Source organism: Pseudomonas sp. 06C 126 (assembly GCF_001855215.1).
Taxonomy (GTDB): Bacteria; Pseudomonadota; Gammaproteobacteria; order Pseudomonadales; family Pseudomonadaceae; genus Aquipseudomonas; species Aquipseudomonas proteolytica.
In genome coordinates, this window is record NZ_MIFU01000097.1 from 111,593 (window position 1) to 169,263 (window position 57,671).

Annotated in this window: 52 protein-coding genes (1 of these 52 cut by a window edge); 31 read left to right on the plus strand and 21 right to left on the minus strand. The window is 61.7% G+C overall.

The annotated features are described in order from the left end of the window. Positions 1-61: 61 nt before the first annotated feature. Positions 62-1,408 carry an MFS transporter gene (locus BHC62_RS18750; protein WP_029297094.1) on the plus strand — a complete coding sequence of 449 codons (1,347 nt, stop codon included), beginning with the start codon at positions 62-64 and terminating at the stop codon, positions 1,406-1,408. Positions 1,409-1,576: 168 nt separating this feature from the next. On the opposite strand, the gene rapA is transcribed toward BHC62_RS18750, so the two are convergent. Next, complete coding sequence (gene rapA, locus BHC62_RS18755; RefSeq protein WP_070995773.1) at positions 1,577-4,423, minus strand: RNA polymerase-associated protein RapA; 2,847 nt, start codon at positions 4,421-4,423, stop codon at positions 1,577-1,579. A 218-nt stretch (positions 4,424-4,641) separates the two neighbouring features. Between rapA and BHC62_RS18760 the strand changes: the two genes are divergently transcribed. The 4 genes from BHC62_RS18760 (at position 4,642) to BHC62_RS28255 (ending at position 5,661) form a co-directional block, all read left to right on the plus strand. Further along, positions 4,642-4,983: a hypothetical protein gene (locus tag BHC62_RS18760; RefSeq protein WP_029297088.1), complete on the plus strand. Its 342-nt coding sequence runs from the start codon at positions 4,642-4,644 to the stop codon at positions 4,981-4,983. Positions 4,984-5,008: 25 nt separating this feature from the next. Beyond that, positions 5,009-5,200 (plus strand): hypothetical protein, encoded by a 192-nt coding sequence (locus tag BHC62_RS28250; protein ID WP_133714123.1) that lies wholly within the window; start codon positions 5,009-5,011, stop codon positions 5,198-5,200. Between the two features lie 143 nt (positions 5,201-5,343). After that, positions 5,344-5,460, plus strand: coding sequence for a cytochrome c oxidase subunit CcoM (ccoM, locus tag BHC62_RS29210; protein ID WP_029297086.1), 117 nt, complete (start codon positions 5,344-5,346; stop codon positions 5,458-5,460). Positions 5,461-5,475: 15 nt separating this feature from the next. Next, complete coding sequence (locus tag BHC62_RS28255; protein WP_143007555.1) at positions 5,476-5,661, plus strand: hypothetical protein; 186 nt, start codon at positions 5,476-5,478, stop codon at positions 5,659-5,661. Between the two features lie 37 nt (positions 5,662-5,698). Here BHC62_RS28255 and BHC62_RS18765 read toward each other — a convergent pair whose 3' ends face one another. Continuing rightward, positions 5,699-7,174, minus strand: coding sequence for an inorganic phosphate transporter (locus BHC62_RS18765; protein ID WP_029297084.1), 1,476 nt, complete (start codon positions 7,172-7,174; stop codon positions 5,699-5,701). Between the two features lie 330 nt (positions 7,175-7,504). After that, a complete protein-coding gene (locus tag BHC62_RS18770; RefSeq protein ID WP_029297082.1) occupies positions 7,505-7,705 on the minus strand; it encodes a hypothetical protein in 201 nt (66 codons plus the stop codon). Positions 7,706-8,243: 538 nt separating this feature from the next. Here BHC62_RS18770 and pcaR point away from each other — a divergent pair. From pcaR to pcaC, 11 genes are all read left to right on the plus strand, one after another. Further along, positions 8,244-9,086: a pca regulon transcriptional regulator PcaR gene (gene pcaR, locus BHC62_RS18775; protein WP_029297080.1), complete on the plus strand. Its 843-nt coding sequence runs from the start codon at positions 8,244-8,246 to the stop codon at positions 9,084-9,086. A gap of 174 nt (positions 9,087-9,260) precedes the next feature. Continuing rightward, complete coding sequence (locus tag BHC62_RS18780) at positions 9,261-10,607, plus strand: MFS transporter (RefSeq protein WP_029297078.1); 1,347 nt, start codon at positions 9,261-9,263, stop codon at positions 10,605-10,607. Positions 10,608-10,809: 202 nt separating this feature from the next. After that, positions 10,810-11,667, plus strand: coding sequence for a CoA transferase subunit A (locus tag BHC62_RS18785; RefSeq protein ID WP_029297076.1), 858 nt, complete (start codon positions 10,810-10,812; stop codon positions 11,665-11,667). Beyond that, the gene (locus BHC62_RS18790; RefSeq protein WP_029297074.1) at positions 11,667-12,446 is read left to right on the plus strand and encodes a CoA-transferase subunit beta; all 780 of its coding nucleotides are present in this window, start codon (positions 11,667-11,669) and stop codon (positions 12,444-12,446) included. The genes BHC62_RS18785 and BHC62_RS18790 overlap by 1 nt, the downstream gene beginning before the upstream one ends. Beyond that, complete coding sequence (pcaF, locus tag BHC62_RS18795) at positions 12,443-13,648, plus strand: 3-oxoadipyl-CoA thiolase (RefSeq protein ID WP_169852022.1); 1,206 nt, start codon at positions 12,443-12,445, stop codon at positions 13,646-13,648. The genes BHC62_RS18790 and pcaF overlap by 4 nt, the downstream gene beginning before the upstream one ends. 28 nt (positions 13,649-13,676) lie before the next feature. Then, the gene (gene pcaH, locus BHC62_RS18800) at positions 13,677-14,381 is read left to right on the plus strand and encodes a protocatechuate 3,4-dioxygenase subunit beta (protein ID WP_070995774.1); all 705 of its coding nucleotides are present in this window, start codon (positions 13,677-13,679) and stop codon (positions 14,379-14,381) included. A gap of 1 nt (position 14,382) precedes the next feature. Next, on the plus strand, positions 14,383-14,949 hold the full coding sequence (pcaG, locus tag BHC62_RS18805; RefSeq protein ID WP_070995775.1) for a protocatechuate 3,4-dioxygenase subunit alpha: 567 nt from the start codon (positions 14,383-14,385) through the stop codon (positions 14,947-14,949). A 183-nt stretch (positions 14,950-15,132) separates the two neighbouring features. Further along, the gene (locus BHC62_RS18810) at positions 15,133-16,428 is read left to right on the plus strand and encodes an MFS family transporter (protein WP_029297066.1); all 1,296 of its coding nucleotides are present in this window, start codon (positions 15,133-15,135) and stop codon (positions 16,426-16,428) included. Between the two features lie 10 nt (positions 16,429-16,438). Next, positions 16,439-17,803, plus strand: a complete 1,365-nt coding sequence (locus BHC62_RS18815; RefSeq protein ID WP_070995776.1) for a 3-carboxy-cis,cis-muconate cycloisomerase — start codon at positions 16,439-16,441, stop codon at positions 17,801-17,803. Between the two features lie 10 nt (positions 17,804-17,813). After that, a complete protein-coding gene (gene pcaD / locus BHC62_RS18820) occupies positions 17,814-18,605 on the plus strand; it encodes a 3-oxoadipate enol-lactonase (RefSeq protein WP_070995777.1) in 792 nt (263 codons plus the stop codon). 202 nt (positions 18,606-18,807) lie between these two features. Then, entirely contained in the window at positions 18,808-19,200 is a 393-nt protein-coding gene (gene pcaC, locus BHC62_RS18825; protein ID WP_029297061.1) for a 4-carboxymuconolactone decarboxylase, read from the plus strand. A 47-nt stretch (positions 19,201-19,247) separates the two neighbouring features. On the opposite strand, the gene BHC62_RS18830 is transcribed toward pcaC, so the two are convergent. From BHC62_RS18830 to BHC62_RS18855, 6 genes are all read right to left on the minus strand, one after another. Then, positions 19,248-20,828 (minus strand): M91 family zinc metallopeptidase, encoded by a 1,581-nt coding sequence (locus BHC62_RS18830; RefSeq protein ID WP_083335457.1) that lies wholly within the window; start codon positions 20,826-20,828, stop codon positions 19,248-19,250. 167 nt (positions 20,829-20,995) lie between these two features. After that, positions 20,996-21,895: a polysaccharide deacetylase family protein gene (locus BHC62_RS18835; protein WP_070995778.1), complete on the minus strand. Its 900-nt coding sequence runs from the start codon at positions 21,893-21,895 to the stop codon at positions 20,996-20,998. Between the two features lie 84 nt (positions 21,896-21,979). Then, on the minus strand, positions 21,980-23,230 hold the full coding sequence (locus tag BHC62_RS18840) for an OprD family porin (RefSeq protein ID WP_070995779.1): 1,251 nt from the start codon (positions 23,228-23,230) through the stop codon (positions 21,980-21,982). A gap of 166 nt (positions 23,231-23,396) precedes the next feature. Next, positions 23,397-24,854, minus strand: a complete 1,458-nt coding sequence (gene adeC, locus BHC62_RS18845; RefSeq protein ID WP_029297052.1) for an AdeC/AdeK/OprM family multidrug efflux complex outer membrane factor — start codon at positions 24,852-24,854, stop codon at positions 23,397-23,399. Then, positions 24,854-28,021: an efflux RND transporter permease subunit gene (locus BHC62_RS18850; protein WP_029297050.1), complete on the minus strand. Its 3,168-nt coding sequence runs from the start codon at positions 28,019-28,021 to the stop codon at positions 24,854-24,856. The genes adeC and BHC62_RS18850 overlap by 1 nt, the downstream gene beginning before the upstream one ends. A gap of 3 nt (positions 28,022-28,024) precedes the next feature. Then, the gene (locus BHC62_RS18855) at positions 28,025-29,164 is read right to left on the minus strand and encodes an efflux RND transporter periplasmic adaptor subunit (RefSeq protein WP_029297047.1); all 1,140 of its coding nucleotides are present in this window, start codon (positions 29,162-29,164) and stop codon (positions 28,025-28,027) included. A gap of 265 nt (positions 29,165-29,429) precedes the next feature. Between BHC62_RS18855 and BHC62_RS18860 the strand changes: the two genes are divergently transcribed. Continuing rightward, complete coding sequence (locus BHC62_RS18860) at positions 29,430-30,062, plus strand: TetR family transcriptional regulator (RefSeq protein ID WP_029297045.1); 633 nt, start codon at positions 29,430-29,432, stop codon at positions 30,060-30,062. Positions 30,063-30,396: 334 nt separating this feature from the next. Here the strand turns inward: BHC62_RS18860 and BHC62_RS18865 are convergent, their stop codons facing one another. From BHC62_RS18865 to BHC62_RS18875, 3 genes are read right to left on the minus strand one after another with little or no spacing between them, the layout of a single operon-like run. Next, the gene (locus BHC62_RS18865) at positions 30,397-31,452 is read right to left on the minus strand and encodes an alkene reductase (protein WP_070995780.1); all 1,056 of its coding nucleotides are present in this window, start codon (positions 31,450-31,452) and stop codon (positions 30,397-30,399) included. Positions 31,453-31,478: 26 nt separating this feature from the next. Then, a complete protein-coding gene (locus BHC62_RS18870) occupies positions 31,479-32,645 on the minus strand; it encodes an MFS transporter (protein WP_070995781.1) in 1,167 nt (388 codons plus the stop codon). A gap of 11 nt (positions 32,646-32,656) precedes the next feature. Beyond that, on the minus strand, positions 32,657-32,971 hold the full coding sequence (locus BHC62_RS18875; RefSeq protein ID WP_029297039.1) for a helix-turn-helix transcriptional regulator: 315 nt from the start codon (positions 32,969-32,971) through the stop codon (positions 32,657-32,659). Between the two features lie 154 nt (positions 32,972-33,125). Here BHC62_RS18875 and BHC62_RS18880 point away from each other — a divergent pair, with 154 nt between their 5' ends. Continuing rightward, positions 33,126-33,707, plus strand: coding sequence for an ACP phosphodiesterase (locus tag BHC62_RS18880; RefSeq protein ID WP_070995782.1), 582 nt, complete (start codon positions 33,126-33,128; stop codon positions 33,705-33,707). A 30-nt stretch (positions 33,708-33,737) separates the two neighbouring features. Here the strand turns inward: BHC62_RS18880 and BHC62_RS18885 are convergent, their stop codons facing one another. Together BHC62_RS18885 and olsB are read right to left on the minus strand one after the other, a co-directional pair. After that, on the minus strand, positions 33,738-34,532 hold the full coding sequence (locus tag BHC62_RS18885) for a lysophospholipid acyltransferase family protein (RefSeq protein WP_029297035.1): 795 nt from the start codon (positions 34,530-34,532) through the stop codon (positions 33,738-33,740). Further along, positions 34,532-35,287 carry an L-ornithine N(alpha)-acyltransferase gene (gene olsB / locus BHC62_RS18890; RefSeq protein ID WP_029297033.1) on the minus strand — a complete coding sequence of 252 codons (756 nt, stop codon included), beginning with the start codon at positions 35,285-35,287 and terminating at the stop codon, positions 34,532-34,534. The genes BHC62_RS18885 and olsB overlap by 1 nt, the downstream gene beginning before the upstream one ends. Before the next feature lie 130 nt (positions 35,288-35,417). Between olsB and BHC62_RS18895 the strand changes: the two genes are divergently transcribed. The 9 genes from BHC62_RS18895 to BHC62_RS18935 all read left to right on the plus strand — a co-directional run bounded on the left by BHC62_RS18895 (position 35,418) and on the right by BHC62_RS18935 (position 44,690). Next, positions 35,418-36,293: an acyl-CoA dehydrogenase family protein gene (locus tag BHC62_RS18895; RefSeq protein WP_070995783.1), complete on the plus strand. Its 876-nt coding sequence runs from the start codon at positions 35,418-35,420 to the stop codon at positions 36,291-36,293. Positions 36,294-36,430: 137 nt separating this feature from the next. Further along, positions 36,431-37,513 (plus strand): serine hydrolase, encoded by a 1,083-nt coding sequence (locus BHC62_RS18900; protein ID WP_029297029.1) that lies wholly within the window; start codon positions 36,431-36,433, stop codon positions 37,511-37,513. Next, positions 37,510-37,824, plus strand: a complete 315-nt coding sequence (locus BHC62_RS18905; protein WP_029297027.1) for a hypothetical protein — start codon at positions 37,510-37,512, stop codon at positions 37,822-37,824. Before BHC62_RS18900 ends, BHC62_RS18905 begins: the two co-directional genes overlap by 4 nt. A gap of 108 nt (positions 37,825-37,932) precedes the next feature. After that, entirely contained in the window at positions 37,933-39,108 is a 1,176-nt protein-coding gene (locus tag BHC62_RS18910) for a M20 aminoacylase family protein (RefSeq protein ID WP_070995784.1), read from the plus strand. Between the two features lie 60 nt (positions 39,109-39,168). Next, positions 39,169-40,479 (plus strand): citrate-proton symporter, encoded by a 1,311-nt coding sequence (locus BHC62_RS18915; protein WP_029297023.1) that lies wholly within the window; start codon positions 39,169-39,171, stop codon positions 40,477-40,479. Then, positions 40,476-41,918, plus strand: a complete 1,443-nt coding sequence (locus tag BHC62_RS18920) for an amidase (RefSeq protein WP_070995785.1) — start codon at positions 40,476-40,478, stop codon at positions 41,916-41,918. Before BHC62_RS18915 ends, BHC62_RS18920 begins: the two co-directional genes overlap by 4 nt. Before the next feature lie 63 nt (positions 41,919-41,981). Continuing rightward, positions 41,982-42,752 carry an IclR family transcriptional regulator gene (locus BHC62_RS18925; protein ID WP_029297019.1) on the plus strand — a complete coding sequence of 257 codons (771 nt, stop codon included), beginning with the start codon at positions 41,982-41,984 and terminating at the stop codon, positions 42,750-42,752. A 188-nt stretch (positions 42,753-42,940) separates the two neighbouring features. After that, a complete protein-coding gene (locus tag BHC62_RS18930; protein WP_070995786.1) occupies positions 42,941-43,531 on the plus strand; it encodes a YceI family protein in 591 nt (196 codons plus the stop codon). A 1-nt stretch (position 43,532) separates the two neighbouring features. After that, complete coding sequence (locus BHC62_RS18935) at positions 43,533-44,690, plus strand: phosphatidylserine/phosphatidylglycerophosphate/cardiolipin synthase family protein (protein WP_070995787.1); 1,158 nt, start codon at positions 43,533-43,535, stop codon at positions 44,688-44,690. A 119-nt stretch (positions 44,691-44,809) separates the two neighbouring features. Here BHC62_RS18935 and bglX read toward each other — a convergent pair whose 3' ends face one another. Then, positions 44,810-47,101, minus strand: coding sequence for a beta-glucosidase BglX (bglX, locus tag BHC62_RS18940; protein WP_070995788.1), 2,292 nt, complete (start codon positions 47,099-47,101; stop codon positions 44,810-44,812). A gap of 253 nt (positions 47,102-47,354) precedes the next feature. Between bglX and BHC62_RS18945 the strand changes: the two genes are divergently transcribed. The 4 genes from BHC62_RS18945 to BHC62_RS18960 all read left to right on the plus strand — a co-directional run bounded on the left by BHC62_RS18945 (position 47,355) and on the right by BHC62_RS18960 (position 50,683). After that, positions 47,355-47,963: a LemA family protein gene (locus tag BHC62_RS18945; protein ID WP_029297013.1), complete on the plus strand. Its 609-nt coding sequence runs from the start codon at positions 47,355-47,357 to the stop codon at positions 47,961-47,963. Beyond that, positions 47,960-48,688: a YgcG family protein gene (locus BHC62_RS18950; RefSeq protein WP_371128926.1), complete on the plus strand. Its 729-nt coding sequence runs from the start codon at positions 47,960-47,962 to the stop codon at positions 48,686-48,688. Before BHC62_RS18945 ends, BHC62_RS18950 begins: the two co-directional genes overlap by 4 nt. A 28-nt stretch (positions 48,689-48,716) precedes the next feature. Next, positions 48,717-49,334 (plus strand): TPM domain-containing protein, encoded by a 618-nt coding sequence (locus tag BHC62_RS18955; RefSeq protein WP_029299129.1) that lies wholly within the window; start codon positions 48,717-48,719, stop codon positions 49,332-49,334. 131 nt (positions 49,335-49,465) lie between these two features. After that, the gene (locus BHC62_RS18960; RefSeq protein WP_070995790.1) at positions 49,466-50,683 is read left to right on the plus strand and encodes an SAM-dependent methyltransferase; all 1,218 of its coding nucleotides are present in this window, start codon (positions 49,466-49,468) and stop codon (positions 50,681-50,683) included. 97 nt (positions 50,684-50,780) lie between these two features. Here the strand turns inward: BHC62_RS18960 and BHC62_RS18965 are convergent, their stop codons facing one another. The 6 genes from BHC62_RS18965 to BHC62_RS18990 form a co-directional block, all read right to left on the minus strand. Further along, complete coding sequence (locus BHC62_RS18965; RefSeq protein ID WP_070995791.1) at positions 50,781-51,671, minus strand: DMT family transporter; 891 nt, start codon at positions 51,669-51,671, stop codon at positions 50,781-50,783. Between the two features lie 175 nt (positions 51,672-51,846). Then, on the minus strand, positions 51,847-54,414 hold the full coding sequence (locus BHC62_RS18970) for a TonB-dependent receptor (protein ID WP_070995792.1): 2,568 nt from the start codon (positions 54,412-54,414) through the stop codon (positions 51,847-51,849). Positions 54,415-54,532: 118 nt separating this feature from the next. Next, entirely contained in the window at positions 54,533-55,501 is a 969-nt protein-coding gene (locus tag BHC62_RS18975; protein WP_070995793.1) for a FecR domain-containing protein, read from the minus strand. Next, positions 55,498-56,037: an RNA polymerase sigma factor gene (locus tag BHC62_RS18980; protein ID WP_070995794.1), complete on the minus strand. Its 540-nt coding sequence runs from the start codon at positions 56,035-56,037 to the stop codon at positions 55,498-55,500. The genes BHC62_RS18975 and BHC62_RS18980 overlap by 4 nt, the downstream gene beginning before the upstream one ends. A 199-nt stretch (positions 56,038-56,236) precedes the next feature. Next, positions 56,237-57,124: a dihydrodipicolinate synthase family protein gene (locus BHC62_RS18985; RefSeq protein ID WP_070995795.1), complete on the minus strand. Its 888-nt coding sequence runs from the start codon at positions 57,122-57,124 to the stop codon at positions 56,237-56,239. Positions 57,125-57,149: 25 nt separating this feature from the next. After that, on the minus strand, positions 57,150-57,671 hold the 3' portion of the coding sequence (locus tag BHC62_RS18990) for an aldolase (RefSeq protein ID WP_029299117.1). 261 nt of this gene lie beyond the right edge of the window; 522 of the gene's 783 nt are visible here — the last part of the coding sequence; its start codon lies beyond the right edge, outside the window — the gene reads right to left on this strand; its stop codon occupies positions 57,150-57,152.

A 57,671-nucleotide genomic window follows, 5' to 3' on the forward strand; every position in this document is an offset into this window, starting at 1 on the left:
TTGCAGGTTCCGGGCAGGATGCGTCGGCATCGAGCCTCTATAACAATAAAGAGACGGACCCATGCAGAACTCGACCCAAGCGGCGAATGCCTGGCGCATTCTGTTCCTGCTGTTCCTGGCCAACCTGTTCAACTTCTTTGATCGCACGATTCCGGCGATCATCATCGAGCCGATCCGCATGGAATGGCACCTCAGTGACTTCCAGCTCGGCATCATCGGCACCGCGTTCACCATCGTTTATGCCATTGCCGGCTTGCCTTTGGGGCGCCTGGCCGATACCGGCTCACGCAGCAAACTGATGGGCTGGGGCCTGGCGAGCTGGAGTGCGCTGACGGCGGTCAACGGTATGGTTGGCAGCTTCTGGACCTTCCTGCTGGTGCGCATGGGCATCGGTATTGGCGAAGCCAGTTATGCACCGGCCGCCAACTCGTTGATCGGCGACCTGTTCCCGGCCCACCGCCGCGCCCGGGCCATGGGGATTTTCATGCTGGGCCTGCCCTTGGGCCTGTTGCTGGCGTTCTTCACCATCGGCGCGATGGTCCAGGCGTTCGACAGCTGGCGTGCACCGTTCTTTATTGCCGCGGTCCCGGGGCTGATCCTCGCGGTCTTCATGTTCTACATCAAGGAGCCCAAGCGCGGCGCCGCCGAAACCGTGCAAGTTTCCCAAGAGAAAGTCGACCGGCCGATTCGTCGCGTGCTGGCGGTCCCGACCTTCCTTTGGTTGGTGCTGGCCGGGCTGTGCTTCAACTTTGCCACTTATGCCTGCAACTCGTTCCTGGTGCCGATGCTGCAACGCTACTTCCTGATGCCGCTGCAAGAAGCAGCGGTGGCAACCGGGGTGATTGTCGGTGTGACGGGCTTGTTCGGCCTGACCCTGGGTGGGCTGGTGGCCGACAAGATTCACCAACGTATCCCCAACGGCCGCCTGCTGTTTGCCGCGTTCAGCCTGATTATTTCCACGGTCTGCACGGCCTGGGCCCTGCATGCGGGGCGCATCGAGATTGGGGTGTTTGTCGCGGTGTTCAGCGTGGGCTGGCTGTTTGCCTATAACTTCTATACCTGTGTGTACACGGCGATTCAGGACGTGGTGGAGCCACGTCTGCGGGCTACGGCCATGGCACTGTTTTTTGCCGGCCTGTATCTGCTGGGTGGTGGTATGGGGCCAGTGGTGGTGGGCGCATTGTCTGATCACTTTGCCCATGCGGCGATGTATGCGGCGGGTGCCGAACAAATGACCGAAGCGTTCAAGGCCGTGGGCCTGCATGACGCCATGTACCTGATCCCGGTGGCGTTGTTCCTGACCATGCTGTTTCTGTTTCAGGCTTCGCGGTGTTTTGTGCGCGATGCCAAGCGGATGAAGGATGGGTTGGGGGTGGTGGAGGTGCCTGGTCCGGCGGTTCCTGCTTGAGATCGAGGTGATGCCATCGCAGGCAAGCCAGCTCCCACAGTTAACCGAGTTGCCAACTGGAACACCGGTCAACTGTGGGAGCTGGCTTGCCTGCGATGAGGCCCTCAAGACCCCATAAAAAAGGCCCGCATTGCGCGGGCCTTCTTGTTTGACAGGGCAGGGCGCGGATCAACCCGCTACCAACACCCGAATCGCTTCCAACCGCAACGCCGCCTTGTCGAGCATGGCCAGACCTTGCTCGCGTTGTTGGCGCAGGGCAACCAGTTCGCTGTCGCGCACGGTTGGGTTGACCGCTTGCAGGGCTGTCAGGCGCGCCAGCTCTTCGTCGGTGTCTGCTGCCAGGCGACGTTGCGCCTCGGCCACACGTTCGGCGTGGCGCGGGGCGATTTTCTCTTCGCCGGCGTTGATCCGTGGCGTCAGCTGGTCACGCTGGGCCTGCACGAACTTGTTGGCGCTGGCCCGTGGCACGCTTTCCAACTGGTCGTTCAGGGTGGTGAATGACACACGGCCCGACAAGTCATTGCCATTGGCATCCAACAGGCAACGCAGTGCCGCTGGCGGCAGGTAGCGACCCAGTTGCAGCGAACGCGGCGCCACCACCTCACTGACGTAGAGCAGTTCCAGTAACACGGTGCCCGGCTTGAGCGCCTTGTTCTTGATCAGCGCCACGGCGGTGTTGCCCATGGAACCGGACAGCACCAGGTCCATGCCGCCCTGGACCATCGGGTGCTCCCAGGTGATGAACTGCATGTCTTCGCGAGACAGCGCCTGGTTGCGGTCGTAAGTGATGGTCACGCCTTCGTCGTCGCCGAGGGGGAAGCTGGCGTCGAGCATTTTTTCGCTGGGCTTGAGGATCAGCGCGTTTTCCGAATGGTCTTCGCTGTCGATGCCAAATGCATCGAACAGGGTTTCCATGTAGATCGGCAGGGTGAACTGATCGTCTTGCTCCAGGATGTCTTCGACCAGCGCATCACCTTCACCTGCGCCGCCGGAGTTGAGTTCCAGCAGGCGGTCGCGGCCGGTGTGCAACTCGGCTTCCAGGCGCTCGCGCTCGGCGCGGGCTAGGTCGATCAGGCCTTGCCATTCGCCGTCGTCGGCGTTTTCCAACAGCGGCAGCAGGCGCGGGCCGAACTGGTGCTGCAAGGCGTTGCCGGTCGGGCAGGTATTAAGGAAGGCATTCAGCGCTTCGTGGTACCACTGGAACAGCCGCTCTTGCGGACTGGTTTCCAGGTACGGCACGTGCAATTCGATCACATGCTTCTGGCCGATCCGGTCCAGGCGCCCGATGCGTTGCTCCAGCAGGTCCGGGTGCGACGGCAGATCGAACAGCACCAGATGGTGGGCGAACTGGAAGTTGCGGCCTTCACTGCCGATTTCCGAACAGATCAGCACTTGGGCGCCGAACTCTTCATCAGCGAAGTAGGCGGCGGCACGGTCCCGTTCGAGGATGTTCATGCCTTCGTGGAACACCGTGGCCGGGATGCCGGAGCGCACGCGCAGGGCGTCTTCCAGGTCCATGGCGGTTTCGGCATGGGCGCAGATCACCAGGACCTTGGTGCGCTTGAGCATTTTCAGCTGGTCGATCAGCCACTCGACGCGCGGGTCGAAGCGCCACCAGCGGTTTTCTTCTTCGATATCCGGCTGCGACTGGAAGCTGACTTCCGGATACAACTCGGCATGCTCGCCCAGCGGCAGTTCCAGGTACTCGTCCGGGCACGGCAGCGGGTAGGCGTGCAGCTTGCGCTCGGGGAAACCTTGCACCGCGGCGCGGGTGTTACGGAACAGCACGCGGCCGGTGCCGTGGCGGTCCAGCAGTTCACGCACCAGGCGCGCGCTGGCTTCGGTGTCGCCATCGTTGACGGCGGCCAGCAGGGCTTCACCTTCGTTGCCAAGGAAGCCTTGGATAGTCTTGTGCGCAGCCGGTGAAAGACGGCCCTTGTCCATCAATTCCTGGACGGCTTCGGCCACTGGGCGATAGTTCTCGCTCTCGGCGCGGAAGGCTTTGACGTCGTGGAAACGGTTCGGGTCCAGCAGGCGCAGACGGGCGAAGTGGCTGTCCTGGCCCAGTTGTTCAGGGGTTGCGGTCAGCAGCAGCACGCCGGGAATGGTCTCGGCCAACTGCTCGACCAACTGGTATTCGGCGCTGGCTTTCTCTTCATGCCAGACCAGGTGGTGCGCTTCGTCGACCACCATCAAGTCCCAGCCGGCGGCGAACAGCGCGTCCTGGGCTTTCTCGTCATCCACCAGCCATTCCAGGGCCACCAGCGCGAGCTGGGTGTCTTCGAACGGGTTGCTGGCATCGCTTTCGATAAAACGTTCTTCGTCGAACAGCGCAACCTGCAGGTTGAAGCGCCGGCGCATTTCTACCAGCCATTGGTGCTGCAGGTTTTCCGGGACCAGGATCAACACGCGATTGGCGCGGCCGGACAGCAACTGGCGATGGATCACCAGGCCGGCTTCGATGGTCTTGCCCAGGCCTACTTCGTCGGCCAGCAGGACCCGTGGTGCGATACGGTCGGCCACTTCACGGGCAATGTGCAATTGGTGTGCAATCGGCTGCGCACGTACGCCACCCAGGCCCCAGAGCGAGGACTGCAATTGGCGGCTGGTGTGTTCCAGGGTGTGGTAGCGCAGGGAGAACCAGGCCAGCGGGTCGATCTGCCCGGCGAACAGACGGTCGCTGGCGAGGCGGAACTGGATGAAGTTCGACAGTTGGGTTTCCGGCAGGGTGACCTGCTCGTTCTGCCCATTGAGACCGTGGTAGACCAGCAGGCCATCGACATCGTCGACCTCGCGCACGGTCATTTTCCAGCCTTCGAAGTGGGTGATGGTGTCACCCGGCGAAAACCTCACGCGAGTGAGGGGCGCATTCCGTAGCGCATACTGGCGGGTGTCGCCAGTGGCCGGATAGAGCACGGTCAACAAGCGGCCGTCCTGTGCCAGAACGGTGCCTAACCCCAGCTCTGCTTCGCTGTCACTAATCCAGCGTTGCCCCGGTTGATACTGCTGCGCCATGCTGCCTGACTCCCGCCGTGAAAAAGCCGACTATTCTAACGGAACAAGGGCCCCAGCCAAAGGACTCTGACAAAAACTACTCCGCTTGCAGGGATGAAAGAGGGCGATTCGACGGGTGGCAGGGCACGGGTGACTGACGACTGGGTCACAAGTTGGCGAGCCTGGGCTCAAGTCGCTGGTGCGCCAGCCGACAGCCTGCTGACAGGAGACTAATAATTATGCTGCCACCGATCTTGCCCTTGAGTGTTGTGCCGGTCACGTCGCAACTCGACCCCGTGCGCCCAAAGCCCGATATTCCACCGGTGGTCCCCGCGCAGCCGAGCTCCAACGAAAGCACCATCGACCTCAAGCACCGCGACGCCGAACAATCGACGCTGATGCTGCGCGAAGAACAGCGGCGCCAGCAGGAACAGCAGAAACGCCGGCGCGAAGCCGACGAGGATCCCGAGCAGCACCTGGCCATTCCTGGTGATGAGCTCAATGCTGATAACACCGTGCCAGTCGCGCCGCTGATCGAAGACGCGCCCCGCCAGGGGTTGTGGGTGGATGTCGAGGTTTGACCCCCGGGCGGGCCAGGACGCATTATTGAGTCACTCCAGCCACCACGTAAGCCATGCCATGAGTGACGACAAGCTGATCGACCTGAATGCCGAACGGGCCAAACGGGTACATGACCTCAACGACAAGCGCCTGAATGACGTGCGCCAAGCGTTCGAGCAGGCCATGCCGCTAGGCAAGACGAAGAAAAAGTCGAAAAACAAAACGAAAAAGCGCTGAAATGACCTGAATCTGTTGATTCAGGTCAGTTATTTCCCTTCTATACGCCCCGTTGCGGGTGACATTGATCCCCGTCAATTTCTCCTCCCGCCTTCTTGGTTAACTTAGCCCCATCGCAACAGGGCAAGAGCAGGAGGCCGGTCATGTTTTTCGATAATGTGGTTTTCGCCGGGGTGCTGACTGTCGGCCTCATGGTGCTGTTTTTTGTAGGGTTTGGTTTTTTTATCTGGAAAGACGCGAATAAGCGTAAAAAACCATAGGTTTTTCCGGGTTACATGAGCACGCAAGGCATTTTGGGCGACTTCGGTCGCCCTTTTTTTTGCCCGGATTTTGACGCAGTTCTTGTAGGAACCGGCTTGCCGGCGAAAATCGCCAACGATAACGCGGTGGGCCTGGTGCCCGTGCTGCTCTCCAGTTTTTCGCCGGCAAGCCGGCTCCTACAAGGACAAAAAAAGGCGTGACCCTCGCGGGTCACGCCTTTTTCAGTTGCGCGGGCTGTTAACTGCCCAGCGCCTTGGATGCCAGCCAGAACAACCCGGCCGACAGGCTCACCGTGGCCGGAAGGGTCAGCACCCAGGCCATCAGGATGGTCTTCACGGTGCCGCCTTGCAGGCCGCTCTTGTTCGCGACCATGGTCCCGGCCACGCCCGAAGACAGCACGTGGGTGGTGGAGACCGGCAGGGCGAAGATGTTGGCAAAGCCAATCATGGTGGCGGTGGTGATCTGCGCCGACATGCCCTGGGCATAGGTCATGCCCTGCTTGCCGATCTTCTCACCGATGGTCAGTACCACACGCTTCCAGCCCACCATGGTGCCCAGGCCAAGGGCCAGGGCCACGGCGAGGATCACCCAGAACGGGGCGTATTCGGTGGTAGCGGTCAGGTCTTTACGCAGTTTTTCCAGGTCCGACTTCTCGCGGGAATCAAGGCCTGGCAGCTTGCCGACTTTCTTCGCGGTATCGTCCAGGCACAGCAAGTAGCGACGGACTTCAATGCGCTGGTCGGAGGTCAAGGAGTGGTAGTCAGAGACACCCTTCAATGTGCCGAGGAGGGCGTTGATGGTGGGTTCGGTCTGTTGCGGATTGCAACGGAACTTGCCTGGCAGGTCGTCTCTGACACTTTTGCCCAGGGCAAGGAATTCGCCGAGGGTTTCGTGGTTGCGCTGGTAGAACTGGTTGAGGTGCAGGGTGGCGTCGCGGGTTCGCTCGATCTGGTAAGTGGTGCTGCCCAGATCGAGTACGAACTGCGCGGGCACGATACCAATCAGCACCAGCATGATCAGGCCGATACCTTTCTGGCCGTCGTTGGATCCATGCACGAAACTCACGGCCATCGCCGAAATCACCAGTACCAGGCGGTTCCAGAACGGCGGGTGTTTCTTGTCGTCGAGCTTGCGGCGCTGGTCCGGTGTCTTGTGCATCTTGGACAGCGGACGCCACCATTTAAGACCAATCAACACCAGGGCTGCGACCAGGAAGCCGGCCATGGGCGAGAACACCAGCGAGGCGCCGATATCAATAGCCTTCTGCCAGTTGACCCCGTCCGCCAGCGGAATATCGTTGATCAGGGCATTGGCCAGGCCGACACCGAGGATCGAACCGATCAGCGTGTGGGAGCTGGATGCCGGGATCCCGAAATACCAGGTGCCGAGATTCCATGTGATGGCGGCGGCCAACAATGAGAACACCATGGCCAGGCCATGTCCGGTGTTCACATTGATCAGCAACTCCACCGGCAGCAAGTGCACGATGGCATAGGCAACGCCTACCCCGCCGAGCAACACGCCGAGGAAGTTGAACACCCCGGAAAAGAATACGGCCAGGTGCGGCGGCATCGCTTTGGTATAGATGACTGTGGCCACCGCGTTAGCGGTGTCATGAAAGCCATTGATGAACTCGAAGGCGAGGACAAAGGCGAGGGCGAGCAACAGGCTCACAAGAACCCAGGCATCCAGTCCGCTGAATAAATCGATCATGAAGGTTTTATGACCCGGTCGTAAGGGGGCGCGATTATGCCAGAAAACCTCAGTAATCGATGCACTAGCTGCTCGCCGGTAACATTCTTCAACGAATTAGTTTGGAGGAGGGGTGCAGCTACCAGATATTCCGGTGGTTTGGCAACTCATTGATTTGTAAAGAATAGAGGGTGCGGAGCGGGGTGCGACAATTAAGGTAAGGCGGCTGAAACGGTTGTATGAAATTTCGTAATGGCGCCGAAACTGACGATTGGAGGGCATGCCCAAGGCGCCCCTGCCAGAAGGTGCTGGCAGGGCGGTGACTGGCCGGGGGGCTCAGTCCAGCAGAGCTTATGGCTCTTCGGCCTTGAGGTCCTTTTCGATCTTTTGGATTTCCTGGGCAAACGCCTGGTCGAGCAGGCTGGCTCGTTTGCGCCATGGTTTGCGTTCCGGCTCCGGTTGGGCGGCGTAGGTGGTGACTTCCCCGCCGTAAACATCCTTGTAACGTTGCTCCTGGCGCTCAAGTTCCGCGCGCAGTTCGTCTTTCGTCACATTGCTACCTAATTGAGTTGAGTTTGATTCCGGTGAAGCGCGATATCACGAAGAGGCATACGACTCACCACTTCCGAATTGCGCGCGGCCACGGCACCGGGGAAGTACAACTGTCGTAGCAACAGTTTTCTTTTTCAGGCATGGGTACATGCGGCCAAGGCCTGGATAAGGCAAGGGCTGGGTTCAGCGGGATCAAAGATCGCGCGTCAGGCCCACTTCACATTGTCGCAGAGTGCATTATAGCGGCGCATTTGAATAAGACTATCGTCAACAAGTTAAAAAGCGTCAACTTGGCCTGGTGAGAGGGTAGTTCAATAGTGTCGAGAAGTTGGCGCCACTTGCTTAATAACCGGCATGTGACAGTTGAAAGTAAAATTGGCATTAATTAAGTCAACACTGCTGCGCCTGATCCAGGTAGCCAACAAATTGCGATTATCGAATGATAGTCCGATAATCGCCCAATCTTGGCGCCCCTGCCTTGTACATCTGCCGCGCGGCGGCTTGTAATGGCGCTTGAAAATAAGAGAAAGGACCTGAAATGAACGATCAATTGCGCAACTCCTTTGCCTCAGTGGCGCCGCCGATCGTTGCGTCACCGGCCAAACGCATCCAGGCGTTTACCGGCGACCCGGATTTCATGACCTCCCTGGCACGCGGGCTGGCCGTGGTGCAGGCGTTCCAGGAGCGCAAGCGCCACCTGACCATCGCGCAGATCAGCCATCGCACAGAAATCCCCCGCGCTGCCGTCAGGCGTTGCCTGCATACCTTGATCAAACTCGGCTACGCCACCACGGACGGGCGCACCTACTCGCTGTTGCCCAAGGTCCTGACCCTGGGGCATGCCTACCTGTCGTCCACACCCCTGGCGGTTTCTGCCCAGCCCTACCTGGACCGCATGAGCGAGCAGCTTCACGAAGCCTGCAACATGGCGACCCTGGAAGGTGACGACATCCTCTATATCGCCCGCTCCGCCACGACCCAGCGCCTGATCTCGGTGGATCTGTCGGTCGGTGGCCGGCTGCCGGCCTATTGCACGTCCATGGGGCGGATCTTGCTGGCCGCCCTGGATGATGCGTCGCTGCAGGACTACCTCGATCATGCCGACCTGCAAACCAAGACCAGCCGCACCCTGACCACGCCCGAAGCGTTGCTGGAATGCCTGCAACAAGTGCGGCAACAGGGTTGGTGCATCGTTGACCAGGAACTGGAGCAGGGCCTGCGCTCCATTGCCGTGCCGGTGTATGACGCGTCTGGCCAGGTGCTGGCTGCGCTGAACGTCAGCACCCACGCCGGCCGGGTCAGCCGTAGCGAGCTGGAGCAACGCTTCCTGCCGAGCATGCTTAGCGCCAGCCAGGAGCTGAGTGCCCAGTTGTTTGCTTAAGCTGTTCGGTGACCGCACAGATCCCGGTTTGATGAATTGACGGTGTTTCCCCTGGCTTATTAATGTCGCGGCAGCGTGATTGACCGCGATGGCGTACGCCGCAGGTCTGATTTCGCTCCAACAATAATGACGACTCACCGTCGTCCGCCCGCCATCGGTGTGGAAATAAAAACAATGAATCAGCCTTCGCCTTCTGTTGGTACATGTCTGGACGTGCAGTCCTTTATCAACGCGCAACCTTTGTCCCGCTATCAATGGCGGGTGGTGATCCTGTGTTTCCTGATTGTCTTTCTCGATGGCCTGGATACTGCGGCCATGGGCTTCATTGCGCCGGCGCTGTCCCAGGATTGGGGGATCGACCGCGCCAGCCTCGGCCCGGTGATGAGTGCGGCGTTGATCGGCATGGTGTTTGGCGCCTTGGGCTCGGGGCCCTTGGCCGACCGGTTCGGGCGCAAGGTGGTGCTGGTGGGGGCCGTGCTGGTGTTCGGCGCCTTCAGCCTGGCCTCGGCCTACAGCACCAACGTTGATCAGCTACTGGTGTTGCGGTTCCTGACCGGCCTGGGCCTGGGCGCCGGTATGCCGAACGCCACGACATTGCTGTCTGAATACACCCCGGAGCGCCACAAGTCGTTGTTGGTGACCAGCATGTTCTGTGGTTTCAACCTGGGCATGGCCGGTGGCGGGTTTATCTCGGCCAAGCTCATACCGCTGTTCGGCTGGCACAGCTTGCTGCTGATCGGCGGCATCCTGCCCCTGATCCTGGTGGGGGTGCTGCTGCTGTGGCTGCCGGAATCGGCGCGCTACCTGGTGGTGCGCAATCGCGGCACCGACAAAGTGCGCAAGGCCCTGGCACCCATCGACCCGGCCACCGTCGCCCAGGCCGCCAGCTTCAGTGTCCCGGAACAGAAAACCGTCAAGGCGCGCAATGTGTTCGCGGTGATCTTCTCCGGCACTTACAGCACCGGCACCTTGTTGCTGTGGCTCACGTACTTCATGGGCCTGGTGATTGTGTACCTGCTGACCAGTTGGTTGCCGACCCTGATGCGTGACAGCGGCGCCAGCATGGAACAGGCGGCGTTCATCGGCGCGTTGTTCCAGTTTGGTGGCGTACTCAGCGCCGTGGGCGTGGGCTGGGCCATGGATCGGTTCAATCCGCACAAGGTCATCGGTACTTTCTACCTGCTGGCTGGGGTGTTTGCCTACGCCGTGGGCCAAAGCCTGGGCAATATCACCCTTTTGGCCACCCTGGTGTTGATCGCCGGGATGTGTGTCAACGGTGCGCAATCGGCCATGCCTTCGCTGGCCGCGCGGTTCTACCCGACCCAGGGGCGCGCCACGGGTGTCTCGTGGATGCTGGGGATTGGGCGTTTTGGCGCGATCCTCGGCGCATGGATGGGCGCCACCTTGCTGGGGTTGGGCTGGAACTTCGAGCAGGTGCTGACGGCGTTGGTGATTCCGGCTGCATTGGCCACCACCGCGGTGTTGATCAAAGGCCTGGTTAGTCATGCGGATGCCACCTGAGACTTAAAGCCCGCTCCCACATGGACGGCGCTCACATTGAATTCAGGGGTGTTTGGCGGAATGTTAGCCAAGCAACAATCTGTTCGATTATCGAACGGATAGTCGATTATCGGATTGTTTGGCTCCAGACCCCGGCTTACTCTTCAAGCACTTCGGCGCTGCCTCCAGCGCCTTTTTCGACCTACATCGGGAGCCCAACCCCATGGCTGAAATCCTTTCGCTGGCTGATGCGGTAAAGCAGTTCGTCAATGACGGTGATACCGTCGCGCTCGAAGGCTTTACCCACCTGATCCCTACAGCGGCAGGTCATGAAATCATTCGTCAGGGCAAGAAAGACCTGACGCTGGTACGCATGACGCCCGACCTGATCTACGACCAACTGATCGGTGCCGGCTGTGCGCGCAAGTTGATTTTCTCGTGGGGCGGCAACCCTGGCGTGGGTTCCCTGCATCGCCTGCGGGACGCGGTCGAGAAGCAATGGCCGCAACCGTTGGAGATCGAAGAACACAGCCATGCGGACCTGGCCAACGCCTACGTGGCCGGCGCTTCCGGCTTGCCGTTCGCGGTGTTGCGGGCGTATGCCGGTTCCGACCTGCCCAAGGTCAACCCGTTGATCAAGACCGTGACCTGCCCCTTCACTGGCGAAGTGCTGGCGGCGGTGCCGTCGGTGCGCCCGGACATCACCGTGATCCATGCGCAAAAGGCCGATCGCAAGGGCAACGTGCTGTTGTGGGGGATCCTTGGGGTGCAGAAAGAGGCGGCATTGGCGGCCAAGCGTTGCATCGTCACTGTCGAAGAGATCGTCGATGACCTCAACGCGCCGATGAACGCCTGCGTACTGCCGACCTGGGCCCTGACCGCCGTGTGCCATGTGCCGGGTGGCGCGCATCCGTCCTACGCCCACGGTTACACCGAACGCGACAATCGCTTCTATCAAGCCTGGGACCCGATCGCTCGGGATCGTGGGACGTTTACCGCCTGGATCGATGAATACATCCATGGCACCGCCGACTTCAGTCAATTCCAGGCCAAGCTGGCTGCCGCCCAGGAGGCCAAGTAATGACTTACTCGACCAATGAAATGATGACCGTCGCCGCTGCGCGTCGCCTTAAAAACGGCTCGGTATGCTTCGTCGGTATTGGCCTGCCATCCAAGGCCGCCAACCTGGCGCGCCTGACGTCTTCGCCAGATGTGGTGTTGATCTACGAGTCCGGCCCGATTGGCGCCAAACCCTCGGTACTGCCGCTGTCCATTGGTGACGGCGAACTGGCGGAAACCGCCGATACCGTAGTCCCCACCGGTGAGATTTTTCGCTACTGGCTGCAGGGCGGGCGCATTGACGTCGGCTTTCTAGGCGCGGCCCAGGTCGACCGTTTCGGCAATATCAACACCACGGTGGTCGGTGACTATCATCAGCCCAAGGTGCGCCTGCCGGGCGCCGGTGGCGCGCCGGAAATCGCCGGTTCCGCCAAGAGCGTGCTGATCATCCTCAAGCAGTCGTCCCGTTCGTTTGTCGACAAACTGGACTTCATTACCTCGGTCGGCCATGGCGAAGGCGGCGATTCGCGCAAGCGCCTCGGCCTGCCAGGCGCAGGCCCGGTAGGGATTATTACCGACCTGTGCATCATGGAACCGGAAGAGGGCACCCACGAATTTGTGGTCACGGCTTTGCACCCAGGCGTGACCCGCGAGCAAGTGATCGCCGCCACCGGCTGGGCGGTGCGTTTTGCCGATCAACTCGGCACCAGCGCCGAGCCCACCGACATTGAACTGAACGCCTTGCGCGACCTTGAAGCCCGTACCGCCGCCGCCCATGGCCAAACCCCAGGAGAAGCCTGATGCGCGACGTGTTTATCTGTGATGCGATCCGCACCCCCATCGGCCGCTTCGGCGGTGGCCTGTCCACGGTGCGCGCCGATGACCTGGCGGCCTTGCCGATCAAGGCACTGATGGCGCGCAACCCGTCGGTGGACTGGACCGCGGTCGACGAAGTGTTCCTCGGTTGCGCCAACCAGGCTGGCGAAGACAACCGCAACGTGGCCCGCATGGCTTCGCTGTTGGCCGGCTTGCCATCGAGCATCCCTGGCGTGACCCTCAACCGTTTGTGTGCCTCGGGCATGGACGCCATCGGCACCGCGTTCCGCGCCATCGCCAGTGGCGAAATGGAGCTGGCGATTGCCGGTGGCGTCGAGTCGATGTCCCGTGCGCCGTTCGTGATGGGCAAGGCCGATGCCGCGTTCTCGCGCAACATGAAGCTGGAAGACACCACCATCGGCTGGCGTTTTATCAACCCGTTGATGAAGGCCCAGTACGGCGTCGATGCCATGCCGCAGACCGCTGATAACGTGGCGGACGACTATAAAGTCTCGCGCGCCGACCAGGACGCCTTCGCCTTGCGCAGCCAGCAACGCACGGCCGCTGCCCAGGCTGCCGGGTTCTTCGCTGAAGAAATCGTGCCGGTGCGGGTCGCCCACAAAAAAGGCGAGACCCTGGTGGAGCACGACGAGCATCCACGCGCCGACTCCAGCCTTGAGGCCCTGGCCAAGCTCAAGCCCGTCAATGGTCCGGACAAGACCGTCACCGCCGGCAACGCCTCCGGAGTCAACGATGGCGCTGCAGCCTTGATTCTGGCCAGCGCCGAAGCCGTGAAAAAGCACGGCCTGACTGCCCGCGCCCGGGTGTTGGGCATGGCCAGCGCCGGGGTCGAACCTCGTGTGATGGGCATCGGCCCGGTGCCTGCGGTGCGCAAACTGGTTGAGCGCCTGGGCCTGGCCGTCAGCGACTTTGATGTGATCGAACTCAACGAAGCCTTCGCCAGCCAAGGCCTGGCGGTGCTGCGCGAGTTGGGCCTGGCGGACGACGCAACCCAGGTCAATCCCAACGGTGGCGCAATTGCCTTGGGCCATCCGCTGGGCATGAGCGGTGCGCGCCTGGTGTTGACCGCGCTGCATCAACTGGAAAAAACCGGCGGCAGCAAAGGCCTGGCGACCATGTGTGTTGGCGTCGGCCAAGGCCTGGCCCTGGCGATTGAACGCGTTTGAGACTGACAAGAATAAAGAGGATGACTCCATGAGTGACAAGCCCGGATACCGGCGCCCGCAAGCGGGTACTCAGCCTGATTACCTGCACCCGGCCTACCAGTCGACGAACCTGCGTTCGCCGTCCAAGCCGTTGGTGTTTCTGCCCCATTCGCTATCGGAAATCACCGGCCCGACCATCGGCGCCGAACGCATTGCCGAGCACGACAACGACCTGACTGCCCAGCACGATGGCGAACCCCAAGGCGAGCGCATCATCATTCACGGTCGGGTCCTGGATGAAAACGGCCTGCCTGTGCCGGGCATCCTGGTCGAGATCTGGCAGGCCAACGCTGCCGGTCGCTACAACCACAAGCGCGACTTGCACGACGCGCCCCTGGATCCGAACTTCACCGGCACCGGTCGCACCGTTACCGACGCCGATGGCTGGTACCAGTTCCAGACCATCAAGCCAGGGGCCTATCCGTGGGGTAATCATCACAACGCCTGGCGTCCGGCACACATTCACTTCTCGCTGTTCGGCCCCAGCGTTCTGACGCGCTTGGTGACCCAAATGTACTTCCCTGGCGACCCGCTGCTGGCCTATGACCCGATCTACAACTGCGTGCCCGACACTTCGGCCAAGGAACGCCTGATCGCCAGTTTCGACCTGGAAAAGACCGTGCCGCACTACGCCCTCGGCTACCGCTGGGACATCGTCCTGCGCGGCCGTGACGCCACGCCGATGGAGAAATGACATGACCCTTAACGCAACCACGTCCCACACCGTCGGGCCGTACTATCACATCGGCCTGACCTGGCTGAACCGCGAAGACCTGGCCAACGCCGGTACCCTCGGCGAGCGCGTGGCGATCACCGGGCAAGTGGTGGATGGCAATGGCGATGTGGTCAACGACGCCATGCTGGAAGTCTGGCAGGCCAACGCCGCCGGCAAATATGACCACCCCGAGGATGACCAGGACAAAGCCCTGGACCCCAACTTCGAAGGGTTTGGCCGAGTGCCGGTGGATGGTGAAGGGCGTTTCCGTTTCAGCACCATCAAGCCCGGCAGCGTGCCGGGCCTCAAGGGCACAACCCAGGCGCCGCATTTGGTGGTGTTGGTGTTTGCCCGTGGTTTGGTGAAGCACTTGCTGACGCGGATTTATTTCGAGGGCGAGTCGGCCAATGGCGATGACCCGCTGCTGGCGTGTGTGCCGGCAGAGCGGCGGCGGACCTTGGTGGCCAAGGCGGATGCGACGGGGGTTTATCAGTGGAATGTGGTGCTGCAGGGGACAGATGAAGAAACGGTGTTTTTCGATTACTGAGTAGTCTGAAAGGGCCCCATCGCGGGCAAGCCCGCTCCCACATTGGAATGCGATCACCTGTGGGAGCTGGCTTGCCTGCGATGAGGTCGGTACAGGCGCCCACAATCCAAAGGTCTGCTTGCGGAACGAGGTTGTTGCAAAGTATGTCTAGACTCTAACCCGTTCCCCTCGAGTGAAAACAACATGACAACGAATACCAGTCACTACACCGGAGAAGAACGCAGCAAAAGGATTTTTGCGATTGTCGGGGCCTCTTCCGGCAACCTGGTCGAATGGTTCGACTTCTACGTGTACGCCTTCTGCGCCATCTATTTTGCCCCGGCGTTTTTCCCCTCCGACGACCCCACGGTGCAACTGCTCAACACCGCGGGCGTGTTCGCCGCAGGCTTTCTGATGCGCCCCATCGGTGGCTGGCTGTTTGGCCGGGTCGCCGACAAGCACGGGCGCAAGAACTCCATGATGATCTCGGTGCTGATGATGTGTGCCGGCTCGCTGGTCATCGCTTTCCTGCCCACCTACAAAGACATCGGCGCTTGGGCACCGGCCCTGCTGTTGATGGCGCGCTTGTTCCAGGGCCTGTCGGTGGGCGGCGAGTACGGCACCACGGCAACCTACATGAGTGAAGTTGCACTCAAGGGCCAGCGCGGCTTCTTCGCGTCGTTCCAATACGTGACATTGATCGGCGGGCAACTGCTGGCGGTGTCGGTGGTGGTGATCCTGCAACAACTGCTCACCGAAGACGAACTGCGGGCCTGGGGCTGGCGCATTCCGTTTGTGATCGGTGCGGTGGCGGCGGTGATTTCGCTGTTGCTGCGCCGCTCCCTGAAAGAAACCACCAGCAAGGAAATGCGTGACAACAAGGACGCCGGCAGCATTGCCGCGCTGTTCCGTGATCACAAGGCCGCGTTTATCACCGTGCTGGGCTACACCGCTGGCGGCTCGCTGATTTTCTACACCTTCACCACCTACATGCAGAAGTACCTGGTGAACACCGCCGGCATGCACGCCAAGACCGCCAGCTACATCATGACCGGTGCGCTGTTCCTCTACATGTGCATGCAGCCGCTGTTCGGCATGCTCTCGGACAAGATCGGCCGCCGTAACTCGATGCTCTGGTTCGGCGCCCTCGGCACCCTGTGCACGGTGCCGATCCTGCTGACCCTGAAAACCGTGACCAGCCCGTTCCTGGCCTTTGTGCTGATTACCCTGGCGCTGGCGATTGTGAGTTTCTACACCTCCATCAGCGGCCTGGTAAAAGCGGAAATGTTCCCGCCACAAGTGCGCGCCCTCGGTGTAGGCCTGGCCTATGCGGTGGCCAATGCGATCTTCGGTGGTTCGGCGGAATACGTGGCGCTGGGCCTGAAGTCCATCGGCCTGGAAAACACCTTCTACTGGTACGTGACCGGCATGATGGCCATTGCGTTCCTGTTCAGCCTGCGCCTGCCGAAACAGGCTGAGTACTTGCACCACGATCTGTAAGGGATGAGTTATGACACTGCGCACGAGCAACCAATTGTTCGACGCTTACTTCACCGCCGATAGCATGGCCGAGGTGTTCTGTGACCAGGGACGCTTGCAGGGCATGCTGGATTTTGAAGCCGGATTGGCCAGGGCGCAGGCCCGGGTCGGGTTGATCCCGCCGGCCGCCGTGGCACCGATTGCCCAGGCCTGCCTGGTCTCGTTGTATGACGTGGATGCCCTCGGCGTAGCGATTGCCACGGCGGGCAATTCGGCGATTCCGTTGGTCAAGGCCCTGGGCAAGTTGATTGCCAGTGAAGACGCCGGCGCCGAGCGCTATGTGCATCTAGGCGCCACCAGCCAGGATGTGATGGACACCGGCCTGGTACTGCAACTGCGCCAGGCGCTGGTGCTGATCGAGGCAGACCTGGCCCGGCTGGGCGCGGTGCTCGCCGCCCAGGCGCAGCGTTATGCCGACGTGCCATTGGCCGGGCGTACCTGGTTACAGCACGCCACGCCGGTCACCCTGGGGATGAAAATCGCCGGTTGGCTGGGGGCGGTGACGCGCAGTCGCCAACGGCTGCAGGAGTTGAAGCCACGCCTGCTGGTCCTGCAATTCGGCGGGGCGTCCGGCACCTTGGCGGCGTTGGGCGAGCAGGCGATGCCGGTGGCGCAAGCCCTGGCGGCGGAGTTGCAACTGACGCTGCCGGAACAACCCTGGCACACCCAGCGTGATCGGTTGGTGGAGTTTGCCAGCGTCCTTGGCCTGATCGCCGGCAGCCTCGGCAAGCTCGGTCGCGATATCAGCCTGTTGATGCAGACCGAAGCGGCGGAAGTGTTCGAACCGTCGGCACCGGGAAAGGGCGGTTCCTCGACCATGCCGCACAAACGTAACCCGGTGGGCGCCGCTGTACTGATCAGTGCGGCCACCCGTGTGCCTGGCCTGGTATCGACGATGTTCAGCGCCATGCCCCAGGAACACGAACGCAGCCTGGGCCTGTGGCATGCCGAGTGGGAGACCTTGCCCGAAATCTGCCGCCTGGTGTCCGGCGCCTTGCACCAAGCGCTGCTGGTGAGCGAAGGCCTGGAAGTCGACGCGCAACGCATGGGCAAAAATCTCGACCTGACCCAGGGGTTGGTGCTGGCCGAAGCCGTCAGTATCGTGCTCGCCCAGCGCCTGGGACGTGAAACCGCCCATCACTTACTGGAGCAGTGCTGCAAACGCGCCGTCGCCGAGCAGCGCCATTTGCGCGCGGTGTTGGCCGATGAGCCGCAAGTCACCGCCGAGCTGTCGGCGCTGGAGTTGGATCGCCTGCTGGACCCGGCGCATTACCTGGGCCAGGCACAGACCTGGGTCAGCCGCGCCGTGGCCGAACACTTTGCATTTTCTGCCTGAGGAGGCTGCTGTGGGATCTGTACAACTCGCCGATGGCGAACTGAATTACCAACTGGAAGGCCCCAAAGGTGCGCCGGTATTGGTGCTGTCCAACTCACTGGGCACTGACCTTAGGATGTGGGACACGCAGATGCCGGCGTTCACCGAGCACTTTCGGGTGCTGCGCCTCGATACCCGTGGCCACGGCAAATCCCTGGTTACCGCAGGCCCCTACAGCATCGAACAGCTAGGGCGGGATGTGCTGGCGCTGCTGGATGCGCTGAACATCGAACGCGCGCATTTCTGCGGCTTGTCCATGGGCGGCCTGATTGGCCAGTGGCTGGGCATCAATGCTGGCGAGCGCTTGCTCAAACTGGTGGTGTGCAACACCGCAGCGAAAATCGGCACTGCGGATATCTGGAACCCTCGAATAGAAATGGTCCTGCGCGATGGCCCGGCGGCCATGGTGGCGCTGCGCGATGCGTCGATTGCGCGCTGGTTTACCGCAGACTTTGCTCAGGCCCATCCCGAGCAGGCCCAGCGGATTACCGACATGCTGGCCGCCACCGATCCCGCCGGTTACGCCGCCAACTGTGGCGCGGTGCGCGATGCCGATTTGCGCGAGCAAGTGTCGTTGATCAGCGTGCCGACCCTGGTGATCGCCGGTACCGAAGATGCGGTGACACCGCCGTCTGGCAGCCGCTTTATCCAGGAGCAGGTACGGGGGGCTGAGTACGCCGAGTTCTACGCGGCGCACCTGTCCAACGTACAGGCCGGGGCTGCGTTCAGCGATCGGGTGCTGGCCTTTTTGTTAGCTGATTGATGGGGTTTGGGTTTGGTTGTGGTTGTGGCGAGCGGGCTTGTCGGAACGCCGCATCGCCCGCGTTGGGCTGCGCAGCAGCCCAAAAAAACCCCCAGAGTTGCATCAGATAGGACTGGGACGCAGGTTTTAGGGCTGCTGCGCAGCCCAGCGCGGGACAAGCCCGCTCGCCACAACAACCCCGCAGTCAATATAGGAGAATTTTGTGGACGAGAAACAACGTTATGCCGATGGCCTCAAGGTACGTCGTGAAGTGCTGGGCGATGCCCATGTCGATCGCAGCCTCAATGCCCTGACCGAGTTCAACAGTGAGTTCCAGGAAATGATCACCCGCCACGCCTGGGGTGACATCTGGACCCGCCCGGGTTTGCCCCGGCACACTCGTAGCCTGATCACCATCGCGATGCTGATCGGCATGAACCGCAACGAAGAGCTCAAGCTGCACCTGCGGGCCGCCGCCAGCAATGGCGTGACCCGCGCCGAGATCAAGGAAGTGCTGATGCAGAGCGCGATCTACTGTGGGATCCCGGCGGCCAATGCGACCTTCCACCTGGCGGAGTCGGTATGGGATGAGTTGGGGGTTGAGTCGCGCGGTTGAGGGCGGCTTCTCCCCCTCATGCATCGCTCAGGGCGGCTGATTATTGCTCAGTCAATGTGAGAGTAAGACTTGCGCAGGGGAAAGCCCATTTCTTCACGCAGCGCATTTTCGGTAAAGGTCTTGGGGTTGGTTGTCGTGGGGGGAGTGGCGCGGTCGTTGTCAAAATCAAAGGCCGCTGCATCGGTCTCCACGCCAACGGCTTGTCGCTCTGAGTTGGGCTCTGGAACCTCCAGATCAGGTCTAGTGGTTGTACCCGGTAAGAAAGTGCCAGTGGCGCCGTTATAGGCATGTGCCATTTCATGGTAGAACTCGACTATCGGCGTTATCAGGGTGGGAGTGAATATGATGCGCGGGTTGCTGTGTATCGTCGCGCTGGTCGCCACCGAACCCTTGGTATTGTCGTGGATGAAACCTAACTGTGCGGACTCGCTGATATCGTCATAGTCCTTGAGTTGTTTGTCGGTCTCTCTTGTGAACGCGTTGGCGAACGAATAGTTAGAGCGGTTCAAGGTTTCTTTGATCGTGACGGGAGCACCATTGCGCTCGGCGGCCTGGTCTAACTCGGTGAGCATCTTTTGCGCAGTCGGCGAGTTTCTAAAGAACTCAAGATCATCTTCTGTACGCTGTCGGAACTTATCTGTGCCTTCGATATTCAAGCCCTTATTGCCGGCATCGCTTATTGTGACTGGTATTAATGTAGAACCGGGAACCCGGCACACACGATCCCCGGCATCGGCATAGACTTTGTCGCGGGCATCGTTTGCAAAGACGGTATCCCGGCCCCGCCCGGTATAAAAGGTGGTAGGGCCTCTTCCGTACATAAAGTCCTGGCCGGGGCCACCGTGCATCACGTTAAAGGGGCTTTCGTTGATCATGAAGTCGTCGTCTGCGCCCCCATCCATGTAGCTGAAAGTACCTTTGCTCCCGGCGCCAGAAAACATCTGGTCTCTGCCGGTATTTCCATACATCACGGATTTACCGGTCCCGCCTTTCATTTTGTCATCGCCACTGTTGCCTTCGGCATAACCGGCCCCGCTGCCCAAGGTGATGTCATCATTTCCAGCCCCGCCATAGACTGCAGTCAAACCACTGCCAAGGGCTTCAATCTGGTCATTGCCTCTGCCACCTTCAATGGTGATGGGTACGGTGACGCTGGGATCAACCTTGATTTTGTCATTGCCGCCTTTGGATTTTATGTGCAGTTCTTCAGGGTAGTCTTCATGGTTGTTGAGCCTTAAAGTGTAGTGAGCGCCATTGACTTGCAAGTTGATTTCGTTGGCTGAAGGTTGGCTGACCTTTATAGTGTCTGCTTTGTCTCCGGTTTCTATTTGAAGAACGTTGTTGATATTGCTATAGCCATCCTCTTTTTCAATTGTCCAGGAGGATTTATGGATGACTTTTATGTTGTTATCGCTAAAGAGTAGCGCCGAGTTTGTGTAGTTTGGGTATTTCTCGACGTAATTCTGCTCGGGTAGGAGTTTTGACTTTGATGTAAGGCGGGCGGTCGCTTCTTGTATGTGGGGGCTTTGAATCACGGTAACGGCGGGAGTGGTTCTTTGGCCGGAAGTTTCGGAGGGTGGGGTAGAAAGGGGGACGTTGGGATATGTTGAAGCAGGTAAGTTAACCATTACAGAATCTCGCTAGGACGTATGCGCTTTGAGAGTCGGTGGTGGGTTGTTGGGTAAACGTTCCTGAAGAAAGTAATACCGGTTTTTTAAATGACTTAAAGTATCTGGCTCACGATAGTCGACAGATACTCATGGAGAAGGTCTGTTTTACTTCTGGTTCACGCGTCTCATCGGGCGTCCGCGTCCCACACCCAATTCCACATACCGGGCAACTGCACCACCTCGTGGAGGTCTTTTACGGTGCGGGCCAAGGCGCCACGTTCCAGCGCCGAGCGGTCGCTGTAGAACGGTTCAGCGGCAGTTTTCAAGCCATTGGCCTGGGCGCTGTCCATCAGGATCTGCAGGTATTCCTGCAGGTGCCGGGCGGTATAGCGGTTGATGTCGTGAAAGGTGACGACCACGGGAATCACCCCGTCGACGGTCGGCAACTGGCCCAGGGCAATGCGTTCGCGCACCAGCGACAGCTGCCGCAACAGGTTGGCGCGGCGCTGGGGGCTGGCGTTGAAGCCCCAGATCTTGCCGTCATTGGCACTCAAATCGGTCAACAGAATCTGCATGCCGTGGCGCTGGTACGCGGCGAAGGTCCGTCGGTCGTAGTTCCAGAACGGTGGGCGTACCAGCCTCGGTGCGGCGCCGGTGATCGAGGCGATGCTCGCGGCGCCCTGGCGCAGGGTCTGTTCCAGGTCGTTGTCATTGAGCAGACGGTGATTGCTGTGCCAGCGCGTGGCAGTGTGAAACGCCAGGATATGGCCAGCAGCGTGCTCACGCGCCATGGTCTTGCGCCCGCGCGGGCTGCCACCGGCGCGCCAGGCGTCGGTCTGTAAAAAGAAGATCGCCTTGATCCCCGGTTGCACCGGGTTGTCGGCCAGGTCCTGAATCACCGAACGGCTGGGGTTGGCGTAGCCCGAAGCACTGGGGCCATCATCGAAGGTCAGCAAAAAGCGGATCGGCGCCTGGGTTTGCAGGCGTTGTTCGGTCAGTGGCGTCAACGCTACGGGCGCGCCGATGCAGCCACTGAGGCAAAGTGCCAGGGCGAACAGGGCGGTAGCGAGGACGGCGGGCTTCATGGTGTGCGCGGGCTCAGGTAAAGGCCGCTACTGAGTGGGATCAGCAGCGGCAGGCGCGCACCATACAGCAAGATTGTCGCCGGTTTACAGCAGACTTATCGGATAGCTGACGATCAACCGGTTTTCATCAAATTCGTTGTTGCTGTAGTCCCGACGCATGCTGGAATTGCGCCAGCGCAGGGTAAGGTTTTTCAGGCTGCCGCTTTGCACGGTGTAGCCGACTTCGCTTTCCCGGCCCCATTCCTTGCCGTCGCTGACGGTGGCGGTATGCACGTTGCTGCCGCTGATGTAGCGGTTCATCAGGGTCAGCCCAGGCACGCCGAGCGCGGCGAAGTTGTAGTCATGGCGCAGCTGCCAGGATTTTTCCTCGGCGTTGTCATAGCTGGCATTGAAGCTGTCGTTGGCCAGGGTGCCGCCGCTGGTGCCATTGACCCGCATCCACGCGCTATTACCGCTGAGTTTTTGCAGCCCGACGTAGAAGGTGTTGCCGCCGTACTTGGCCGAGAACAGGCCGGACCAGGTCTTGTTGTCCAGGTTGCCGGCACGGGCGCTGCCGTCCTCCTTGCCGTAGAAGAAGCCCAGGTTGGCGCCCAGGGTCCAGTCGCCCACGGGCTGGCTGTGGGTCAGGTTGAGGTATTGCTGGCGGTAGATGTCCTTGAGCTGGGCATTCCACACGCCGACCTGGGTGCGCTTGTCGTTGAATGCATATTCGGCGCCCTGGAAGTTGAAGCGATCGGAGGTGAAGGCGGTTTTACCGAACATCGACATGTCGGTCATGCTGCTGTCATCACGCGGGCTGTTGGCGCGGAACTGGCCGCCATACAGGCTCAGGCCGTCGATCTCTCTGGAGGTGATCTGCCCGCCGCGCAGGGTTTGCGGCAGGGAGCGACCGTCGTCCGAACGCAGGATCGGCAACACCGGCATCCACTCGCCGACTTTCAGCTCGGTCTTGGAAAACCGCGCCTTGAACGCCACCCCCAGGCGACCGAAGTTGTCCGCTGGTTTGCCGTCGTGATCCAGGGGCAGCAGTTGAGTGCCGCCAGAGCCGCCGCCGCCGTCGAGCTTTTGCGAGTACATACCCAGCACGTCCACGCCAAAACCCACGGTGCCCTGGGTGAAGCCGGACTTGGCGTCGAGGATGAAACTCTGCGTCCACTCCTGCGCACCGCCCTGGGTCTTGGTCGGGTCGGTGAAATTGCGGTTGAAGAAGAAGTTGCGCAGGTTGAGGTTGGCGCTGGCATCTTCGAGAAAGCCGTGTTCTTCGGCGACAGCGGGAAGGGCAAGGCTGGCGACAGCGGTAGCCAGCAATAGCCGGCGAGGGTGCAAAGTGCTCATGGCGTGGGACCTGTTGTTATTGGTGGTTTTCAGGTGCGGGCCATGGTGCGTGGCGTTGCCGGGGCGATTCAATTGGGGGAGGGCGGGTTTTGGGCGGTGATCGCACGAAACTGTGCGCCCATGAAAAAGCCCACCAAAAGGTGGGCTTCGTGTGTCGCTACGCCGCTCAGAACAACTTGAGTTTCGGCGCTTCTTCTTTCACTGGCTCATTCTTCGCCGTCTGTTCGTTCCAACCGCCACCGAGGGCCTTGTACAAGGTCACTTCGCTGGTCAGTTGGGCCAGGCGGTCGGTGATCAGCGTTTGCTGGGCAGCGAACAGCTGGCGTTGGGCGTCGAGGAAGGTCAGGTTGCTGTCGACACCAATGCGGTAGCGACGCTCTGCCAGACGGTAGTAGTCCTGGTTCGCCGAGACGAAATCACGCTGGGCCTGCAACTGTTGGTTGTAGGTCGCACGTGCCGCCAGGCCGTCGGAGACTTCCTGGAACGCGGTCTGGATCGACTTCTCGTAGGTCGCGACGTTGATCTCTTTCTGGATCTTCGAGTAGTCCAGGCTTGCGCGCAGGCTACCGGCGTTGAAGATCGGGATGTTGATCTGTGGCGCGAACGACCAGGTACCCGAGCCGCCCTTGAACAGGCCGCCGAGGTCCGGGCTCAACGTACCGGCATTGGCGGTCAGGCTGATGCTCGGGAAGAACGCAGCCCGTGCCGCGCCGATATTGGCGTTGGCAGCCTTGAGGTTGTGCTCGGCCTGCAGGATGTCGGGACGACGTTGCAGCAGGTCTGAAGGCAGACCAGCCGGTACTTCGCTCAACAGGTCGTCGGACAGCGGCTGAGTCACGAGATTCGCCGGCAGGCCGGTGCCCAGCAGCAGGGTCAGGTTGTTTTCGTCCTGGGCCACCTGGCGGGTGTAGCGGGCCAGTTGCACACGGGCGCTTTCAACCGAGGTGCGCGCCTGGCTCAAGTCCAGGGCCGAGGCCACGCCGACTTCGTTGCTGCGCGAGGTGAGCTTGAAGCTCTGCTCGTAGGCGGCCAGGGTGTCCTGGGTCAGCTTGAGCAGTTCCTTGTCCGCTTGCCAGGTCAGGTAGGCATTGGCCACGCTGGCCACCAGGCTGATCTGCGTGCTGCGGCGCGCTTCTTCAGTGGCGAAGTATTTCTGCAACGCTTCTTCGCTCAGGCTGCGTACCCGGCCGAACAGGTCCAGCTCGTAGGCGTTGATCCCGAGGGTCGCCGAGTAGGAGCTGGTGATGTTCGATTCGCCGGTTTGCGAGGCCCGTGCCGGAACGCGCTGGCGGCTGCCGCTGCCATTGGCGCCGACGGCCGGGAACAGGTCCGCACGCTGGATGCGGTACTGCGCGGCAAAGGCGTCGATGTTCAGCGCGGCGACGCGCAGGTCACGGTTGTTGACCAGTGCAACCTGGATCAACTGTTGCAGGGCAGGGTCGTGGAAAAACTGCTTCCAGCCCTGTTCGGCCGCGGCCTGGCTCGGCGCCTGGGCCGACGAATACGCCGGCCCCTGCGGGAATTGGGCGGCAACCGGCGCTTCAGGCTGCTGATAGTCAGGGATCAGCGAGCAGCCACTGAGCACAAATGCCGTGACTGCCAGGGAAAGTAGCGACTTGCGCATTAGCCAGCCTCTTTAGGAGTTTGCGGTGTATCGGACTTGTCAGTTTTTTTCCGGCTGCCAATGGCGGACACGGTCACGAAGAACAGTGGCACCCAGAAGATCGCCAGGACGGTAGCGGTGATCATACCGCCAATTACCCCGGTACCGATTGCGTGTTGGCTGCCCGAACCTGCGCCCGAGGAGATCGCCAGCGGCAGTACACCGAGGACGAACGCCATGGACGTCATGATGATCGGACGCAGACGCATGCGGGACGCTTCGATGGCCGCCTCGACGATGCCCTTGCCCTGTTCATGCAGCTCCTTGGCGAACTCCACGATCAGGATGGCGTTCTTCGAGGCCAGGCCCACGGTCACCAACAACCCCACCTGGAAGAACACGTCGTTGGACAGTCCCCGCAGGCTGGTAGCCATCAGTGCACCGATTACACCCAGCGGCACAACCAGCACCACCGCAATCGGGATCGACCAGCTTTCGTACAGCGCTGCCAGGCAGAGGAACACGACCAGCAACGACAGGGCGTACAGCGCAGGCGCCTGGGAGCCGGACAAGCGTTCTTCATAGGACAGGCCGGTCCAGGCATAGCCCACACCCGCTGGCAGTTGCTTGGCGATACGCTCGACTTCTGCCATCGCATCACCGGTGCTGTAGCCCGGCGCCGGGGTCCCGAGGACTTCCATTGCCGCTACGCCGTTGTACCGCGACAGTTTCGGCGAACCGAAGATCCAGTTGCCAGAGGCAATGGCTGATAACGGCACCATTTTCCCGTCGTCGGCGCGCACGTACCATTTGTTCAGGTCTTCCGGGGACATCCGGCCAGCGGCATCGCCCTGGATATAGACCTTCTTCACCCGACCACGGTCGATGAAGTCGTTGATGTAGCTGCCACCCAGGGCAATCGCCAGGGTCTGGTTGATGCTCGACAGGCTGATGCCCTGGGCGCTGGCCTTCTCGTCGTCGATGGTCAACTCATACTGCGGCTCATCGTTCACACCGTTTGGACGCACGCCAGCAAGAATCTTGCTTTGGGCCGCCATGCCGAGGAACTGGTTACGGGCGTTCATCAAGGCATCGTGACCAACACCGCCCTGATCCTGCAGGAACACGTCGAACCCCGTTGCGTTACCCAGCTCCAGTACCGAAGGCGGCACGATGGCGAACACCATGGCGTCCTTGAAGGTCTGGGAGAAATAACCCTGGGCCCGCTTGGCCACCTCGAATACCGACATCGAGGCATCCCGCTCGTCCCATGGCTTGAGCATCACAAACGCCAGGCCCGAGCTTTGGCCACGACCGGCAAAGTTGAAGCCGTTGACGGTAAACACCGACTTCACGGCCGAACCTTCACCTGGCTCGCCTTCCTTGTCGTTGAGCAGGTAGGCACGCATGTCGTCGATCACGGTCTGCGTACGCTCGGCGGAAGAACCGACCGGCGTCTGCACCTGGGCGAAGATCACACCCTGGTCTTCCTCGGGCAGGAACGCGCTCGGAATACGGGTGAACAGCCAGATCATGCCAGCGAAGATGATCAGGTACACCAGGAACGAAGGCGCCTTGTGCTTGATCATGTTGCCCACGCCACGCTCGTAGCTCAGTACGCCACGGTCGAAGGTGCGGTTGAACCAGCCGAAGAAACCACGCTTGGGTTGCCCGTGTTTCTCGGGGTCGATCGGCTTGAGCATGGTGGCGCACAAGGCCGGGGTGAAGATCAGTGCAACCAGCACCGACAGGGCCATCGCCGACACAATGGTGATGGAGAACTGTTTATAGATCACACCCGTGGAGCCGCCAAAGAATGCCATCGGCAGCAGTACCGCCGACAGTACCAGGGCAATACCCACCAAGGCGCCCTGGATCTGGCTCATGGACTTGACCGTCGCCTCCTTGGGCGACAGGTGTTCCTCGGCCATCACCCGCTCGACGTTTTCCACCACCACGATCGCATCGTCCACCAGCAAGCCGATGGCCAGGATCATGCCGAACATGGTCAAGGTGTTGATGGTGAAGCCGAAGGCCGCGAGGATGCCGAATGTACCCAGCAATACCACCGGTACCGTCATGGTGGTGATGATGGTGGCGCGGAAGTTCTGCAGGAACAGGTACATCACCAGGAACACCAGGATGATCGCCTCGACCAGGGTATCGACTACCCCGGAAATCGATTCGGTCACCACGGGGGTGGTGTCATAGGGAACCACGGCTTTCATGCCAGGCGGGAAGAACGGCTCCAGGGACGCGACCGTGGCGCGGATGGCCTTGGCGGTGTCCAGGGCGTTGGCGCCCGAGGCCAGTTTGATCGCCATGCCGGAAGCCGGCTTGCCGTTGAACTGGGCGCTGATGCTGTAGTTCTGACCACCCAGCTCGACCCGGGCGACATCGCCCAGACGCACTTGGGAGCCATCGCTGTTCACGCGCAGCAGGATCTTTTCAAACTGCTCGGCGCTTTGCAGACGGGTCTTGCCGATGATGGTGGCGTTCAACTGAGTGCCGGGCAAAGCAGGCAGGCCGCCCAGTTGGCCGGTGGCCACCTGTACGTTCTGGGCCTGCACGGCGGCGCTGACATCCACCGGGGTCATCTGGAAGTTGTTCAACTTGGCCGGGTCCAGCCAGATACGCATGGCGTACTGGGAACCGAAGACCTGGAAGTCACCGACGCCAGACGTCCGCGAAATCGGGTCCTGGATGTTGGAAACGATGTAGTTGGACAGGTCATCCTTGGTCATGGTGCCGTCTTCGGACACCAGGCCGATCACCATCAGGAAGTTCTTCACCGACTTGGTTACGCGGATCCCTTGCTGCTGCACTTCTTGCGGCAGCAATGGGGTCGCCAGGTTGAGCTTGTTCTGCACCTGGACCTGGGCGATGTCGGGGTTGGTCCCCTGGTTGAACGTCGCGGTGATGGTCATGCTGCCGTCGGAGTTACTGTCCGAGGCCACATAACGCAGGTTGTCGATACCGTTGAGCTGTTGCTCGATTACCTGCACCACGGTGTCCTGCACGGTTTGTGCGGACGCGCCTGGGTAGGTCACCTGGATATCAATGGCGGTTGGCGCGATGGCCGGGTATTGGTTGATGGGCAACTTCAGGATCGACAGTGCCCCGACCAGCATGATTACCAGGGCTATTACCCAGGCAAAAATGGGACGGTCGATAAAAAATTTCGACATGTATTACTCCCCTTTGCCAGCGGCGGCAGGAGCAGTACCGGCAGGCTTGGCGTTGGTGGCTTCCTTCGCTTCAACCGTGATGCCCGGCTTGATGAACTGCAAGCCTTCGGTGATCACACGGTCACCGGCATTCAGGCCTTTTTCCACCAGCCAGTAGGCACCAGCGGTACGGTTGGCCACCAGCACGCGCTGTTCAACCTTGTTGTCGGCAGTCACCACCAGCGCTGTCGGGATACCCTTGATATCGCGGGTCACGCCCTGTTGAGGGGCGAGGATTGCCTTGCTGTTCACACCGGCCTGCAATTGCGCGTGGACAAACATGCCCGGCAGCAGGGTGTGGTCAGGGTTGGGGAACACGGCGCGCAGGGTTACCGAACCGGTGGTCTGGTCGACCGACACTTCGGAGAACTCCAGGCGGCCTTGCTGGCTGTATTCGCTGCCGTCTTCCAGGGTCAGCTTGACCATGGCTGCGTTTTCACCGGCTTTTTGCAGTTGGCCGCTTTCCAGGTCGCGACGCAGTTTCAGCATCTCGGTGGACGATTGCGTGACGTCGACGTAGATCGGGTCCAACTGCTGGATCACGGCCATGGCATCGGCCTGGCCATTGCTGACCAGTGCGCCTTCAGTGACCGAGGAGCGGCCTATACGCCCGGAAATCGGGGCGAATACCTTGGTGTAGCGCACGTTGATCTGGGCGCTCTGCAGGTTGGCTTCCGAGGTCATGCGGTTGGACACGGCGGTGTCGTATTCCTGGCGGCTGACGGCCTGCTCGTTGACCAGTTGCTTGTAGCGGTCGGCAATCGACTTGGTCTGCTGCAGGTTGGCCTGGGCGCTTTTCAGGGTGGCCTCATAGACCGACGGATCGATCTGATAGAGCTGCTGGCCTTCCTTGACGTCGCCGCCTTCCTTGAACAGACGCTTGAGAATGATGCCGTTGACCTGCGGGCGCACTTCCGCGATGCGGAACGCAGTGGTGCGCCCCGGCAATTCGGAGGTCAGGGTATAGGCTTGAGGTTGAATGGTGACCACGCCGACCTGAGGGGTTTGAGCGGGCGGCGCCGCTTCTTCCTTTTTACATCCGCTGAGCAGCGATGCCAGGGCGACGGCAGTGACCAGAGCGGTAACAGCTGGCTTAAGTTGCATGAAGATCCTCGGGTCAGGCGCGCTTGATGCGCACAAGAAGTGTGGAAGGGTAAAAAACAGGCATTGAGTAGATAAGTAGCTTGCTAGGCAATATACTTACGTTCATGGTTGTTTGTAAACTCTTGACAGGCTTCGCGGATTCCTTACAAGGCAGCGCTGAAAGCCTCGATTCTATTACGTTCGGCGCCCATGAAGGTGTCGTCCCATAATTATTCAGAAGGTGGTCATCAACCACCGCTCGTGTCCTGATTGAGGTGTTACTGCCATGGTTCGTCGTACCAAAGAGGAAGCTCAGGAAACGCGTAGCCAAATACTTGAAGCCGCCGAGCAAGCCTTTTATGAGCGCGGCGTTGCACGCACTACGTTGGCAGATATCGCGGCCAGGGCAGGGGTGACGCGGGGCGCGATCTATTGGCACTTCAGCAACAAGTCGGACCTGTTGCAGGCACTGCTCGACACGCTGCACGAACCGCTGGACGAATTGGCCAGGGCCAGTGAAAGCGAGGATGAGGTAGATCCGCTGGGCTGCATGCGCAAGCTGCTGATCCATCTTTTTCATCAGGTGGCCCTGGACCCGAAGACTCGGCGCATAAATGAGATCCTGTTCCATAAGTGCGAATTTACCGATGAAATGTGCGACATGCGCCGTCAGCGCCAGACCCACAGCCTTGAGTGCAACCTGCGCATCGGCCTGACGCTGCGCAATGCAGTCCACCGCGGGCAACTCCCGGAAAACCTCGACACCGCTCGCGGGGCGGTGTGTATTCACGCTTATATCAATGGGCTTATTGGCCAGTGGCTACTGGTGCCTGACAGCTTCGAGCTGTATCAGCAGGCCGAGCGTCTGGTGGATATAGGGCTGGACATGCTGCGCCTGAGCCCCGGCCTGCGCAATTGATACAAAATGCGTAATTACGTTCGTTTGTGTCAACAGTAAAGCCCAAGGACGGTCAATCGTCCTTCCGACTTATTTGTGGGGTGACTTTATATACGCGCTGGCGCCGGGTTGAAAGGTAGCCGGCTAAGTATTTTGTAGCGATATTGTTGCATTGCTGTGAAGGAGTGTTTCCTACAACGGATGGCTCACATAAAAAGCCCCGGCTCTCACGAACCGGGGCTTTTGCGTTTCTGCTTTTGTGTAGGAGCGAGCGTGCTCGCGAAGAACGTTAACGATAACGCAGTGCATCTGCTTTATTGCGGCGTTCTCAGGTTTTTCGCGAGCAAGCTCGCTCCTACAGTGGCAGGGTCGGGTAGTCGATGTAACCGATCGGGCCCTTGGCGTAGAAGGTCTGTGGGTTCGCTTCATTCAGCGGTGCATCGGCCTGGAGGCGCGCCGGCAGGTCCGGGTTGGCGATAAACGGTACGCCAAAGGCCACCGCATCCGCCTTGCCCGAAGCCAGCCAGGTGTTGGCGCTGTCCTTGGTGAAGCGCTCGTTGACGATGTACGGGCCACCGAACGCGGCCTTCAGTTGTGGGCCCAGGCTGTCGCCGGCTTCCTTTTCTCGGGCGCAGATAAAGGCGATGCCACGCTTGCCCAGTTCACGGGCGACGTAAGTGAAGGTTTCTGCCAGGTTGTCATCGCCCATGTCGTGGAGATCGCCCCGCGGCGACAAATGCATGCCCACGCGGCCGGCGCCCCAGACTTCGATCACTGCATCGGTCACTTCCAGCAACAATCGTGCACGGTTTTCCAGGGACCCGCCGTACTCGTCAGTGCGCTGGTTGGTACTGCTTTGCAGGAACTGGTCGAGCAGGTAACCGTTGGCGCCGTGCACTTCCACCCCATCAAAACCGGCAGCCTTGGCGTTTTCGGCACCCGCGCGGTAGGCGTCGACGATATCCGCGATTTCTGCGGTTTCCAGGGCGCGTGGGGTCGGGTAGTCCGCCAGTGGGCGCACCAGGCTGACATGGCCTGCCGGTTGGATGGCGCTCGGTGCCACCGGGGCTTCGCCGTCCAGGTAGGACGGGTGCGAGATACGCCCTACATGCCACAGCTGCAGGAAAATCTTGCCGCCTGCGCCATGCACGGCCTTGGTGATGTTGGTCCAGCCGCGCACCTGGTCGTTGGACCAGATGCCCGGGGTGTCCGGATAACCCACGCCCATCGGCGTCACCGAGGTGGCTTCGCTGAGGATCAGCCCGGCGGAGGCCCGCTGCACATAGTATTCAGCCATCAGCGCATTGGGTACGCGGCCGGCATCGGCACGGCAGCGGGTCAGTGGCGCCATGATGATGCGGTTGGACAGTTGCACATCGCCCAGTTTGATCGGATCGAAAATAGTCGTCATCGCAAACGCTCGTCTGTTCTAAGTGATTAATTAGTGGCTGGCGCCAGGTCGGCATCGCCGCTCTGGCGGAACGTGATCAGCGTGACCACCAGCGCCAGGATCGCCAGGGTCGCAGCTGCCAATGGCACGCTGGTCAGGCCGAAACCGTGGGCAATCACGCTGCCGCCAACCCAGGCGCCCAGCGCGTTGCCGATGTTGAAAGCGCCGATATTGAGGGTCGAGACCAGGTTGGGCGCGGCCTTGCCGAACGTCACCACGTTGATCTGCAGCGCCGGCACGGCGGCAAACGACGCGGTGGCCCAGAGGAACAGGGTGATTTCGGTGGGAATAATGGCGACGCTGGTCCAGGTCAAGGCGGTGGACACCACGGCCATGCTGATAAACACGCCGATCAGGGTGGCTGCCAGGCGCTTGTCCGCCAGCTTGCCGCCAATGATATTGCCCACGGTCAGGCCCAGGCCGATCAGCAGCAGGGTCCAGGTCACGCCTTTGGGTGAGATACCGGTTACATCCCCCAGCAGCGGCGCGACGTAGGTGAAGAGGGTGAACATCGACGCGGCAAACAGCGCAGTCATGCTCAACGACAACCAGATGCCGGCACCCTTGAGGGCCGCCAGTTCGGCGCGCATGTCGAGTTTTTCTTCATCCCGCTTGGCCGGCAGGAAGCGGATCAGGCCGATCAGCGCAATGACGCCAATCACCGTCACGGCCCAGAAGGTCGAGCGCCAGCCAGCTTCCTGGCCCAGCGCGGTGCCCAGGGGCACGCCGAGTACGTTGGCCAGGGTCAGGCCGGTAAACATCAGGGCCACCGCCGACGCGCGCTTGTTGGCCGGTACCAGGTTGGCGGCCACTACCGAGCCGATCCCGAAGAACGCGCCGTGGCACAGCGCAGTCACCACACGGGCAAACATCAGCACGTTGTAGTCACTGGCCAGGGCACAGAGCAGGTTGCCGATGATGAAAATGCCCATCAGCGCTACCAGGGCTGCCTTGCGCGGCAGCTTGGCAGTGGCCAGTGCCATGAACGGGGCACCGATGGCCACGCCCAGGGCGTAGCCGGTCACCAGCCAGCCGGCGCCTGGAATCGACACACCGAGGTCGGCCGCCACATCGGGCAACAGGCCCATGATGACGAATTCGGTGGTGCCGATGGCGAAGGCGCTTAGGGCCAGTATGAGTAGCGAGAGAGGCATCGAGGGGTCCTTTACAGCGGGGGGCTGAGTTCTTCGGTGATGGCTTGGATAAACGCTTGGATCACGTCTTCATTGCGGCGGAAAAAGTGCCATTGCCCGGCTTTCTGGCTGCTGATCAAGCCTGCGCGTTGCAGGGTGGCCAGGTGCGCCGACACGGTGGATTGCGACAGGCCGCAGCGCTGGTCGATCTGGCCGGCGCAGATGCCGTACTCGTGGTTGTGCACTTGCTCGGGGAACTGCACTTTCGGGTCTTTCAGCCAGTTGAGAATGTCTCGCCGTACTGGGTGTGCCAGGGCTTTTATTATTTCGTCGAGGTCAATGGACATGGCAGGGCTCGGTGTTGGTAAAACGTTATATCGCGATGAGGCGAACTTTAAATCGCTATATCCCGATATACCAATACGATTTTGATCTTGTTACCAGATAAATCGGTATATCGGGTTATAACGATACGTTGATGGCAGTGCTAAACTGCGCGCCATGAATTATCTCGCACATCTGCACCTTGGCGGCCAACTTCCTGCACAACTGCTGGGTAGCCTCTATGGCGATTTCGTCAAAGGCCGCCTACAGGGCCAGTACAGCCCGCAAATCGAGGCAGCAATCCAACTGCATCGCTCGATCGACCGCTTTACTGACAGCCATCCACGGGTCGGGCAGGCATTGTCACGCTTCACCCTGACCCGGCGGCGCTATGCGGGGATCGTCCTCGACGTGTTTTTTGACCATTGCCTGGCGCGGGATTGGGCCCAGTATGCCGACCAGCCGCTGGAGCGCTTTACCTCCCAGGTGTACCAGGTGCTGGCGGCAGAGCCGCAGTTACCGGGGCGCCTGGCGCAGATTGCGCCGTATATGGCGGCTGATGACTGGCTGGGCTCCTACCGCGAGTTCGCGGTAATGGAGCAAGTGCTGCGGGGGATTTCCCGGCGCTTGAGCCAACCCCAGGAACTGGGGCAGGCGATGCAGGAACTGCGGCTGTTGTATGAGCCGTTGAGCGAGGACTTCCGGGTGTTCTATCCCCAACTGCAGGTGTTTTCCGCCCAACACGCCACCTCTATGTAGGAGCGAGCAAGCTCGCTCCTACATAGAGGCTCAGGCAGCGGCCAGTGTGCCTATATGTCTTGGTTCGGCTGGCAGGACCACCTCGCCGAACAACGCCTTGTGCACCGCCTGCTGCGCCTGATACGCCAGCGCTGCACGCTCCTGGCCGGCGCAGGCAATCGGCTTGAGCAGATGAATCTCAACGTCGCCCTGATCATTGCCAAACAGGCGCATCAGGTGCGAGAGCAAATCATCATCACCAATAAACGGGGCGAGCGGATCGATCTGCCCATCGCGCAAATACCGGATAGCCACCGGTTGCAGCGCTACATCGGCATCAATCGCACTGGCCAGTAGCCGGCCATGGAAGGTGCGCAGGCTGCGGCCATCGGTGGTGGTGCCTTCAGGGAACATCAGCAGCGGGTGTTTTTGCTGCAGATGACGGGTCATCTGCTTGCGGATCAATTGGCTGTCACCCGAGCCACGGCGGATAAACAGACTGCCGGCCTTGGCCGCCAGCCAACCGGCCACCGGCCAGGTACGCACCTCGGCCTTGGACAGGAACGACAGCGGCGTCACCATGCCCAGCAGCGGGATGTCGGTCCAGGACACATGGTTGCTGACCCACAACATCGGCTGTTGCGGCATTTCGCCATGCACGCTCACGCGAAAGGGCAGGGCATTGCTCAAGCGCGCCATGAAAAACCGCGACCAGCGCTGGCGCCGCACCATGGAGTTGGCAACCCCCAGGCGCTCGAACAGACCAAACACCCCGGCCATGCTCAAGCCCAGGCTTACCACCAGCAGCACGCGGGCGATCCGCCCGTAGACCCGCAGGCGCCCCATCACATGGCCGCCTTGAAGTGGCGGGCATAACGCGGGCACAACTCGTCGCGCTTGAGCAGGATGAACACGTCAGCCACCTGGAAATCCTCGTCCCAGCATGGCTCACCGCAGATCTTCGCGCCCAGGCGCATGTAGGCCTTGAGCAGCGGCGGCATTTCGGCGATGACGTTGGACGGCAGGTCCAGGCTCGGCAGCGGTTTTTTCGGTTCGGCGCGCAGGTGTTCGTTGCACAGATAGCGTTCGCGCAGGCGCTGCATGATTGCGTGGGCCTGGATGCCACCGTCGTGCATCGGGATGCTGGCGCAGCCCATCAGGTAGCTGTAGCCGCCCTGGTTGAGCACTTCGGCCAGTTCGCCCCACAGCACCGCGATGGTGCCGCCGTTGCGGTAGGCCGGGTCGACGCAGGTACGACCGATCTCCAGGATCGGCCCTTGCAGATGCAACAGGCCGTGGAGGCTGAATTCTTCTTCGCTGTAGAACCGGCCCAAGGTACTGGCCGCCTGGTGATCCAGCAGCCGGGTAGTGGCAACCAGTCGCCCGGTGTTCAAGTCCCGTACGCCAATGTGGCTGCAGTGAACATCATAGTCATCCATGTCCAGGCCCAGCTCCGCGCCTTTCAGCTTGGCATTGAACTCGCCGCTGAAAACGGTGAAACGCAGGGCCTGGGCTTCCTGCAAAGCCTGGGCGCCGATCAGGCGTTCGGCTTGCAGACGGCGTTCATTGCCGGTGTCACTGATGCGGGCGATCTGAGTCATGGCGAGTCTCCAGGTGCCGGCCAGGGTTGCGGCCAGTCGACTTTGTTGTGCAAAGTCAGGCTATGTACCCCCGGTGTCATCTCCATGAATCTACGGTGACGCTTAGATGACAGCCCCCAAGGAGCCCTCCATGCCCTGGCACGCTTTGCTCGATCGACCCGACCGACTGCCCGTCCACGCCAACCTGGCCGAGGGCTACAGCGTTTTATTGCAACGCCTGGGGCAGGTGACGCCCTTCGAATTGGCAACCCAGGGTGCGCGCCTGATGGCCACGCCCGGCCTGGCGTTTCTGGTGGGTTATCAAGCAGCTTTGCGCGCGTTATGGCCCAGCGCGCCCCACAGCCTGGGCGCCTTGTGTGCGACCGAACAGCGCAGCCTGCGCCCAGTGGACATGCAAACGCGCCTGGACGACTTGCGTCTGAGCGGGCGCAAGGACTTCGTCACCGCCGGCGATGCCGCCGACTGGCTATTGATCGCCGCGCGTTGCGAGGCCGCCGATGAAAAACCGCGCCTGAGCCTGGCAGTAGTGCTGGCCGGCGAGCCCGGCGTACGCGTCGAGCCCTTGCCCGCGATCCCGTTGATGCCTGATATCAGCCACGGGCGCGTCCACCTCGACCATGCCGCCTGCGAGCGTTTGCCAGGGGATGGCTGGGACGACTACGTCAAACCCTTCCGCACGTTGGAAGACACCTATGTCTTGGGCGCGATGACCGCCTGGCTGCATGGCATCGGCCAGGAGTGTGATTGGCCCCAGACCCTGCGTTTGCAGTTATTGGCGTTGCTGGCCGGCTGCGCCGAAGTCATTCGCCAGCCCACGGCCTCGGCGGCAGGGCATGTGTTGTTGGGGGGACTGTTTGCGCAGTTCGAGGCGCTGAAGCCGCAGGTCAATGAGGCGATGGCTGCTGGGCAGTGGGCCGCTATGTGGCAGCGCGACCAAGCCGTGCTGGACCTTGCCGCCAGCGCCCGGGCCAAGCGCCTGGAAAAAGCCCTGAACCCATCCCCTTGAGCTTATGTGGCGAGCCCGCTCGCCACGACAGCTTTAGCTGCTTGGGTTTATGCGGCGCGGCAAACCGATGGCCTGTCGCCAAACCGTCATTTATCTGCATTAGGCTCGCGGGTTTGAATGCCCCCGAGTGCTTGTCCATGGTCAAAGGCCTGCTGTGCGTCGCCATGCTTCTGTTCACCGCTACCGCACACGCCCAGGCCTGGCCGGCGAAGGATTGGGCCCAGGGCGCGCAATTGACCGGCCCCGCCGTGAAGGCCCTGGAGGACTATGCCTTCCCGGCCCGCAATGACCTCACCCGCCAAGGCATCCGCACCGACGCGTTGCTGGTGATCCGTGACGGCGAAGTCATTTATGAACGCTACGCCGCGCCCACTACCGCCAGCACGCCGCACCTGACCTGGTCCATCAGCAAAAGCCTGATGGCCACGGTATTGGGCGTTGCCTACGGCGAAAACCGCTTCAAGCTCAGCGACCCGGTCGCGCGTTTCTATCCGCCGATGAAGCAACACCCGAGCATCACCCTGGCGCACCTGCTGAACTGGACCTCGGGCCTGGATTGGCAGGAAGACTACGAATACGCGCCGCTGAAATCCTCGGTGGTGGCCATGCTCTACACCCGTGGCCATACCGATATGGCGGAGTTTGCCGCCGACACTCCTACCTTCGCTGCAGCGGGCCAGGCGTTTCGCTACTCCAGCGGCGACAGCAATCTGGCGTCCGCCGCCCTCAAGGGCATGCTTGGCCATAAGGCGTATGTCGATTACCCGTGGACCGCGCTGTTCACGCCCTTGGGGATTGGCAGCGCCACCTGGGAAAGTGACGCCAATGAAACCTTTGTCGCCTCGTCCTATGCCTATATGACTGCCCGCGATCTGGCGCGCATTGGCTTGTTGATGGCGCGGGACGGGCGCTGGGGCGAGCGGCAATTGCTGCCCAAGGCGTGGGTCGACTTCAATCGCCAGCCCCTGGCGCAGTACATCGCGGGCCAGGACGAAGCGGTGCCCGGCGGCCACTGGTGGCTCAACCGTCAAGTGCAGGGCGCTGCCCGGCCCTGGCCGGATGCGCCCGACGATACCTTCGCGGCCCTGGGCCACTGGGGCCAGGCGTTGTATGTGTTGCCCCAGGCAAGGTTGGTGATCGTGCGCTATGGCGATGACCGCGATGGCAGCTATCGCCACAATGAACTGCTCAAGCGCGTGCTTGCGGCGGTGCAGCCATGATCCGTCGTCGGCCGTTTATCAGCCTGTTTCTCCTGTTGTTGCTCGCGGTGCTGGGTTGGACCTGGCACGAGCGCGTCAACCTGCAAGCCTTCCCCGACATCATTGCCGCCTACACCGCCAAGGAGTACTGCTCGTGCCGGTATGTGGCGGGCAACCCGGCTGACTATTGCCTGGGCTATGTGAAGCAATACATCCCCACCAGCGCCTTTGCCGATCACCCGGATACGCGCCTGGTCACCGCCAGTGGCCTGGGCCGCAGCCACAGCGCCCAATGGCTGGGCGAGCGCCAGGGCTGTCGCCTGCTGCCCTGAGGTTCCACAGGGTGGAACCACCTTTGATTGTCCTCGCACGCCCATCGCGGTTATCTGTGGCGGTGCCACAAAAAAGAACGGGAATACCCGCCTGCGAGGAGAGTCACCATGAGCCCACACCAGCACATCCTGGATTGGCTGCGCGATGTCGCCAGCGACCTGCACGCCGTGCGCCAGGATATCCACGCCCACCCCGAACTGGGGTTTGAAGAAAACCGCACCTCGGCCTTGGTCGCCCAATCCCTGAAAAACTGGGGTTATGAAGTGCATACCGGCATCGGCCAGACCGGCGTGGTCGGCGTGCTGCGCAATGGCAGCAGCTCGCGCACCCTGGGGATTCGGGCCGACATGGACGCCTTGCCGATCATCGAAAACACCGGCGTCGCCTACAGCAGCCAACACGCCGGCTGCATGCATGCCTGCGGTCACGACGGTCACACCACCATGCTGCTGGGCGCCGCGCGTTACCTGGCGGCGACGCGTCAGTTCGACGGCACCCTCAACCTGATTTTCCAGCCGGCCGAAGAAGGCCAGGGCGGCGCCGAAGCGATGCTCGCCGATGGCTTGCTGGAGCGCTTCCCCTGTGACGCGCTGTTCGGCATGCACAACATGCCCGGCTTGCCTGCCGGCCACCTGGGCCTGCGGACCGGGCCGATGATGGCTTCCCAGGACCTGCTCACCGTGACCCTCGAAGGTGTCGGCGGGCACGGCTCCATGCCGCACCTGACCATCGACCCGCTGGTCGCCGCCGCCAGTACGGTCATGGCCTTGCAGACGGTAGTGGCGCGCAACATCAATGCCCAGGAAGCGGCGGTGGTCACGGTCGGCGCCCTGCAAGCGGGGCAAGCGGCCAACGTGATCCCCCAGCAGGCCGTATTGCGCCTGAGCCTGCGCGCCCTCAATGCACCGGTGCGCGAGCAGATGCTGGAGCGGGTCAAGGCGATCATCCAGACCCAGGCCGAGAGCTTTGGCTGTACCGCGCAGATCGAACATCGCCCGGCCTATCCGGTACTGGTCAACCATGCCGACGAAACCGAGTTCGCCCGCCAAGTCGGCATTGCCTTGCTCGGTGAAGCGGCGGTCGACGCCAATACACCCAAGCTGATGGGCAGCGAAGACTTCGCCTGGATGCTCCAGCGCTGCCCCGGCAGCTACCTGTTTATCGGCAACGGCGTGTCGCGGCCGATGGTCCACAACCCTGCCTATGACTTCAACGACGAGATCCTGCTGACCGGTGCCGCCTACTGGGGTGCCTTGGCCGAGAGCTGGCTCAAACCGGCCTGAACCCCCTGCCTTTTTCCTGCCGCTGGACCTTTTGCTCAACAGGTTGAATGGAGTGTTCTCATGCAGACTTCAATAAAAGGCGTGTCCCGCACCCGGCAAGTGGTAGCGGCGGTGGTCGGCAACGCGCTGGAGTGGTACGACTTCATCGTCTACGGCTTTCTGGCCAGCATCATCGCCCGGCAGTTCTTCCCCTCGGACGACGAATACGCCTCGCTGTTGATGGCCCTGGCCACCTTCGGCGTGGGTTTCTTCATGCGCCCGGTGGGCGGCATCCTGCTGGGCATGTACGCCGACCGCAAAGGCCGCAAGGCCGCCATGCAACTGATTATCCGCTTGATGACCGTGTCTATCGCGCTGATCGTATTTGCCCCCAACTACGCCGCCATTGGCATGGGCGCGCCGCTGTTGATCGTGGTGGCGCGCATGCTCCAGGGTTTTGCCACGGGCGGTGAATATGCCAGCGCCACGGCATTCCTGGTGGAAAGCGCGCCGGCCCATCGCAAGGGCCTGTACGGCTCCTGGCAATTGGTCGGGCAGTGCCTGGCGGTGTTTGGCGGCGCGGCGATGGTCGCGTTGGTCACGCACTTTTTTACTCCAGAAACCCTCGACTTATGGGGCTGGCGCCTGCCGTTTGTGTTCGGCCTGCTGATCGGCCCGGTGGGCTTGTGGATTCGCCGGCATATGGAAGACCCGGAGGAATTTATCGAGGCGCGCAAACAGGCTACCGGCCCGGCGCCGAGCCTGATGACGGTGCTGCGTGAGCATCGGCGCAGCATCCTGGTGAGCATGGGCCTGGCCTGTGGCGCGACGGTGTCCTTCTACGTGGTGCTGGTGAATATGCCGACCTTCGCCCACAAGAACCTGGGCCTGCCCCTGGACCAGGTATTGATGGTGCAGATGTTCGCCGTGGCGCTGATGACCGTGGTGATTCCGCTGTCTGGCCTGCTGTCCGATCGCCTGGGGCGGCGGCCGGTGTTGATGGGCTTCACCCTGGCGTTTTTCGTGATGGTTTACCCGCTGTACGTGTGGGTCGCGGCGGCGCCGTCCATTGAGCGGTTGCTGGTGATGCAAGTGATGTTGTGCATCGCCATCGGCGGCTTCTTCGGCCCGGCGCCGACGGCCCTGGCCGAGCAGTTTCCCATCGAGGTGCGCTCCACCGGGGTGTCAGTGGCCTACAACGTGGCGGTGATGGTGTTTGGTGGCTTTGCTCCGCTGATCGTCACCTGGCTAAGCAAAGAGCTGGGCACCCCGGTGGCCCCGGCGTTTTATGTGCTGTTCGCTTGCGTCCTGACGCTGCTGGGCACTTACTGCATGCATGAGGCGCCGAGGGCCGCAGCACCGGCGCGCTTTACCAAGGGAGTGAAACCTTGAACATTGTTGAGCTCGATGCAATTGCGTTGTCCCAGGCGATCCACGCCCGGCAGGTGTCGTGTCACGACGTGATGCAGGCTTATCTGGCGCAGATTGCGCGTTTCAACCCGTCGGTCAATGCCCTGGTGTCGTTGCGCGACGAAGAGCACGTGCTGGCCGAGGCCCGGGCCTGTGACCGAGAGCTGGACCAGGGCCGCTCCCGTGGCTGGATGCATGGCATGCCCCAGGCGATCAAGGATCTGGCGGCAACCAAGGGTTTGCGCACGACCATGGGCTCGCCACTGTTCGCCGAACAGGTGCCCGCTGAAGACGCCATCGCCGTGGCGCGGGTGCGGGCCAGTGGCGCGATTATCATCGGCAAGAGCAATGTGCCTGAATTCGGCCTGGGCTCGCAGACCTACAACAGCGTGTTCGGCACCACCGGCAATGCCTACGACCCCGCCTTGGTGGCCGGCGGCAGCAGCGGCGGGGCGGCGGTAGCCTTGGCGTTGCGCATGCTGCCGGTGGCCGACGGCAGCGACATGATGGGCTCGCTGCGCAACCCGGCGGCGTTCAATAACGTGTTTGGCCTGCGCCCGTCCCAGGGCCGCGTGCCCCATGGGCCGGCGCCGGAGCTGTTTGTCCAGCAGTTGGCCACCGAAGGCCCGATGGGCCGCAGTGTGGCGGATGTGGCGCGGTTGTTGAGTATCCAGGCGGGCTTCGATGCGCGGGTGCCGTTGTCGCTCAAGGACGATCCGAGCGTATTCGGCGTGCCGCTGGCCCGCGACTTCAAGGGCGCGCGCCTGGGGTGGCTGGGGGATTACAACGGCTATCTGCCGATGGACGATGGCGTGCTTGGCCTGTGTGAATCAGCCCTCGGCGATTTCAGTGCGTTGGGCTGCGAAGTGGAAGGCTGCCAGCCGGACTTTTCCATGGAGCGCCTGTGGCACACCTGGCTGGTGCATCGTCATTGGCTGGTGCAGGGCGCGCTGGGGGCTGCGTATGCCGACCCGCAAAAACGTGGGTTGCTCAAGCTGGAAGCACAGTGGGAAGTGGAGGGCGGCCTGCAGCTGAGCGCAGCGGATGTGTATCAGGCCTCGTTGGCGCGCAGCGAGTGGTACCGCGCCCTGGCCAAGTTGTTCGAGCGTTACGATTTTCTGCTGTTGCCCAGTGCCCAAGTGTTCCCTTTCGATGCACAACAGCACTGGCCGCGCGTCGTTGGAGGGCGAACCATGGACACCTATCACCGCTGGATGGAGGTAGTGATCGGCCCGACATTGGCCGGCCTGCCGAGCATGAGTGTGCCGGTGGGCTTCAACCTCCAAGGCTTGCCCATGGGCCTGCAAATCATCGGCCCGGCCCAGGCGGATCGCGCCGTACTGCAACTGGCCTACGCCCATGAGCAACTGACGCATTGGGTCCAGCGCCGCCCTCCGCAATGCTTGAGGGCGAACGCCTGAGGGGAGGGCGGCCTGTATCTTGCTGTGAAATTCGATCATCCATCAGCAACCGGGAGATCAGCCATGGGCAGCAACGCCGACACGGGGACTGTGCGTTCAGTGGAGCGGGCACTGGCCATCATTGAGTTGCTCGGCGAGCACCAGGCCCTGGGGCTTGAGGAGCTGCATTACCTGACGCGCCTGCCCAAGGCCACGGTGTCGCGGATGTTGCTGACCTTGCAGGAGCAGGGCTGGATCTACCGTGGCCTGAGCGACCGGCGTTATCGCATCAGCGCCCAGCGTTTGTTCGGCGATACCCAGCAACGTTTCAAGCGCCGCCTGGTGGAGTGTGCGGCGCCGTGGCTGCTGGAACTCAGCGAGCGCACCGGGTTGGTGGCGGACTTGTCGAATTTCGACGGCGAGCGCCTGGAAGTCATGGAAAGCGCGATCCCCACGGTGCTGCGCAAGCTCTACCCCAACAACTGCCAGATCGTCGGCCAGCATGCCAGCCTGTTCCATTCGGCCATGGGCAAGGCGTGCCTGGCCGAGTTGGCGGCGGATGAAGTCCAGCGCCTGGCCAGCCGCGAGCATGTGCCGGCCGACGATCAGTACCGTGCGTGCGAGCAATCCCAGCACCAGGGGTTTGGCCAGCGTACCGAAGGGTACTGGGAGTATCCGGTGCGCTTGCCGTTCCTGATCCGCGCGGTGGCGCTGCCAGTGCGGGCCAATGGGCGGCTGGTGGGGAGCATGGCGTTGCATTGGCCGATGCACCAGGCGCCGGTGGAACGGGTGTTGAGTCTGCATCTGGCTAGCCTGGAGGCGACCGTGCAAGGCGTGCAGCACGCACTGGCCTGATGCCGGATCGGGCTTGTGTGGGAGCGGGCTTGCCCGCGATAGCGGTGGGTCAGTCAACTATCTATTAACTGACCCTCTGCTATCGCGGGCAAGCCCGCTCCCACATTTAAATTGCCGGGGCCGTTAGATTGCGTGCGGCAAGCCGGCCAGTTAATGTTCGGGCAGGTTTTTCTCCGTGCGAGTGTTCAATGTTCAACACATCCATCCTCAAGCCCCTGGCGCTCTTGCTGCTGGCCGCTGCCGCCGTGCCTGTGCAGGCCGCCTGGTACCTGGATAACGAATCCTCAAGGCTGTCGTTCGTCACCACCAAAAACACTGACCTGTCTGAAGTCCAGCGCTTCCTGGTGCTGCACGGCAAGGTCGACGACAAAGGCGCGGCACAGTTGGAAGTCGAGCTGGAGTCGATCAACAGCGGCATTCCGCTGCGCGACGAGCGCATGCGCAACGACCTGTTCCAGATCAAGACCCACCCCGATGCGCTGATCAACGCACAAATCAACCTGCAACCTATCAACGACCTGGCCACCGGCGCGCAGTTGGAGTTGCGCCTGCCGCTCTCGGTCACCCTGCATGGCAAGACCCAGACCTACAACGCCGAACTGCTGGCGACACGCCTGGATGACCGGCGTTTCCAGGTGGTGACCCTGGAGCCGCTGGTGTTGCACGCCAAGGATTTTGACTTGCTCTCTGGCGTAGAGACTTTGCGCAAGGCTGCCGGGCTGGACGCGATCAGCCTGTCGGTGCCGGTGGGTGCGGTGCTGATTTTCACGGCGCGCTGACATGAGCGGCGCGGTGTTCCCCTGGCGCAGCGCCAACCGCTTCGAATTGCTGATCGACGGCCCGAACTTTTTCCCGCAGATGCTGGTGGCGATCGCCCGCGCCGAACGCCAGGTGGAGCTTGAGCTGTATCTGGTGGAGGCGGGTGCCTGTGCCGAGCAGATGGTCAAGGCGCTGGTGCAAGCGGCCGAGCGTGGGGTCCAGGTGCGCTGCCTGTTCGATGACTACGGCAGCCTGGCATTTACCCTGGGCCTGCGGCGCCGCTTGACCGATGCCGGGGTGGAGCTGCGCTTCTACAACCGCCTGCGCTGGCGCCGTTGGATGCGCAACCTCTACCGCGACCACCGCAAGCTGCTGCTGGTCGACCAGAGCATCGCCGTGGTGGGCGGCACCGGGGTCACCGATGAGTTCTGGACGCCCGGGCAGGACACCTGTGAGTGGCACGAAGTCATGGTGCAAATCAGCGGCCCGCTGGTGCTCGACTGGCAAGCCCTGTTCGACCGCCAGTGGCGGGTCAACGACCACCGCCGTGCCTGGAAGCCAGCCACGCATTTTGGTTTGCCGCGCCTGCCCAAAGTGCCGGCGACCGGCCCGGGCCTGGGGCGGGTGGCGTATGCCGACGCGGGCCAACATCGGGACATTTTGCAATCGCTGATCCGCGCCCTGAACAGCGGCCAGCGCCGTATCTGGCTGGCCACGCCGTACTTCTTGCCCACCTGGGGTGTACGCCGGGCCCTGCGCCGCGCAGCCGGGCGCGGTGTGGATGTACGCCTGCTGCTGACCGGGCCGCGCACCGACCATCCTTCGGTGCGCTACGCCGGGCACCGTTATTACCCGCGCCTGCTCAAGTCCGGGGTGCAGATCTTCGAATACCAGCCCTGTTTCCTGCACCTGAAGATGGTGCTGGTGGACGATTGGGTGAGCATCGGCTCGTGCAATTTCGATCACTGGAACCTGCGCTTCAACCTGGAGGCCAACCTGGAAGCCTTGGATCCGGAGTTGACGTTGGCGGTGGCGGGCAGCTTCGAGCGCGATTTTGCCCAAAGCCAGGCGGTCAGCCTGGAGGCATGGAAGGCCCGGCCATTGTGGCGGCGGGTCAAACAGCGGGTGTGGGGCTGGATTGATCGGTTGGTGGTCAACCTGCTGGATCGAAGAGGTTAGGGAGCACACCCCCAATCCAATGTAGGAGCTGGCTTGCCTGCGATGGCGGCACCTCGGTCTATCAGTGCCACCGAGGTGTTGCCATCGCAGGCAAGCCAGCTCCCACATACCGCTTCAAATCAAAGCAGTTCGAAACTCTGCTGCTGCACGTCCTGGGAGTCCAGGCCGATCTGCACATTGAACTGGCCAGGTTCGGCCGCGAACTTGAGCTGGGTGTTGTAGAACTTCAAGTCATCCTCGGTAATGCTGAAGTGCACCACCTTCGATTCGCCGGCCTTGAGCAGGATCTTCTGGAAGTTCTTCAACTCCTTGATCGGGCGGATCATCGAGCCGGCCACGTCCTGGATGTACAACTGCACCACGGTTTCGCCATCCACCTTGCCGGTGTTTTTCAGGGTGACACTGGCGTCGAGCTTGCCGGTCTTGTTCAGGGTGGTGGACGACAGCGCCATGTCCGACAGGCTGAAGCGGGTGTAGCTCAGGCCATAACCGAACGGATACAGCGGGCCTGTGGTGTCATCGAAGTACTGCGAGGTGTAGTTGCCCGGTTTGCCCGGCGTGAATGGCCGGCCAATGGTCAGGTGGTTGTAGTAGGTCGGAATCTGCCCCACGGAGCGTGGGAAGGTGATCGGCAGCTTGCCCGAGGGGTTGTAGTCACCGAACAGCACGTCGGCAATCGCATTGCCGCCTTCGGTACCGGCGAACCAGGTTTCCAGGATCGCGTCGGCTTGCTGGCTCTCTTCGAGGATCGACAGCGGCCGGCCGTTCATCAGCACCAGGACCAGCGGCTTGCCCGTGGCTTTCAAGGCCGTGATCAGGTCGCGCTGGCTTTGCGGGATGTTCAGGTCGGTACGGCTCGATGACTCGTGGGACATGCCACGGGACTCGCCCACGGCGGCTACCACCACATCGGCGTTTTTCGCGGCCTTGACCGCTTCGTCGATCAGTACCTGGGCCGAGCGTGGGTCATCCACCACTTCCGGAGCATCGAAATTGAGGAAGTTGAGGTAGTCCACCACCGCCTTGTCGCTGGTGATGTTGGCGCCACGGGCGTAGATCACTTTGCCCTGTTCACCGATCACCGCGTTCATGCCGTCCAGCAGGGTCACCGATTGCGCAGGTTTACCGGCGGCGGCCCAACTGCCCATCATGTCGATGGGCGCCTTGGCCAGCGGGCCGACCAGGGCGATGGTCGCGGATTTCTTCAGGGGCAGGGTGTCGTTCTGGTTTTTCAGCAACACCAGGCTGCGCCGCGCAACGTCGCGGGCTTCGCTGCGGTGCAGGCGGCTTTCGGCATAGGTGTCGGCCGGATCGTCCTCGGCCTTGCCGATACGCAGGTACGGGTCGGCAAACAGGCCCATGTCGTACTTGGCACCGAGCACTTCACGCACGGCGTTGTCGATGTCTTTTTGCTCGATCTCGCCGGATTTCAGCAGCCCTGGCAACTCCTTGCCGTAGAGCTGGTCGTTCATGCTCATGTCGATGCCGGCCTTGATCGCCAGCTTGGCCGCTTCGCGACCGTCCTTGGCGACGCCGTGCTTGATCAGTTCGAAGATCGCACCGTGGTCGCTCACGGTCAGGCCCTTGAAGCCCCACTCTTTACGCAGCAGGTCGTTCATCAGCCAGGTGTTGGCGGTGGCGGGCACGCCGTTGATCGAGTTCAACGCCACCATCACGCCGCCGGCGCCGGCCTTGATCGCTGCGTGGTAGGGCGGCAGGTAGTCCTGGTACATCTTGACCGGGCTCATGTCGACCACGTTGTAGTCGCGCCCGCCTTCCACCGCGCCGTACAGGGCGAAGTGCTTGACGCTGGCCATGATGCTGTCGGCCTGGGCCGGGCTCGGGCCCTGGAAGGCCTTGACCATCACTTCGCTGATGCGCGACACCAGGTAGGTGTCTTCGCCGAAGCCTTCTGAGGTGCGGCCCCAGCGGGCGTCGCGGGAGATATCGACCATCGGCGCGAAGGTGATGTCGAGGCTGTCTGCCGCCGCTTCTTTAGCGGCAATGCGCCCGGAGCGGCCGATGGCGTCCATGTCCCAGCTTGAGGCCAGGGCTAGGCTGATCGGGAAAATGGTGCGGTGGCCGTGGATCACGTCATAGGCGAAGAACATCGGGATCTTCAAGCGGCTGCGCATGGCCGCGTCCTGCATCGGACGGTTTTCCGGGCGGGTGATGGAGTTGAACGTGCCACCAATGCGCCCGGCGGCGATTTCCTTGCGGATCATCTCGCGCGGCATTTCCGGGCCGATGCTGATCAGGCGCAATTGGCCGATCTTTTCATCCAGGGTCATCTGCCCGAGCAGGTCGCTGACGAACGCGTCCTTGTCCTTAAGCGCAGCGGGCTTGGTCTCGGCAACGACGGAGTGACTGGCCAGAGTGGCAACAAGGCCCAGCAAACACAGCTTTTTCATGAATATCCTTTTTCGGCGTACTGCGCAGCGTCACGTAAACACTGCTCGGCCAAAATGTGGGGAGCGACTATTGTTGTTCGGGTGTTGTGTGGGTAAATACCGCACACTTGCGGGCTCTTTATGAACTATCCATAAAGAAGGGCATCTTTTAGCTGATTGGCTCGCTGTAATCCAGTAGTGGCGGATTATGCCCCAAGCGCGTGATGTATAGGGTCAGTCGTCAAATTCCATAAGGTTGGTCAGGAGACACACCATGCAAGCAGCACAGACTATTCGATGGGGCTGGAAAGCCGCGGCCCTGCTACTGATCAGCAGCGTGCTGAGCGGTTGCGGCATCAACAAGATCCCGACCCTGGACGAACAGGTCAAGGCGGCCTGGGCCCAGGTGCAGAACCAGTATCAACGGCGCGCCGACCTGATCCCCAACCTGGTCGAAGTGGTCAAGGGCTACGCGGCCCATGAGCAGGACACTCTCACCGCCGTGATCGAAGCGCGCGCCAAGGCGACCTCGATCCAGGTCGATGCCAGCACCCTCGACAACCCGGAAAAACTCAAGCAGTTCCAGCAAGCCCAGGAAGGCCTGAGCGGTGCCCTCAGCCGCCTGATGGTGGTGTCTGAACGCTATCCGGACCTCAAGGCCAACCAGAACTTCCTGGCCCTGCAATCGCAGCTTGAAGGCACCGAAAACCGCATCAGCGTGGCCCGTCGCGACTTTATCGCCGCCGTGCAGGCCTTCAACACCGAGATCCGCACGTTCCCTGGCCGCCTGTGGCACAGCGTGATGTACAGCGACTTGCCGGTGCGCGCCAACTTCGAGGCCACCAGTGCCGATGCCGATAAAGCGCCACAAGTGAAATTCTGATGACCCTGCGTGCTGGGTGGCTGGCAGCGCTGCTGCTGGCCGTGAGCCTGACTGTCCAGGCGGCGCCGGATTTTCCGGCGCTGACCGGACGGGTGGTCGACAACGCGCAGATGATCGACCCGCCGGTGCGTGCGCAACTGAGCCAGCAATTGCAGGCGCTGGAGCAGACCAGCGGCGACCAGATCGTGGTGGTCACGGTGCCCGACCTGCAAGGCCTGCCCATTGAAGACTTCGGTTATCAACTGGGTCGGCACTGGGGCATCGGCCAGAAGGGCAAGGACAACGGTGCGCTGTTGATTGTGGCTCGCGACGAGCGCCAGTTGCGCATCGAAGTGGGCTACGGCCTGGAAGGCGTACTCACCGATGCGCAGTCGTGGGTGATCATCAACCAGGTGATTGCGCCCAAGTTCAAGGCGGGCAATTTCACCCAGGGCATCAGCGACGGCGTGGCCGCCATGATCCAGGTGGTTGGTGGCGAGCCGCTGGCCGTGCCGGCCCATGTGGCTGATCCCAACTTCGCCAAGGACAACCCGGTATTCTCCATCGGCTTGTTCATTCTGTTGCTGGTGGTGTTGTGGCTGTGCAACCGCATGGGCCTGCCGGTAGGCGCCATTTTGCTGGCGATTCTCAGCAGCAGTGGGCGTGGCGGCGGCGGTGGCGGGGGCGGTGGCTTCAGGGGCGGCGGTGGCGGTTTTGGCGGCGGCGGGGCTTCGGGTGGCTGGTAATGACAATAACTAAAGAGCATCTACAACCATGGCTTTACTGACAGAACACGAGCAGCGCCAAGTGGCCGAAGCGATCGCCAGGGTCGAGCAACAGACCGACGCCGAACTGGTGACCGTGCTGGCCGCCCGCGCCGACGACTACGCCTACATCCCGCTGCTGTGGGCCAGTGTGGTGGCGTTGGTGGTGCCGGGGATCGTGCATTACCTGTCGGGCTGGTTGACCATGCACACGCTGCTGCTGGCGCAATGGGCGACGTTCATTGTGCTGTGCCTGGTGTTCCGCCTGCCGGCCATCACCACCCGCCTGATCCCGCGCTCGGTGCGGCATTGGCGCGCGTCGAACCTGGCACGCCGGCAGTTCCTGGAGCAGAACCTGCACCACACCCTGGGCAGCACCGGGGTACTGATTTTTGTCAGCGAGGCCGAGCGTTACGTGGAGATCCTGGTGGATGACGGGATTTCCCAGCGCCTGGATGACAGCAGTTGGGATGCCATCGTCAAGACGTTTACCCAGCAGGTGAAACAGGGGCAGACGTTGACCGGGTTTATCACGTGCATCGAGGCCTGTGGCGAACTGCTCAAGGTGCATGTGCCGCAGACCCACACCCGTAACGAACTGCCCAACCGCCTGATCGTCCTCAAGTAACCGGTGGGGGCTGCCACACAAGCCAGCCCCCACATTTTGAATTGTGCTGACCGTTGGGCAAATTACTCCGTGCCCTGAGCCCCCATCCCCCCTAAAATGCCCGGCATTCCCTGCCCGAGGCGTTTTTGTTCATGTCTGTCACCCCTAAACCGGCCACCCCCGCGCCGGATCATCACGCCCAGTTCATCGAACTGCTGCGCGCAAGCCTTGAGCAGAATGCCTTTATCAAGCTGGTGCTGGCCAAGTACGTGGGTGAAGAAGCCGAATTGCAACGCCTGATCATCAAGCCGGTGACGGTCAAGGAGCAGGCGTGCCTGTCTTTTGTCTATCGCTACAAGACCCGTGATATCACCAAGAATTTCCCCCTCGAAGACGCCGTCGCGACGCTTGCCGCGCTGTTGCCAGCCTCGTTCAAGAACGCCCATCTGCTGTCGTTGACCGACGAGGCGCAGCTGGAATACAGCAAGAAGAACAAAAGCTCGCTGTTCAAGAGCAAACCCCAGCAACTGCGTGAAGCACCGTCGGCCGAACACAACCGCGAGAAAAACCGCTTCCTTGACCTGACGCGGCCGTTTCTCGCCGACCTGGGCGTGACCAACGCCAAGCACGAGCTGATCCCGGCGATGTCGCGCAAGTGGAAGCAGATCAACAAGTTCATCGAGGTGTTCAGCCATGCGCTGACCTCATCCCCCTTGCAACTGGACCGGCCAGTGCGGGTCGCGGATTTTGGTTCGGGCAAGGGCTACCTGACGTTCGCCATCCACGACTACCTGCGCAACACCCTCAAGGCCGACGGCCAGGTGACGGGTGTGGAGTTGCGCGAAGACATGGTCACCCTGTGCAACAACGCCGCCGCCCGCCTGGAACACCCGGGGCTGGTGTTCAAGTGCGGTGATGTGCGCAGCGTGGCGCCCAGCGAGCTGGACGTGATGATCGCCCTGCATGCCTGCGACATCGCCACCGACTATGCGATTCATACCGGCATCCGTTCCGGGGCGTCGATCATCATGTGCTCGCCGTGCTGCCACAAACAGATCCGCTTGCAGATCCAGAGCCCAGCGCTGCTCAAGCCGATGCTGCAATATGGCCTGCACCTGGGCCAGCAGGCGGAAATGGTCACCGACAGCCTGCGCGCGTTGTTCCTGGAAGCCTGTGGCTATGAGACCAAGGTGTTCGAGTTCATCTCCCTGGACCACACCAACAAGAACAAGATGATTTTGGCGGTCAAGCGTGCCGAGCCTTCGGATAACGCGCAGTTGCTGGAGAAAATCCGCGAATTGAAGGCGTTCTACCAGATCAGCGAGCACTGCCTGGAAACCCTGCTACGCGCCGATAACTACCTGCCCTGAAGACAATGTAGGAGCGGGCTTGCCCGCGATGACGGAGTGTCAGTCGATATAGTGGGCGGCTGAACCACCGCTATCGCGGGCAAGCCCGCTCCCACATTTAGAGTGTATGCGGCTTGGCCGGCTGCACAGCCGTCTTGCGCCCCAGCATCACCGTCACGATCACCCCGCAGGCAAACAGCCACGTAATCGGCTCGATGTGCTCACCAAAAAACAGCGCGGAAAAGGCGATGGTGAAGAAGATTTGCAGCAGCTGGATCTGGCTGACCCGCGCGATTCCGCCCATGGCCAGCCCGGCGTACCAGGCAAAGAACCCCAGGAACTGCGAAAACAGCGAGACGTAGCCAAACGCCCACCAGGTGCGGGCCGAAATCGCGCCTTCGTGTTGCAGCGCCAGGTACGCCACCGGCCCGATCAACAGCGGCGTCGACAGCACCAGTGCCCAGCAGATCACCTGCCAGCCGCCCATCTCCTTGGCCAACCGGCCGCCTTCGGCATAGCCCAGGCCACCCACGGCAATTGCCCCAAGCATCAGCAAATCACCGGCCTGGATGCTACCGGCGCCGCTGATCAGCGCATAACCAAGCACCAACGCACTGCCCAGCGCCGCGCAGGCCCAGAAGGCTTTTGATGGCCGTTCATGGGACAACCACGCCGCATACAGCGCCACGCACAGAGGTTGCAGGCCGTTGACCAGGGCGCCGTGGGAGGCGGGCAGGGTTTGCATGGCCCAGGCCGACAACACCGGGAAGCCGAGGATCACCCCGGCAATCACCAGGCTCAGGCCGCGTACCTGGCGCCAGGTCGGCCAGGCTTCGCGACGCCACAGCAACAGCAAGGCTGCCGGCACCGCCGCGAACAAGGCGCGGCCCAGGCCATTGAGCAAAGGATGGATTTCCTGCACCACGATGCGGGTAAAGGGCAGGGTCAGGCTGAAGATGATGACGCCGAGCAGGCCTAAGGCCATGCCGGTGTTTTCGCGCGAGTTCATGGGAGCAACCGGATCGGATGGGCTGGAAGAGGCTGCCCATCTAGCCACAAAGCCCGCACGGCGCGGGCTTACAGCTGGGTGCAGATTGAACCGTACAGTTCCCGTAGGAGCCGGCTTGCCACAACAGGCCTGTCTGCTTGGATTTATGCGTTTCGGCAAGCCGGCTCCTACAGCGTTAGAAGAACCGCGTTACGCTGATCTTGGCATTGCGTCCGACGCTGGTGGCGCTGTCGCCACTCAAGGCCGGCATGTAGCTGCGGTTGAACAGGTTGTCGACGGTGAAGTTGACTTCGGTCCCCTTGAGGTACGGCTGTTGCGGTGTCCATTTGGCGAACAGGCCCTGGGTGTCGTAGCTGGCGTTGGGGTACTGGTCGTAGAAGCTGTCGCCGAAGCCGCTGTTCAGGCCGCTTGAATATTTGTCGCTGGGCAGGCGATCGGTCTTGCGCACGAACTGGCCTTGCCAACCCACTTGTGCGTCCCAGGCAGGAATCTTGGTGCCCAGCATCGCGACCCATTTGGCCGGTGGAATGTCACGGGCCCACACGTGGATGTCGGTCGCCCACGGGTTGGTGTAGGGGTTTTCGCGTTTGCCGGTGGCCCATGAGTAGCTCAGGGAGCCGAACAGGTAAGTCGAGTCGTAGTAGCCTTCGAGCTCGAAGCCCTTGATGGTCATGCTGCCGACGTTGCGGTAGTTGGTCTTCGACGCTGCGTCGGTGCAGACCTTGGCGATGGAGCCTTCCATGTAGTTCTGTTGCTGGCAGCCGAGGCCGGTGGCCTTGAAAATTTCGTCTTCGATCTTGTTGTGGAACAGCGTGCTGCGCAGTTGCAGGCTGTCGCCGCTGGCAATCACGTTGGCGAAGTTGGTGATGTTGCCCACGGTGATGGCAGTGATGCGTTCCGGGTCGAGGTTGCGGCTGGTGGAGGTGCGGCTGCCCAGGCCTTGGACTTCGTATTGTTCGTCGATCACCGGCGCGCGCCAGGTCTTGCTCCAGTTGGCGAACATCACCACGTCCGGGGTGACCTTCCAGAACGCTGCCAGGCGCGGCGACCAGCCGGCATAGGTGCGGTCGCTGTAGTCGTGGCCGAAGGCCGGGTCGGGGTTGCTGTAGTACGGCGCGTCGTTGGCTTTGCCACGGTTGACCACGTGGTCATACCGCAGGGATGGGGTGATGGTCACGTCGCCCAGGGTTACGGCGTCCTGGATGTAGAACGCATGGGTGTCGACCTTGCCGTGGGGCATGAACGCCGGTTGGAAATGCCCGTAGTTGTACTCAGGCGTGTCGTACTTTTCACCGGGCATCCAGCTTTCGGTATCGCGGATGTGCTTGCGGATCTGCACGCCGGTGGTCAAGGCATGGTCCAGCGGGCCCGTGTTGAAGAGGCTGATGTTGCGCAGTTCGAGAATCTTGTCGGTGTAGGCGGTGTCCATCTTGCGCCCGCCCGTGGATAAGCTCGTCACGGCCGTGGCATCGCGTGTGTCGGTCTGGTCGGTGTTGGACTCCGAATAGCTGAGCTTCATGTCGATCAGCGGGTTACCCAGGGGCTGGTATTCGTACTTGCCCGACCAAGTGGTATCGACGGTGTGGCGGTTGGCCAGGAACCGTCTGACGGCAGCGTCATAGCCATAGCGGTCGATATCGGCCTTGCGCGGTGGCGATGGGTAACTCCTGGCCGAAAACGGCGTCCAGCGTTCGCTGTTGGCCCGGGAGTAGGAGAAACCGAGGCTGTGCTCATCGGTGAGGTACATGTTCAGTTTGAACAGTTGACCGTCCACATCTTGTGCGCTGTTGGGCAGGCGCTGCGGGTTGATCGGGTAGTCCTTGCTGTCGTAGTCGCGTTTGTCGGCCAGCTTCATGTCGCCGCCGTCGCGCTTGGTCAGGTAGGCCAGGGCGTCGATGCGACCGTCGTCGGTGCGGCCATACACGGCACCGCTGTAGACCTGTTCGTGGTCGTTGCTGGCATACCCATACTTGAGCATCGCACCGCTGTTGCGTCCGTCCTTGAGCAGGTCCGGCGCATCCTTGGTGACCATGTTGACCGTACCACCGAAGCCACCGTTGCCGGTGAAGGCCGAGTGCGGGCCTTTTTCCACCTCGACGCTCTTGATCATCTCGGGCTCGATAAACACGGTACCTTGCTGATAGCGCTCGAAACCGCTTTTGGCCGCGCCATCGACGGTCATCGGCACGTCTTCGGCCTCGCCCATCCCGCGAATGTTGATGATCTGTCCGCCAGGCTTCATCGAGCCGCCCATGGTCACGCCCGGCAGCGTCTGCACCAGGCTGGCGATGTTGTTGGGCTGCAGGCGGTCGATATCGGCCTGGGACAGGGTCGAGCGGCCGACGGTGCTGGCATCGACTTGGTTGCCGGTGCCGATCACGCTCAAGGCGTCCAACTGTACGCTGGTACTGTTGGTGGTGCGGCTTTCTTCGGGACGCACGACATAGGTGCTACCGACCTTGATCAGGGTGAACTCGCCGGTCTTAAGCAGGGTGCGGATCGCTACTTCGGGGGTGTAATCACCGTTGATCGCGGGTGCCTGGACATTTTTCAGCAGGTCCTCATCGAACAGCAGCTGGATTTTCGCCTGTTGCGCCACCTGGCTCAGGGATGTTGCCAGCGGTTGGGCCGGCAGTTGCAGTTTGAGCGACTCGGCCTGGGCCGTGAGGCTGACGGCCAGGCAGGCGGCGATGAGTGTCGGTCGAAGAGACAGGTGCAGGGCAAGGCAAGGCGCGCGAAACATGAAATCCCCCAAGGCGGCTAAATAGCCAAAAAAGGCATGCGTATCAAACGCAGACCGGAGGAAGACGCGGCAGGAAAAAAAATCCTCACATGCGAATGCAAAATATTCTCAAATGGCGCTACTTACGTGCTTCGATACGGACCCTGCCGTCGGCCAGGGGCACGGTTTTCACCGGCAGCAAGGCAGGCAGTGCGTTGAGCAGCGCGTCCGGGTCGTTGACATCGAGATTGCCGGAAACCTTCAGTTGCGCCACTGGGCCATCGGCCAACACCACGGCCTTGGGCCGATACAGGCTCAGCTCATCCAGCAGGCTGGCCAGCTCGCGGTTGCGAAAGGACAAGTGGCCGCTGCGCCAGTCGGCGACTTCGCCAGCGGCCAGGGTTTGCTGCTGCATGGAGCCCTTGGCGTAGCTGTAGGTCGCCCGTTGTTGAGCGCTGAGCAGCACGGCGCTGGCGTTCTGGTCGGGGGCGAAGGCGACGGTCCCGTGGGCCACGCTGACCACCAGTTGCTGCTGGCTGCGACGCACGTCAAACGCGGTGCCCACCACCCGCACGTCGGCCTCGCCCGCGCGCACGAACAGAGGCCGCTCCTTGTCGGGCGCCACCTCCACGTACAACTGGCCTTGGTCCAGGTGAATCACGCGGCGATGGGCATCGAAGTCCACCCGTAAGCGGGTGCTGGCGTTGACGTACAAGGTGCTGCCATCCGGCAGGTCCAGGGTGCGCATGCCTTTGGCCTGCGCCGCGACCTCGGTGTGATAGAGCCCACGCGGGGCCCCCAGGTTGCTGGCGAGTAAAGCGCAGACCAGCGCGGCAGCCACCGCCAGCGCCGGGCGCCAAGGCGCGGGTTTGCGCGTGGGCAGGGGCAGGGGTTTGTTCAGTTGCTGCAGTTCGCCAAGGTCGGCCCACAGCTGTTCGAATTCGGCGTAGGCGCGCGCATGGGCCGGCACGGCGTGCCAGGCGGCGAAGGCCTTGCGGTCCTGCGTGCCAACTTCGTTGCGATTGCGTGCAAACCAACTGGCTGCCTGGGCATCGATGGTGTCGTGCTCATCAATTCCGTGGCCGTCGCGGGTGCTCAAGCGGGTCATTCTGGCTGCTCCTTGCCCGGGTCTTTTTGAAGTCGCTGCTTGCAGTGCAGCAGGGCAAAGGCGATGTGCTTTTCCACCATGCTGATCGAAACGCCCATGCGCTCGGCGATCTGCGCCTGGCTCAGGCCTTCGAAGCGGTGCAGCATAAGGGCTTCTCGCCTGCGGGGCGAGAGTTCGGCGAGGACTTCTTTCAACTGTTCCAGGCGTTGGATGCGTTGAGCGGCGGCCATGGGATCGTTTTGCTCGTCGGTGACAGGCTCGGCGTCCCATTCGGCCTGTTGATGGTGGCCGCTGTGCCGCACCTTCTGTTTGCGCCAATGGTCACGCAACAGGTTGCGTGCCATCTGAAACAGAAAGGCCCGTGGCTGCTCGACCTTGGTCCGGTCGTTGTAGTCCAGCCATTGGGTAAAGACATCCTGGGTCATGTCCGCCGCGTCGCTGGCGTTGTCCGTGCGTTTGCGCAGGTAATGCAGGATGTCTGCATAAAACCCGCGAAAGGCGTCGGCCGACAACGGGTCGGGCTTGAAACGAGACATGGATATCCTTCTTGACGCAGCACGCTGCAGAAAAGTCGCGAATGATATCGAGAACTATTGCTATTTGTCTCCGTAAATTTAAAGACCCGTGCGATCCAATGTGGGAGCGGGCTTGCTCGCGAAAGCGGTGTATCAGTCGATAAATGTATTGGCTGATCGACCGCATTCGCGGGCAAGCCCGCTCCCACAGGGTTGTGGTTTAGCTCAACGAGCCCAGCAGTTTCTGCAACTGCGCGTGGCCCGCCATGTCCAGCGGGAACACCGGCAGTCGCGGATCACCCACCTCCAGCCCGGTCATGCGCAAACCTGCCTTGATCGTCGCCGGCAAGCCACCCTTGAGGATAAAGTCCAGCACCGGCAACTGACGATAGAACAGCTCCCGCGCTCGGTTGAGGTCATTGGCCAGTACCGCCTGGTACAGGTCCAGGTTGAGCTGTGGGATCAGGTTCGGCGCAGCGGTGCACCAACCCTTGGCCCCGGCGGCGAAGGCTTCCAGGGCCAGGGGGTTGCAGCCGTTGTAGAACGGCACCTGGCCTTCGCCCTGGCGGTACAGCTGGTGCATGCGCTGGATATCGCCGGTGCTCTCCTTGACCATCGTCACGTTATCAACGCTGTTGACGATCCGCAGGATCAGCTCCACGGACATATCCGTGCCGCTGGTGGCCGGGTTGTTGTAGAGCATGATCGGCACGCCGACGCTATCGCCAATGGCCGCGTAGTGCGCAAGGATCTGCGCTTCACTGAGCTTCCAGTAGGACGTCGGCAGCACCATCACCACATCAGCGCCCTCGGCTTCGGCAAAGCGCGCGCGGCGCACGGCCTTGGCGGTGGTCAGGTCGGACACGCTGACAATGGTCGGCACGCGCTTGGCGACCTTGCGGATACTGTAGGCACTGACTTCATCCCACTCGGCATCGCTCAGGTAGGCGCCTTCGCCGGTGCTGCCCAGCGGGGCGATGGCGTGCACGCCGCTGTCGATCAGGCGGTCGATGGAGCGGCCCAGGGCGTCGAGGTCAAGGGTGCTGCCGTCGGCGCTGAACGGGGTGATGGTGTAGCCGATAATGCCGTGAATAGTTGGGGTGGACATGGAATGTCTCCGGTCGAAAAAGGCTTCAGTTCAGGCAATCGGCGTGTTGGCGCAGGTTCTGCCGAGCGTAGTAGTTGAACGCGGCGCCGTGGCGCTTGGGCTTGGAGATCCAGTCATGGGCCTCGCGTCCCAACTGCGGCAGGATCGGCTTGACGGTACCGGCGGCCATGGCCAGCAATTGCAGTTTGGCCGCCCGTTCGATCAATTGCGCGATTACACAGGCTTCTTCGATGGTGCTTCCAGTGGACAACTGGCCGTGGTGAGACAGCAGGATGGCGCGCTTGTCGCCCAGGGCCTCGGTGATGATTTCGCCTTCTTCATTACCCACCGGCACACCCGGCCAGGCTTCGAGGAATGCGCAGTCTTCATACAGCGGGCACAGGTCCATGTGCGACACCTGCAGCGGCACTTCGAGCATCGACAGTGCGGCGATGTGGGTCGGATGGGTGTGGATGATGCAGTTCACGTCCGGCCGGCCACGATAGACCCAGCTGTGAAAACGGTTGGCCGGGTTGGGCATGCCGTGGCCTTCCAACACCTCCAGGTC

Coding starts and splice junctions, on each gene's coding strand:
- BHC62_RS18750 (WP_029297094.1), top strand. CDS start 62: ATGCAGAACTCGACCCAAGCGGCGAATGCCTGGCGCATTCTGTTCCTG.
- rapA (WP_070995773.1), bottom strand. CDS start 4,423: ATGGCGCAGCAGTATCAACCGGGGCAACGCTGGATTAGTGACAGCGAA.
- BHC62_RS18760 (WP_029297088.1), top strand. CDS start 4,642: ATGCTGCCACCGATCTTGCCCTTGAGTGTTGTGCCGGTCACGTCGCAA.
- ccoM (WP_029297086.1), top strand. CDS start 5,344: ATGTTTTTCGATAATGTGGTTTTCGCCGGGGTGCTGACTGTCGGCCTC.
- BHC62_RS28255 (WP_143007555.1), top strand. CDS start 5,476: ATGAGCACGCAAGGCATTTTGGGCGACTTCGGTCGCCCTTTTTTTTGC.
- BHC62_RS18765 (WP_029297084.1), bottom strand. CDS start 7,174: ATGATCGATTTATTCAGCGGACTGGATGCCTGGGTTCTTGTGAGCCTG.
- pcaR (WP_029297080.1), top strand. CDS start 8,244: ATGAACGATCAATTGCGCAACTCCTTTGCCTCAGTGGCGCCGCCGATC.
- BHC62_RS18780 (WP_029297078.1), top strand. CDS start 9,261: ATGAATCAGCCTTCGCCTTCTGTTGGTACATGTCTGGACGTGCAGTCC.
- BHC62_RS18785 (WP_029297076.1), top strand. CDS start 10,810: ATGGCTGAAATCCTTTCGCTGGCTGATGCGGTAAAGCAGTTCGTCAAT.
- BHC62_RS18790 (WP_029297074.1), top strand. CDS start 11,667: ATGACTTACTCGACCAATGAAATGATGACCGTCGCCGCTGCGCGTCGC.
- pcaH (WP_070995774.1), top strand. CDS start 13,677: ATGAGTGACAAGCCCGGATACCGGCGCCCGCAAGCGGGTACTCAGCCT.
- pcaG (WP_070995775.1), top strand. CDS start 14,383: ATGACCCTTAACGCAACCACGTCCCACACCGTCGGGCCGTACTATCAC.
- BHC62_RS18810 (WP_029297066.1), top strand. CDS start 15,133: ATGACAACGAATACCAGTCACTACACCGGAGAAGAACGCAGCAAAAGG.
- BHC62_RS18815 (WP_070995776.1), top strand. CDS start 16,439: ATGACACTGCGCACGAGCAACCAATTGTTCGACGCTTACTTCACCGCC.
- BHC62_RS18830 (WP_083335457.1), bottom strand. CDS start 20,828: ATGGTTAACTTACCTGCTTCAACATATCCCAACGTCCCCCTTTCTACC.
- BHC62_RS18835 (WP_070995778.1), bottom strand. CDS start 21,895: ATGAAGCCCGCCGTCCTCGCTACCGCCCTGTTCGCCCTGGCACTTTGC.
- BHC62_RS18840 (WP_070995779.1), bottom strand. CDS start 23,230: ATGAGCACTTTGCACCCTCGCCGGCTATTGCTGGCTACCGCTGTCGCC.
- adeC (WP_029297052.1), bottom strand. CDS start 24,854: ATGCGCAAGTCGCTACTTTCCCTGGCAGTCACGGCATTTGTGCTCAGT.
- BHC62_RS18850 (WP_029297050.1), bottom strand. CDS start 28,021: ATGTCGAAATTTTTTATCGACCGTCCCATTTTTGCCTGGGTAATAGCC.
- BHC62_RS18855 (WP_029297047.1), bottom strand. CDS start 29,164: ATGCAACTTAAGCCAGCTGTTACCGCTCTGGTCACTGCCGTCGCCCTG.
- BHC62_RS18860 (WP_029297045.1), top strand. CDS start 29,430: ATGGTTCGTCGTACCAAAGAGGAAGCTCAGGAAACGCGTAGCCAAATA.
- BHC62_RS18865 (WP_070995780.1), bottom strand. CDS start 31,452: ATGACGACTATTTTCGATCCGATCAAACTGGGCGATGTGCAACTGTCC.
- BHC62_RS18870 (WP_070995781.1), bottom strand. CDS start 32,645: ATGCCTCTCTCGCTACTCATACTGGCCCTAAGCGCCTTCGCCATCGGC.
- BHC62_RS18875 (WP_029297039.1), bottom strand. CDS start 32,971: ATGTCCATTGACCTCGACGAAATAATAAAAGCCCTGGCACACCCAGTA.
- BHC62_RS18880 (WP_070995782.1), top strand. CDS start 33,126: ATGAATTATCTCGCACATCTGCACCTTGGCGGCCAACTTCCTGCACAA.
- BHC62_RS18885 (WP_029297035.1), bottom strand. CDS start 34,532: ATGGGGCGCCTGCGGGTCTACGGGCGGATCGCCCGCGTGCTGCTGGTG.
- olsB (WP_029297033.1), bottom strand. CDS start 35,287: ATGACTCAGATCGCCCGCATCAGTGACACCGGCAATGAACGCCGTCTG.
- BHC62_RS18895 (WP_070995783.1), top strand. CDS start 35,418: ATGCCCTGGCACGCTTTGCTCGATCGACCCGACCGACTGCCCGTCCAC.
- BHC62_RS18900 (WP_029297029.1), top strand. CDS start 36,431: ATGGTCAAAGGCCTGCTGTGCGTCGCCATGCTTCTGTTCACCGCTACC.
- BHC62_RS18905 (WP_029297027.1), top strand. CDS start 37,510: ATGATCCGTCGTCGGCCGTTTATCAGCCTGTTTCTCCTGTTGTTGCTC.
- BHC62_RS18910 (WP_070995784.1), top strand. CDS start 37,933: ATGAGCCCACACCAGCACATCCTGGATTGGCTGCGCGATGTCGCCAGC.
- BHC62_RS18915 (WP_029297023.1), top strand. CDS start 39,169: ATGCAGACTTCAATAAAAGGCGTGTCCCGCACCCGGCAAGTGGTAGCG.
- BHC62_RS18925 (WP_029297019.1), top strand. CDS start 41,982: ATGGGCAGCAACGCCGACACGGGGACTGTGCGTTCAGTGGAGCGGGCA.
- BHC62_RS18930 (WP_070995786.1), top strand. CDS start 42,941: ATGTTCAACACATCCATCCTCAAGCCCCTGGCGCTCTTGCTGCTGGCC.
- BHC62_RS18935 (WP_070995787.1), top strand. CDS start 43,533: ATGAGCGGCGCGGTGTTCCCCTGGCGCAGCGCCAACCGCTTCGAATTG.
- bglX (WP_070995788.1), bottom strand. CDS start 47,101: ATGAAAAAGCTGTGTTTGCTGGGCCTTGTTGCCACTCTGGCCAGTCAC.
- BHC62_RS18945 (WP_029297013.1), top strand. CDS start 47,355: ATGCAAGCAGCACAGACTATTCGATGGGGCTGGAAAGCCGCGGCCCTG.
- BHC62_RS18955 (WP_029299129.1), top strand. CDS start 48,717: ATGGCTTTACTGACAGAACACGAGCAGCGCCAAGTGGCCGAAGCGATC.
- BHC62_RS18960 (WP_070995790.1), top strand. CDS start 49,466: ATGTCTGTCACCCCTAAACCGGCCACCCCCGCGCCGGATCATCACGCC.
- BHC62_RS18965 (WP_070995791.1), bottom strand. CDS start 51,671: ATGAACTCGCGCGAAAACACCGGCATGGCCTTAGGCCTGCTCGGCGTC.
- BHC62_RS18970 (WP_070995792.1), bottom strand. CDS start 54,414: ATGTTTCGCGCGCCTTGCCTTGCCCTGCACCTGTCTCTTCGACCGACA.
- BHC62_RS18975 (WP_070995793.1), bottom strand. CDS start 55,501: ATGACCCGCTTGAGCACCCGCGACGGCCACGGAATTGATGAGCACGAC.
- BHC62_RS18980 (WP_070995794.1), bottom strand. CDS start 56,037: ATGTCTCGTTTCAAGCCCGACCCGTTGTCGGCCGACGCCTTTCGCGGG.
- BHC62_RS18985 (WP_070995795.1), bottom strand. CDS start 57,124: ATGTCCACCCCAACTATTCACGGCATTATCGGCTACACCATCACCCCG.